This is a genomic window from Paraburkholderia sp. EG287B (genome assembly GCF_040965595.1).
Lineage (GTDB): Bacteria > Pseudomonadota > Gammaproteobacteria > Burkholderiales > Burkholderiaceae > Paraburkholderia.
The window spans coordinates 1-55889 of sequence record NZ_JBFRCG010000009.1; the positions used below are offsets into that span (position 1 = coordinate 1).

General features: G+C 64.8%; 53 protein-coding genes and 1 riboswitch (1 of these 54 running past the window's edge). Of the genes, 23 read left to right on the forward strand and 30 right to left on the reverse strand.

Going from position 1 to position 55889, the window contains the following annotated elements; genetic code table 11:
- On the forward strand, positions 1 to 186 hold a 186-nt coding region (locus AB4Y40_RS17140), incomplete at its 5' end, for a hypothetical protein (protein WP_368688737.1).
- Between the two features lie 182 nt (positions 187 to 368).
- Here AB4Y40_RS17140 and AB4Y40_RS17145 read toward each other — a convergent pair.
- Positions 369 to 599 carry a hypothetical protein gene (locus AB4Y40_RS17145; RefSeq protein WP_368689067.1) on the reverse strand — a complete coding sequence of 77 codons (231 nt, stop codon included), beginning with the start codon at positions 597 to 599 and terminating at the stop codon, positions 369 to 371.
- Between the two features lie 140 nt (positions 600 to 739).
- Here AB4Y40_RS17145 and AB4Y40_RS17150 point away from each other — a divergent pair, with 140 nt between their 5' ends.
- Positions 740 to 1177: a hypothetical protein gene (locus AB4Y40_RS17150; RefSeq protein WP_368688738.1), complete on the forward strand. Its 438-nt coding sequence runs from the start codon at positions 740 to 742 to the stop codon at positions 1175 to 1177.
- Positions 1178 to 1223: 46 nt separating this feature from the next.
- On the opposite strand, the gene AB4Y40_RS17155 is transcribed toward AB4Y40_RS17150, so the two are convergent.
- The 5 genes from AB4Y40_RS17155 to AB4Y40_RS17175 form a co-directional block, all read right to left on the reverse strand.
- Positions 1224 to 2252, reverse strand: a complete 1029-nt coding sequence (locus tag AB4Y40_RS17155; RefSeq protein ID WP_368688739.1) for an ABC transporter permease — start codon at positions 2250 to 2252, stop codon at positions 1224 to 1226.
- Between the two features lie 22 nt (positions 2253 to 2274).
- Positions 2275 to 3303, reverse strand: coding sequence for an ABC transporter permease (locus AB4Y40_RS17160; RefSeq protein WP_368688740.1), 1029 nt, complete (start codon positions 3301 to 3303; stop codon positions 2275 to 2277).
- A 44-nt stretch (positions 3304 to 3347) separates the two neighbouring features.
- Positions 3348 to 4949: a sugar ABC transporter ATP-binding protein gene (locus AB4Y40_RS17165; RefSeq protein ID WP_368688741.1), complete on the reverse strand. Its 1602-nt coding sequence runs from the start codon at positions 4947 to 4949 to the stop codon at positions 3348 to 3350.
- Positions 4950 to 4963: 14 nt separating this feature from the next.
- Positions 4964 to 5998 carry an ABC transporter substrate-binding protein gene (locus AB4Y40_RS17170; protein ID WP_368688742.1) on the reverse strand — a complete coding sequence of 345 codons (1035 nt, stop codon included), beginning with the start codon at positions 5996 to 5998 and terminating at the stop codon, positions 4964 to 4966.
- 189 nt (positions 5999 to 6187) lie between these two features.
- Positions 6188 to 7276, reverse strand: coding sequence for a LacI family DNA-binding transcriptional regulator (locus AB4Y40_RS17175; RefSeq protein WP_266233769.1), 1089 nt, complete (start codon positions 7274 to 7276; stop codon positions 6188 to 6190).
- 197 nt (positions 7277 to 7473) lie between these two features.
- On the opposite strand from AB4Y40_RS17175, the gene AB4Y40_RS17180 reads away from it, so the two are divergent.
- Positions 7474 to 8505 (forward strand): aldose 1-epimerase, encoded by a 1032-nt coding sequence (locus AB4Y40_RS17180; protein ID WP_368688743.1) that lies wholly within the window; start codon positions 7474 to 7476, stop codon positions 8503 to 8505.
- Positions 8506 to 8518: 13 nt separating this feature from the next.
- Here the strand turns inward: AB4Y40_RS17180 and AB4Y40_RS17185 are convergent, their stop codons facing one another.
- Positions 8519 to 8803 (reverse strand): hypothetical protein, encoded by a 285-nt coding sequence (locus AB4Y40_RS17185; RefSeq protein ID WP_368689068.1) that lies wholly within the window; start codon positions 8801 to 8803, stop codon positions 8519 to 8521.
- Between the two features lie 254 nt (positions 8804 to 9057).
- Here AB4Y40_RS17185 and AB4Y40_RS17190 point away from each other — a divergent pair, with 254 nt between their 5' ends.
- Entirely contained in the window at positions 9058 to 10416 is a 1359-nt protein-coding gene (locus AB4Y40_RS17190) for an MFS transporter (RefSeq protein ID WP_368688744.1), read from the forward strand.
- A 66-nt stretch (positions 10417 to 10482) separates the two neighbouring features.
- Here AB4Y40_RS17190 and AB4Y40_RS17195 read toward each other — a convergent pair whose 3' ends face one another.
- From AB4Y40_RS17195 to AB4Y40_RS17235, 9 genes are all read right to left on the reverse strand, one after another.
- Positions 10483 to 10836, reverse strand: coding sequence for a DOPA 4,5-dioxygenase family protein (locus AB4Y40_RS17195; protein WP_368689069.1), 354 nt, complete (start codon positions 10834 to 10836; stop codon positions 10483 to 10485).
- Between the two features lie 86 nt (positions 10837 to 10922).
- Positions 10923 to 11699 carry an ATP-binding cassette domain-containing protein gene (locus AB4Y40_RS17200; RefSeq protein WP_368688745.1) on the reverse strand — a complete coding sequence of 259 codons (777 nt, stop codon included), beginning with the start codon at positions 11697 to 11699 and terminating at the stop codon, positions 10923 to 10925.
- Positions 11696 to 12670 carry a ribose ABC transporter gene (locus tag AB4Y40_RS17205; protein WP_368688746.1) on the reverse strand — a complete coding sequence of 325 codons (975 nt, stop codon included), beginning with the start codon at positions 12668 to 12670 and terminating at the stop codon, positions 11696 to 11698. Before AB4Y40_RS17205 ends, AB4Y40_RS17200 begins: the two co-directional genes overlap by 4 nt.
- Before the next feature lie 19 nt (positions 12671 to 12689).
- Entirely contained in the window at positions 12690 to 13670 is a 981-nt protein-coding gene (locus tag AB4Y40_RS17210; protein ID WP_205965728.1) for an ABC transporter substrate-binding protein, read from the reverse strand.
- Positions 13671 to 13853: 183 nt separating this feature from the next.
- The gene (ilvA, locus tag AB4Y40_RS17215; protein ID WP_368688747.1) at positions 13854 to 15461 is read right to left on the reverse strand and encodes a threonine ammonia-lyase, biosynthetic; all 1608 of its coding nucleotides are present in this window, start codon (positions 15459 to 15461) and stop codon (positions 13854 to 13856) included.
- Between the two features lie 516 nt (positions 15462 to 15977).
- Entirely contained in the window at positions 15978 to 17006 is a 1029-nt protein-coding gene (locus tag AB4Y40_RS17220) for a ParB/RepB/Spo0J family partition protein (RefSeq protein WP_368688748.1), read from the reverse strand.
- Positions 16996 to 17685 (reverse strand): ParA family partition ATPase, encoded by a 690-nt coding sequence (gene parA, locus AB4Y40_RS17225; protein WP_342924965.1) that lies wholly within the window; start codon positions 17683 to 17685, stop codon positions 16996 to 16998. The genes AB4Y40_RS17220 and parA overlap by 11 nt, the downstream gene beginning before the upstream one ends.
- 976 nt (positions 17686 to 18661) lie before the next feature.
- Positions 18662 to 20035: a replication initiation protein gene (locus AB4Y40_RS17230; protein WP_368688749.1), complete on the reverse strand. Its 1374-nt coding sequence runs from the start codon at positions 20033 to 20035 to the stop codon at positions 18662 to 18664.
- 1523 nt (positions 20036 to 21558) lie between these two features.
- A complete protein-coding gene (locus tag AB4Y40_RS17235) occupies positions 21559 to 21873 on the reverse strand; it encodes a DUF4148 domain-containing protein (protein ID WP_368688750.1) in 315 nt (104 codons plus the stop codon).
- Between the two features lie 418 nt (positions 21874 to 22291).
- Here AB4Y40_RS17235 and AB4Y40_RS17240 point away from each other — a divergent pair, with 418 nt between their 5' ends.
- The 5 genes from AB4Y40_RS17240 (at position 22292) to AB4Y40_RS17260 (ending at position 27425) form a co-directional block, all read left to right on the forward strand.
- Positions 22292 to 23368 (forward strand): HAMP domain-containing protein, encoded by a 1077-nt coding sequence (locus tag AB4Y40_RS17240; RefSeq protein ID WP_368688751.1) that lies wholly within the window; start codon positions 22292 to 22294, stop codon positions 23366 to 23368.
- Positions 23369 to 23380: 12 nt separating this feature from the next.
- Positions 23381 to 24397: an ATP-binding protein gene (locus tag AB4Y40_RS17245; protein ID WP_368688752.1), complete on the forward strand. Its 1017-nt coding sequence runs from the start codon at positions 23381 to 23383 to the stop codon at positions 24395 to 24397.
- A 154-nt stretch (positions 24398 to 24551) separates the two neighbouring features.
- Positions 24552 to 25226: a response regulator transcription factor gene (locus tag AB4Y40_RS17250; protein ID WP_368689070.1), complete on the forward strand. Its 675-nt coding sequence runs from the start codon at positions 24552 to 24554 to the stop codon at positions 25224 to 25226.
- Between the two features lie 6 nt (positions 25227 to 25232).
- Positions 25233 to 26663: a sensor histidine kinase gene (locus AB4Y40_RS17255; RefSeq protein ID WP_368688753.1), complete on the forward strand. Its 1431-nt coding sequence runs from the start codon at positions 25233 to 25235 to the stop codon at positions 26661 to 26663.
- A gap of 33 nt (positions 26664 to 26696) precedes the next feature.
- On the forward strand, positions 26697 to 27425 hold the full coding sequence (locus tag AB4Y40_RS17260; protein ID WP_368688754.1) for a response regulator transcription factor: 729 nt from the start codon (positions 26697 to 26699) through the stop codon (positions 27423 to 27425).
- A gap of 138 nt (positions 27426 to 27563) precedes the next feature.
- Here the strand turns inward: AB4Y40_RS17260 and AB4Y40_RS17265 are convergent, their stop codons facing one another.
- The 6 genes from AB4Y40_RS17265 to AB4Y40_RS17290 form a co-directional block, all read right to left on the reverse strand.
- A complete protein-coding gene (locus AB4Y40_RS17265) occupies positions 27564 to 27836 on the reverse strand; it encodes a hypothetical protein (RefSeq protein ID WP_368688755.1) in 273 nt (90 codons plus the stop codon).
- A gap of 63 nt (positions 27837 to 27899) precedes the next feature.
- The gene (locus tag AB4Y40_RS17270) at positions 27900 to 28574 is read right to left on the reverse strand and encodes a response regulator transcription factor (protein WP_324155931.1); all 675 of its coding nucleotides are present in this window, start codon (positions 28572 to 28574) and stop codon (positions 27900 to 27902) included.
- A 37-nt stretch (positions 28575 to 28611) separates the two neighbouring features.
- Entirely contained in the window at positions 28612 to 29547 is a 936-nt protein-coding gene (locus tag AB4Y40_RS17275) for a LysR family transcriptional regulator (RefSeq protein ID WP_368688756.1), read from the reverse strand.
- A 129-nt stretch (positions 29548 to 29676) separates the two neighbouring features.
- The gene (locus AB4Y40_RS17280; RefSeq protein WP_368688757.1) at positions 29677 to 30066 is read right to left on the reverse strand and encodes a hypothetical protein; all 390 of its coding nucleotides are present in this window, start codon (positions 30064 to 30066) and stop codon (positions 29677 to 29679) included.
- A 208-nt stretch (positions 30067 to 30274) separates the two neighbouring features.
- Positions 30275 to 31714 (reverse strand): MFS transporter, encoded by a 1440-nt coding sequence (locus tag AB4Y40_RS17285; protein ID WP_368688758.1) that lies wholly within the window; start codon positions 31712 to 31714, stop codon positions 30275 to 30277.
- A gap of 46 nt (positions 31715 to 31760) precedes the next feature.
- Positions 31761 to 32363 carry a TetR/AcrR family transcriptional regulator gene (locus AB4Y40_RS17290; RefSeq protein WP_368688759.1) on the reverse strand — a complete coding sequence of 201 codons (603 nt, stop codon included), beginning with the start codon at positions 32361 to 32363 and terminating at the stop codon, positions 31761 to 31763.
- A gap of 164 nt (positions 32364 to 32527) precedes the next feature.
- Between AB4Y40_RS17290 and AB4Y40_RS17295 the strand changes: the two genes are divergently transcribed.
- Positions 32528 to 33616 carry an HPP family protein gene (locus AB4Y40_RS17295; RefSeq protein ID WP_368688760.1) on the forward strand — a complete coding sequence of 363 codons (1089 nt, stop codon included), beginning with the start codon at positions 32528 to 32530 and terminating at the stop codon, positions 33614 to 33616.
- Between the two features lie 18 nt (positions 33617 to 33634).
- On the opposite strand, the gene AB4Y40_RS17300 is transcribed toward AB4Y40_RS17295, so the two are convergent.
- On the reverse strand, positions 33635 to 34633 hold the full coding sequence (locus AB4Y40_RS17300; protein WP_368688761.1) for a sodium:calcium antiporter: 999 nt from the start codon (positions 34631 to 34633) through the stop codon (positions 33635 to 33637).
- Positions 34634 to 34810: 177 nt separating this feature from the next.
- Positions 34811 to 34914: riboswitch (yybP-ykoY riboswitch) on the reverse strand.
- Between the two features lie 72 nt (positions 34915 to 34986).
- On the reverse strand, positions 34987 to 36030 hold the full coding sequence (locus tag AB4Y40_RS17305) for a porin (RefSeq protein ID WP_368688762.1): 1044 nt from the start codon (positions 36028 to 36030) through the stop codon (positions 34987 to 34989).
- Between the two features lie 305 nt (positions 36031 to 36335).
- Between AB4Y40_RS17305 and AB4Y40_RS17310 the strand changes: the two genes are divergently transcribed.
- The 3 genes from AB4Y40_RS17310 to ugpB all read left to right on the forward strand — a co-directional run bounded on the left by AB4Y40_RS17310 (position 36336) and on the right by ugpB (position 39026).
- Positions 36336 to 37019 carry a class I SAM-dependent methyltransferase gene (locus AB4Y40_RS17310; RefSeq protein WP_368688763.1) on the forward strand — a complete coding sequence of 228 codons (684 nt, stop codon included), beginning with the start codon at positions 36336 to 36338 and terminating at the stop codon, positions 37017 to 37019.
- Between the two features lie 47 nt (positions 37020 to 37066).
- Positions 37067 to 37465, forward strand: a complete 399-nt coding sequence (locus AB4Y40_RS17315) for a VOC family protein (protein ID WP_368689071.1) — start codon at positions 37067 to 37069, stop codon at positions 37463 to 37465.
- 214 nt (positions 37466 to 37679) lie between these two features.
- Entirely contained in the window at positions 37680 to 39026 is a 1347-nt protein-coding gene (ugpB, locus tag AB4Y40_RS17320) for a sn-glycerol-3-phosphate ABC transporter substrate-binding protein UgpB (protein ID WP_321926677.1), read from the forward strand.
- Positions 39027 to 39143: 117 nt separating this feature from the next.
- On the opposite strand, the gene AB4Y40_RS17325 is transcribed toward ugpB, so the two are convergent.
- Positions 39144 to 41000 carry an acyl-CoA dehydrogenase gene (locus AB4Y40_RS17325; RefSeq protein WP_368688764.1) on the reverse strand — a complete coding sequence of 619 codons (1857 nt, stop codon included), beginning with the start codon at positions 40998 to 41000 and terminating at the stop codon, positions 39144 to 39146.
- 106 nt (positions 41001 to 41106) lie between these two features.
- A complete protein-coding gene (locus AB4Y40_RS17330) occupies positions 41107 to 41406 on the reverse strand; it encodes a helix-turn-helix domain-containing protein (protein ID WP_368688765.1) in 300 nt (99 codons plus the stop codon).
- Between the two features lie 22 nt (positions 41407 to 41428).
- Here AB4Y40_RS17330 and AB4Y40_RS17335 point away from each other — a divergent pair, with 22 nt between their 5' ends.
- From AB4Y40_RS17335 to AB4Y40_RS17365, 7 genes are all read left to right on the forward strand, one after another.
- Positions 41429 to 41665, forward strand: coding sequence for a DUF2345 domain-containing protein (locus AB4Y40_RS17335; protein ID WP_368689072.1), 237 nt, complete (start codon positions 41429 to 41431; stop codon positions 41663 to 41665).
- A 204-nt stretch (positions 41666 to 41869) separates the two neighbouring features.
- Positions 41870 to 43441, forward strand: a complete 1572-nt coding sequence (locus AB4Y40_RS17340) for an esterase/lipase family protein (RefSeq protein ID WP_368688766.1) — start codon at positions 41870 to 41872, stop codon at positions 43439 to 43441.
- A gap of 101 nt (positions 43442 to 43542) precedes the next feature.
- A complete protein-coding gene (locus AB4Y40_RS17345; protein WP_368688767.1) occupies positions 43543 to 44514 on the forward strand; it encodes a T6SS immunity protein Tli4 family protein in 972 nt (323 codons plus the stop codon).
- Between the two features lie 10 nt (positions 44515 to 44524).
- Positions 44525 to 44782, forward strand: coding sequence for a hypothetical protein (locus AB4Y40_RS17350; RefSeq protein WP_368688768.1), 258 nt, complete (start codon positions 44525 to 44527; stop codon positions 44780 to 44782).
- A 755-nt stretch (positions 44783 to 45537) separates the two neighbouring features.
- Positions 45538 to 45783 carry a hypothetical protein gene (locus AB4Y40_RS17355; protein WP_368688769.1) on the forward strand — a complete coding sequence of 82 codons (246 nt, stop codon included), beginning with the start codon at positions 45538 to 45540 and terminating at the stop codon, positions 45781 to 45783.
- Positions 45784 to 45949: 166 nt separating this feature from the next.
- On the forward strand, positions 45950 to 46714 hold the full coding sequence (locus tag AB4Y40_RS17360; RefSeq protein ID WP_368688770.1) for a hypothetical protein: 765 nt from the start codon (positions 45950 to 45952) through the stop codon (positions 46712 to 46714).
- Positions 46715 to 46766: 52 nt separating this feature from the next.
- Complete coding sequence (locus AB4Y40_RS17365) at positions 46767 to 48878, forward strand: putative bifunctional diguanylate cyclase/phosphodiesterase (RefSeq protein WP_368688771.1); 2112 nt, start codon at positions 46767 to 46769, stop codon at positions 48876 to 48878.
- Here AB4Y40_RS17365 and AB4Y40_RS17370 read toward each other — a convergent pair.
- From AB4Y40_RS17370 to AB4Y40_RS17385, 4 genes are read right to left on the reverse strand one after another with little or no spacing between them, the layout of a single operon-like run.
- Positions 48875 to 49897: a CaiB/BaiF CoA transferase family protein gene (locus AB4Y40_RS17370; RefSeq protein ID WP_368688772.1), complete on the reverse strand. Its 1023-nt coding sequence runs from the start codon at positions 49895 to 49897 to the stop codon at positions 48875 to 48877. The two genes, AB4Y40_RS17365 and AB4Y40_RS17370, sit on opposite strands and share 4 nt — an antisense overlap.
- 44 nt (positions 49898 to 49941) lie before the next feature.
- Positions 49942 to 51072 (reverse strand): acyl-CoA dehydrogenase family protein, encoded by a 1131-nt coding sequence (locus tag AB4Y40_RS17375; RefSeq protein WP_368688773.1) that lies wholly within the window; start codon positions 51070 to 51072, stop codon positions 49942 to 49944.
- A 41-nt stretch (positions 51073 to 51113) separates the two neighbouring features.
- Entirely contained in the window at positions 51114 to 52676 is a 1563-nt protein-coding gene (locus tag AB4Y40_RS17380) for an AMP-binding protein (protein ID WP_368688774.1), read from the reverse strand.
- On the reverse strand, positions 52655 to 53503 hold the full coding sequence (locus tag AB4Y40_RS17385; RefSeq protein WP_368688775.1) for an IclR family transcriptional regulator: 849 nt from the start codon (positions 53501 to 53503) through the stop codon (positions 52655 to 52657). The genes AB4Y40_RS17380 and AB4Y40_RS17385 overlap by 22 nt, the downstream gene beginning before the upstream one ends.
- A 342-nt stretch (positions 53504 to 53845) precedes the next feature.
- Between AB4Y40_RS17385 and AB4Y40_RS17390 the strand changes: the two genes are divergently transcribed.
- The 3 genes in view from AB4Y40_RS17390 to AB4Y40_RS17400 are tightly spaced (at most 34 nt apart) and all read left to right on the forward strand, a layout consistent with a single transcriptional unit that may run on beyond the window.
- On the forward strand, positions 53846 to 55039 hold the full coding sequence (locus AB4Y40_RS17390) for an acetyl-CoA C-acyltransferase (RefSeq protein WP_368688776.1): 1194 nt from the start codon (positions 53846 to 53848) through the stop codon (positions 55037 to 55039).
- Between the two features lie 34 nt (positions 55040 to 55073).
- Positions 55074 to 55853 (forward strand): SDR family NAD(P)-dependent oxidoreductase, encoded by a 780-nt coding sequence (locus AB4Y40_RS17395; RefSeq protein ID WP_368688777.1) that lies wholly within the window; start codon positions 55074 to 55076, stop codon positions 55851 to 55853.
- Between the two features lie 12 nt (positions 55854 to 55865).
- A protein-coding gene (locus AB4Y40_RS17400) for a crotonase/enoyl-CoA hydratase family protein (RefSeq protein WP_368688778.1) crosses the window boundary here: on the forward strand, positions 55866 to 55889 show its 5' portion. The gene runs 741 nt beyond the window's last position; the window shows 24 of its 765 coding nt (coding positions 1–24); the start codon lies at positions 55866 to 55868; its stop codon lies off the right edge, out of view.

Consider the following 55889-nt stretch of genomic DNA (forward strand, 5'->3'; position numbering starts at 1 on the left):
ATCAGGTCGCCACCGCATCAAGCGCCCACACTTATCGGCTGTAAATTTTTAAAGATCGATCGCGAAAGCGCCGTTAAAACATCGAACTACCCGGCGTTTTCTGCGTTGCTGCGTCAGCAGCAGAGAAACGAGATTATGAAGAATCCTTTTCGCTTCGTCAACCCCTTTTTTTCGCTCACCGCTTGAAAAAGCTGCCGACTCCTGCGTCCGCCGGTTTCCGCGGCGGCCCTCGCTGCCCTGACGTCTGAGACATCGAACTGCGAAGGGGGCGAATCTTAGCGCCCCGATCGCGAGTCCGCAAGCCCTTTTCCATCGTCTCAATTGAAAAGAGGCGCAACGCGCCTCTTTTCAATGAGCGGCATTCGCGCTCATGACTTCGGATCGTCCGTCGTCGGCGGGTCGAACAGCGCCTTGCACGGCGGCGATAGCTCATCGTAGTGCTGCTTCATGCACGCCTCGATCTTTTTCTTGTTCGGAATCGCTCTCGCGCAGAAGCGGAACGCATCGCCGCGGCAGGCATGTTCCTGCTCGTTGCGCGATTCGCCGCTGGTCGCCATCGCGAAGCTCAGACCAGCCAGCAATGCGCCCGCTTTCATCATGCGATCGAACGGCTCCCTCATGGCGTTCTCCTCGTGATGCGTAGTCCGACGCGACCCTGCAAGGGCTATTCCCGGCACGCCGCTTGCAGCGCTGCCCTCACCTGCCACGATGAGGCGCTGCTCTCACGCAGCGGAACGCCATGAACCCACCGATCACCCGGATCCTCGCGCTTTGCTCGGCGATTGTCATACCAGGCATCCCCCTGGCCGCGCATGCGGACGACAGCGCAAGCCCCTGCGCAGCGTTGAAGCGCATCGTCGCGGCGGCGCCGCAGGGTTTCGCGTCATTGAGTCCTGACGACGGACGCGCCGTCGCGCAACCCTATGGCGATGACGCGCAGTGCGAAACGAGCGGCGGGAGTTTTCAGTGCGTCTGGAGCGCGCGCGACGCAGGATCGGGGACGAACGCGCTCGAAGGGGTAGGCGCCGACATTGCCTCGTGCCTGCCCGACGCAACGCACGACGTGAACTCGCCCGGCCGCCAGCACTTCTATCTGGGGCAGCGCGGCAGCCGCACCGAGATCACCGCGCAGACCGATGGCTCGACGCGCGTGAAGCTGATCGTTTCGCGTCAATAGGCACGCCATCAGCCAAGCGCGTTCGCAACCGCGCAGCTCGAGACCGCTAAGAGCCCGCGGCCGCACGCCGCCGCGTCGCGCCCGCCGAAGCCCGCGTGGCGCCATGCCGGCGGCCGGTGAGGACAGTCTGCACGATTACCGCAGCGAGCAGGAATGCGCCGCTCGCCAGGTTCTGATAGTACGGGCTCAGCGTGCCGACCTGATTGATCACATTGTCGATGACACCGAGCAGCAGCACGCCGGCCAACGGTCCGGCCATCGTTCCCACGCCGCCCGTGAGCAGCACGCCGCCGATCACGGCCGCGGCAATCGACTGCAGTTCGTAGCCGGTCCCCGCCCCCGACAACCCCGAGTCCAGGTGCGACGCCAGCAGCGCCCCCGAGAGCCCGGCGAGGGCACCCGACAATCCATAGGCGAGTATCTTCACGCGCTCCACGCGCACGCCCAGCATGCGCGCCGCCTCTTCGTTGCCGCCGATCGCGAAGATCGCCGCGCCAAAGCGCGTGTGATTGAGCAGCGCGCCGCCGAGCGCATAGACGACCACCAGCACCCAGATGAGATTGTTGACGCCAAACACCGAGCCATTGGCGATACGCGCGAAGAACCCTGGATTGGCGATCAGCAGATCCTGGCTCGCGAGCACGAGCGCGAGCCCCTTGAGCCCGAGCAGCGCCGCGAGCGTGACGATGAACGGCGCCATGCGCGCACGGGCGATCAGCACGCCGTTCACCAGACCGACGACGAAACCCGCCGCCACGGGCGCGAGCATCGCGGCGCCCCATCCGTAGGGCGCGGCATAGGCGGCCAGCACGGTGCCGAGTCCGACCATCGACCCGACCGAGAGATCGAAGCCGCCCAGGATGATGACGATGCTCTGCCCCACGGCGACGAGCCCGAGAAACGCGCCGTTCGAGGCGATGTCCGCGAGGTTCGCGGGGCGCAGGAAGTCGGGAAACACCATCCCGGCCACGAGCGCGACGACCACGAGCATCGCGATCGCCCCGCGCGACTGCACGAGTGCGATCACCTGCGCGCGCCGACTGGCACCGGGCGCGGCGGCGGTTTGAGCGTCCACTGGTTGGGCCTTTTGCATCGCGTCAGCCCCCCGAGCGTTGCAGATACAGCGCGACGACGATGAACACCGCCTTGAGAATCTGCGCGTAGGTAAAGCTGATGTTGTTCATGATGAAGCTCGCGTCGAGCACCTGTAGCAGCAGCACGCCGAACACCGCACCGACAATCGAGATGCGCCCGCCCGAAAGCGGCGTGCCCCCGATGACCGAGGCGGCAATCGCATCGAGTTCGAAGTTCACACCGACATAGTTGGGATCCGCCGCGCCAAGCCGCGACGACGCGAACACGCCGGCGAGTCCGGCAAGCGTGCCGCTCACTGCATAGACCAGAAAGAGCGTGCGCCGCACCGGAATGCCCGCGAGAAACGCGGCGCCGCGGCTCGCGCCCACGAGAATCGCATAGCGCCCGAAGGTCGTGCGCCGCACCACGAACGCCACCAGCACCGCGAGCCCGAGCGCGATCAGCATGACGATGGGCAGCGGGCCGAGCGCGCCGGCGCCGAGCAGATCGAACGCGGGCGTGTCGGGAAGATTCACGCGCGAGCCGCCCAGTAGCGCCTGCGCGAGCCCGCGCGCGGCGACCAGCAAGGCGAGGCTCGAGATCAGCGGATCGATGGCGAGCAGCGCCACGAGGAACCCGTTGCACAAGCCGGCGACGGCGCCCACCGCGACTGCGCCCACGAGCGCCGGGCCCACGCCATACGGCAGGAACACGGCAATCGACGCGCTGGCGAGCGCCATCACCGATCCTACGGAGAGATCGATGCCGCGCGTCGCGATCGCGAGATTCTGGCCCAGCGCGATCAACACGATCGGCGCCGCCTCGAACAGCAGGCTGCGCGCCGCGAAGGGATTCGAGAAGCCGGGCGTGACGGCGAGGTTGAACGCTACGAGCGCGGCGAGCGCGAAGTACACGCTGTGCTCGCGCAGCACGGTACGCCAGGTCTGCGCACGCGCCGCCGCGCCGGACGCGGGCGAGACGGAACGGTTCGAGGAATTCGAAGGATTCGAGGGGCTCAAGCTTGCCTCGTTCGATTCAAGGTTGGTCGCCATCGGAACGGTTGTCGTGGATTGTGGCGGGTTTGGCGCGGGGGTGCTCACGCGGTGCCGCCGCCGTGGTCGGCGCTGTCGCCGGATCCGGCACCGGCCAGCACGGCGAGCACGTCGTCGGGATGCGCGCCGGCGGTCGGGATGCCACCCTCGGTCGCGCCTTCGTTGAGCACGACGAGGCGGTCGGTCAGTGCAAGCAGCTCTTCCATCTCCGAGGATGTGACCACCACCGCGAGCCCTTCCTGCGCAAGCTCCTGCACGACGCGATGCACCTCCTCCTTCGCGCCGACGTCGATGCCGCGCGTGGGATCGTCGAGCAGCAGCACCGTCGGGCGTGTCGAAAGGCAGCGCGCGATCAGCGCCTTTTGCTGATTGCCGCCCGAAAGCGTCGTGATGAGTGCGCCGGGGCCCGCCGTCTTGATGCCAAGCCGCTCGATCGACTCCCGCACCACTTGCGCTTCCTTCGCACGCGAGATTAAGCCGAAGCGCGAAATGCGCGGCAGCAGGCTCGCGACGATGTTCTCGCGCACCGAGAGACGCGGAAAGATGCCTTCCGCTCGGCGGTCTTCGGACAGGAAGGCGAGGCCGCGTCCGATCGAGCGCGCCGGGTTTGCATGCACGAGCGCGCGGCCCGCGATATCGACCGCGCCGCCATCGGCCTTCTGCGCGCCGAAGATCGTCTTGAATGTTTCCGTGCGGCCGGAACCGAGCAGGCCAGCCAGGCCGACGATCTCCTTGCGGGCCACGCGCAGCGACACGTCGCGCACGCGGTTGCCCCACTGCAAATGGTCGACGGCGAGCGCAGGCGTGCCGTCGGCGTCCGCATCGGCGCTGCCCGAGCGTTCGGCCCACGCGTGCTCGCCCGCGCTCTCGCGGCCCAGCATGGCCGCGATCAATGCCGCGCGCGGCAGTTCTGCGGGCGTACCCGTGCGGACCACTGCGCCGTCGCGCATCACCGTGAAGCGATCGCACAGCCGGTAGCATTCGGAAAGCCGGTGGCTCACGAACAGCAGCGCGATGCCCTCGGCACGCAGGCGATCGACGACTTCGAATAGCACGTCCACTTCCGCGCCGCTCAGGGCCGAAGTCGGCTCGTCGAGGATCAGCACGCGCGCGCCCAGCGAAACGCCGCGCGCGATCGCCACCATCTGCTGCGCACCGAGCCCGAGCGAACCCAGACGCGCGGCCGGATCGACCGCGAGCCGGTAGCGCTGCACGATGTCGGCGGCGCGCTCGAGCATGCGCTTCCGGTCGATCAGGATGCCGAAGCGTTTCGGCTCATGGCACAGAAAGATGTTGTCGGCGACGCTGCGCTCCGGGATCAGGTTGATCTCCTGATACACGGCGCACACGCCCGCGCCCTGCGCCGCGCGCGGACTGTCGAACGCGACGTCCGCGCCGTCGAGCGTGAGCGCGCCCGAGTCGGGCTGATGAAAGCCGGTGAGGACCTTGATCAGCGTGGACTTGCCCGCGCCGTTCTCGCCCACGAGGCCGTGCACCTCGCCCGCGCGCAGCGTGAGCGAGACGTCGCGCAGCGCGCGCACCACGCCGAAGGTCTTCGACACGCCGAGCGTTTCGAGCACGGCGCGCGGCGCGGCCGTGGCGGAACCGGGGCGACCGGTGCGATCGGCGGGAGCGCTCGTCGTCATCGTGCGGACGCGGCTCAGTAGACCTTGCCCTGCGCGAGCGACGGCTGCGCGTTGTTCCGGTCGAACAGCGCGTCGTCCATGATCTGCTTTTGCGGCACCGGCTTGCCCGCGAGATAGTCTTCCAGCGACTTGAAGGCGAGCGGACCGAAGCGCGGGTTGGTTTCGACGTCGGCGGCGACGATGCCGTTCGAGATATCCGTGACGATCTCCTTCGTGCCGTCGATCGAAACGATCTTCACGCCGTTGAGCTTGCCGGCCTGGCGCAGCGCCTTGATCGCGCCGACCGTCATCGTGTCGGCGTGGGTGTAGACGGCGTTGACGTCCGGGTGCGCGAGCAGGATCTGCTCCATCACCTTCTGCGCTTCGGTCGTCGACCAGTTCGCGGTTTGCGCCGCGATGATCTTCATGCCGGGATAGGGCTTGAGGCCGTTCGCAAAGCCGTCCGTGCGCTGGCTTTCCACCGTGTTGCCGTAGCCGCCCTGGATCTCGGCGATGATCGCGTGGCCGCCCGTGGCGTCGGCCAGCGCCTTCGCCGCGCGCTCGCCCTGCTGGTAGAAGTCGGAGCCGAGGAACGTGATGAAGTCGTCGCACACCGTACCCGCCGTCTGCCGGTCGATCGTCACGACGGGAATGCCCTTCGCGCGGGCCTGGGCGAGCGCGGGCTGCAGGCCCGTGGAGTCGTTGGGCGCAATGATGAGCGCCTCGGCGCCCTGGTTGATCATGCTTTCGATGTCGGCGACCTGCTTGGCCTGGTTGGCGTTCGCGTTCGTGTAGAGCAGGCGCTTCACGCCCGCTTCCTTCGCCGCTGCGCGAACGGAGGCGGTTTCGGTCGCCCGGAACGGGTTCTGTTCATTCTCCGACTGCGAGAAGCCCACCACCATGTCGCTCAGCTTCTTGCCGCCCGGCTTGGCATTCGTGCAGCTCTCGCTGGAATTCGACTGGACTTTCTGCGCGCCGGCAGTGGACTGCGCGTGAGCGCTCGCGGCGAACGCGCTCGCGAAGCAAAACCCGGCGGCGATGAGGGCGGACTGGATTCGTTGATGACGCATGGCTGTCTCCTGTCGACCGCTCGTTGCGCTTGAGCGCCGGGTGCGGTCCCATGCAAAGCTGTGAATGACACGAACGGCGCAGGCCTGCGGCCCCACCGCGGCTTTTATTTGTCTTTCTTGTTTCATCGGCACCGCGCACGACGCTCGACGCCGAATTATTACGGTCACTGCTTCAGCTAATATTACCAGTCAATTTTCGGAGATATTAATGAGGGTATTCACGGGGGAGGCGGGGTCTGGCGCGCACACCGAGGTCCGTTCGATGAGCGGTCCGTCGAGCTTGACGGTTCGGTGGCGCACGGGCGCGCCGGCGCTGCGGTTCTGCTCTTCCTGCAGCAGCGTCTCGACGGCCCAGCGCCCAAGCTCGTAGTTGGGCAGCACGACGGTGGTGAGCGGCGGATGGGTGTGGCGCGCGATTTCCTGGTCGTCGTAGCCCATCACCGAAACGTCTTCGGGCACGCGCAGCCCGAGTTGTTTGAGCGCTTCGATCGCGCCGATCGCCGTCAGATCGTTGGCGCAGAAGATCGCGGTGGGCGGATTCGGCTCGCGCATGAGCGAGAGCGTGAGTTCGAAACCCTTGCCCGAACTCCAGTCGCCATCACGCACGAGGCGCTCGTCGAACAGCAGGTCCGCGGTCGCGAGTGCCTGGCGATAGCCCTTCAGGCGGTCTTTCGCGGCGTCCTGCCACGTTTCGCCGTTGATGAACCCGATGCGCCGGTGCCCCGCTTCGATCAGATATTCGGTGGCCGTATGGCCGCCCGCCACTTCGGCCGGCACGACCGAAGAGAGCGCGTGATCGGACGCGTAGCAGTTGAGCAGCACAGCCGGCACCTTCAGCAGCGCGGGCGGCACCGTGACCTTGCGCGTATACACGGTCGCGTAGATCACGCCGAGCACGTTCGGCATGGCGAGCGTCTGCAGCACCTGCTGCTCCATCTGCGCGTTGCCGTGCGTCGAGAACACCGCGAGCAGACAGCCGTTGTTCCAGGCGGCGTCGCGCGCGCCGTCGATGCTCACGACCGGGTGCGGACTCGTCGAGACTTCGTCGGCGAGATAGACGATGAGATTGCGCTCGCCCGCCGGCGCGGGCGTCTGCACCGCGCGGATCGGCAACTGGTAGCCAAGCGACTGCGCGACTTCGTGCACCTTCAGGCGCGTCGCTTCGGAAAGCTTGGCGCCGACCGCGCCGTTGAGCACGAGAGAAACCGTCGATTGCGACACGCCTGCGGCCTTCGCGATGTCGGTCATGGTCGGGCGGCGTTGCGTCGATTTTTTCATCGGATCCGAGGGGACTGCGGGAGGGCTGCGCGGCGCGGCGGCGCGCGCTCGGGGCCGCGCTGTTGGCCCGAAGCGTAGCACTAATAATTTGGGCCATCAATTGGCGTATGTCACCATTTTTTGGCGTCATCCTCAGCGATTTCAGCGCCTATATTATCGTTTATTAGTAATAAAGCGACGCATTGGAGAACGCTCATTTGACTGCCCGACCCACACCCTCGCCGCCCCCGGAGATCGCTTTCGACGCCGCCGCGCTCGACGACGGCCAGCTCGTCACGCTGGCCCATGGCGATGCGCGCGCGCTCGTCGCGCCGCACGTCGGCGGCTCGATCGCTGCGTTCTACGACGCAGCCGGCAAGACCCCGGCGTCACACTGGCTGCGCCCCGCCACGCGCGCCGCCATCGACGCGCGCGATCCGCTCGGCATGGCGAGCTTTCCGCTGATGCCGTACTGCAACCGCATCCGCGACGGGCGATTCCGCTTCGAAGGGGAGATGATCGACTTGCCGAGCGGCACCGGCGCGCTGCGCCACGCGCTGCATGGCCACGCATGGCGGCGCCCCTGGACGGTCGAGGCGCAAACGGCCGACACGCTCACGCTGCACTTCCTGCACGAGCCGAACGAGCCACATCAGGCGCACGGATCCCACGGATCGCGCAAGGCCGATTCACACACCGGCACAGGCTGGCCGTTTCGCTACGAGGCGCGCCAGCACCTCACGCTCGACGCCAGCGGCCTCACGGTGCGCCTGTGGGCGCGCAACCTCGCCGCGCGACCCATGCCGTTCGGCCTGGGCCATCACCCGTACTATCCGCGCCCGCCCGGCACTCGCATCGCCGCACGCGTGCGCGCCATGTGGGAGATCGACACGGAAGTCCTGCCCGTCTCGCTCAGCGCCCACCCGGCCGTCGACGCCCTGCAGGCCGGCCTGATCGTCGACGACTTCGATCTCGACAACAACTTCTCCGGCTGGCGCCGCGAAGCGGTCATCGAGTGGCCGCACGAAGGCCGTCGCCTCGCGCTGCGCGCGAGCACGCCGCTCGACTTCTTCGTGGTCTTCTGCCCGCCGGGCCTGCCCTACTTCTGCGCGGAACCCGTCAGCAACACGACGGACTGGCTCAATCTGCGTCACGAAGGCACCGTGCAGCGCATCGACGTGGGCGGCACCGTGCTCGCGCCCGGCGAAACGCTCGAAGCCCAGCTTGCCTGGCAACCCGAGCGGACCTGAAGCGGCCCGTCGCTTACATGCCCGTGCCGCTTTGCCCGCCTGAGCGCACGCCCGCCAACGGCGCGCCGTAGCCACCCGCCTCGGCGTTGTTCGGGTGGCCGTTCGCGAGTTGCCCGCGCGGATCGGTGGGACCGACCGGCATCTCGCCGGCCTGGCGATTGCCATGGGTCGGGTATTCGCTGCCGGGCTGGGCGCCCGGCATGAGCGCGAGGCTATTTTGCGGCGTACGCAGGTCGTCATTCGGCGCGAGCTGGGCAAAAACCTGGCTGGGCGCACCTGCCAGCATCGCGCTTGCCATGAGGCACGGCATGGCCGCGTGGGCGAAGAAAGGCTTCATCTGGCACTCCTTGTCGCGCAACGCGACACGCTGCAGCACGCGCGTGCTCGCCGTGCTGCATTCAGGCTAGCAGACGGCCGCCTGCCACGCCCGATGATGATCTCCAGCAAACGCCGCGCTGCGGTTACTATTCCGGGTTGTAAGGCAAACCAGAAAAAGCAGCTCGCCACGGCGGGCCGACACAACGACAACCTCAGTCGACAGGAGACAAAACCATGGACCAGCCGCGTGCCGTCGACGTCCAGAGCTTCATCAACGAACATCCGTTTTCGCCGTTCCAGTGGTTCATTTTCGCGATGTGCTTCGTGATCGTCCTGCTCGACGGTTTCGACACCGCCGCGATCGGCTTCATCGCGCCTTCGCTGCTCGGCGAATGGGGCATCCCCAAGCCCGCGCTCGCGCCCGTGCTGAGTGCGGCGCTCTTCGGCCTCGCTTGCGGCGCACTCGCGTCCGGACCGCTCTCCGACCGCCTCGGGCGCCGCTCCCTGCTGGTCGGCTCGGTGCTGCTGTTCGGCGTGACCTGCCTCGTTTCGGCGTTCTCCACCAGCATCGGCGAGCTCACGTGGCTGCGCTTCATTACGGGCGTGGGTCTCGGCGCCGCCATGCCGAACGCGGTCACGATGATGGGCGAGTTCTGCCCCGACCGGAACCGCGCCACCGTGATCAATCTGATGTTCTGCGGCTTTCCGCTCGGCGCGGCCTGCGGCGGCTTTCTCGCGGCGTGGATGATTCCGCACTTCGGCTGGCGCAGCGTGCTCATGCTCGGCGGGGTGACGCCGCTCGTGCTCGCCGTGCCGCTCTTCCTGCGCATGCCGGAATCGGTGCGCTACATGGTGGCGAACCAGCGGCCCGTCGAGCGGATTCGCGCCGCGCTTGCCCGCATCTCGCCCGACGCCGCCAAGGCGCAGGCGTTCACGATGACGGAGCACGCCCCGCAGACGCAAGGCAAGGGTCTCGGCGTCGTGCTTTCGCCGATGTACCTCGTCGGCTCGGTGATGCTGTGGGTCGCGTATTTCATGGGGCTCGTGATTTTCTACGCGTCGATCAACTGGATGCCGCTCCTGCTCAAGGACTCCGGCCTCACGGCTTCGAGCGCCACGCTGATTTCGGCGCTCTTCCCGCTCGGCGGCGTGGGCGCGGTACTGAGCGGCATGCTCATGGACCGCTTCAACGCGAACCGCATCATCGCCGCGTGCTACGTGCTCACCGCGCTTTCGGTGTGGCTCATCGGCCAGGCGGCGGGCAACGTGGCCCTGCTCGTGCTCGTGGTGTTCGTGGCCGGCGTGCTGATGAACACAGCGCAATCGTCGATGCCCGCGCTCGCCGCCGCGTTCTATCCTACCCAGGGGCGCGGCACCGGCGTGGCCTGGATGCTCGGCATCGGGCGCTTCGGCGGCATTGCGGGTTCGTTCCTCGTCGCCGAACTCGCGCGCCGGCACTTCACGTTTGCAGGCATCTTCGCGACGGTCGCCGTCGCCGGTCTGATTGCCGGCGCGGCACTGCTCATCAAGCAGGCCGCGCGGCCGCAGGCGAGCGGATCGCCGGCGGCAAAGACGGAGTCGTTCGGGCACTGAGGCCCGCGGGCATGTCGAGGATTGCGCCGTGCCGCAGGCTACGGGCCGACGCAATCCACGGAGCGATCAGCCGCCGAGCGCGCCGAGATTGAGCGTGTGCGAATGGCCGATCCACACGGCGGCGTCGCGATGATCGCGCAGGGCATCGGTGGTGTTCGGATGCACGAACACGTCGAGTGCGCCGTGATTGAGCGTGAGCCATTCGACGACCGTCGTGAAATGCTCGCGCGCAATGGCGAGCTGATACGACCACATCGGATGCGGCCCGACCGGGCGCTCGTGAAAGCGCCCGATCTGCACGATCTCGCCGAAGCGGGCATCGATCGCCTCGCGCAAGGTCCATGCGGCGTCGCGCGTCGCCGCGTCGAAATAGACGTGGGCGTGCCAGCTCGTGATATCGGCGGGATCGAGGTAGTTCATGGTGGAAGCAGGCATGCGGTGAGGGTTCGAGCCGACATTGTCCATCGAATGCCCGCACCGCGCAGGCGAATGCACCACGCCAGGTTTCAGTGCGCGCCGTTCGAATACGTGTCGCCTACCATCAGCCGCACGATTTCGTCGCCGTCGGTGTCGACCACGCGCCGCTCGCCCGCCACTTCGCCGCGCCGCAGCACGACGATGCGCTCCGCCACGGCGAAAATATCGTGCAGGTTGTGCGAGATGAGAATCACGGCCACGCCCTGCGCCTTGAGCCCGCGGATCAACTCCATCACCTTGCGTTGCTCGGGCACACCGAGCGCCGCGGTGGGCTCGTCCATGATGAGCACGCGCGCGTTCCAGTAAATCGCGCGGCCTATCGCAATGGCCTGGCGCTGGCCGCCCGAGAGCATTTTCACGGGGCCCGTGAGTTTTCGCGGTGGAATCACGATATCGAGCCGCTCGAGCACTTCGCGCGCCACCCGCGCCATCTGCGGCCGGTCGATCACCTGGAAGCCTAACAGCCGTCGCACGGGCTCGCGGCCGAGGAAGATGTTGCTGCCCACGTCGAGATTGTCGGCGAGGGCGAGATCCTGATAGATCGTTTCGATGCCCTGCGAGCGCGCATCCTGCGGATCGCGCAGCTGGAGCGGACGGCCTTCGAAATGCAGATCGCCCGCATCGGCGCGATACACGCCCGAGAGGATCTTGATGAGCGTGGACTTGCCCGCGCCGTTGTCGCCCGCGAGCGCCAGCACTTCGCCAGGCATCAGCCGCAACGACACGCGCTTGAGCGCCTCCACGCCGCCAAAGCGGATCGAGACGTCGCGCGCCTCCAGAATCGGCGTGCCGCTCGCGCCGCTCATTGCGCGCCTCCGAGCCGATCCTTGTACTGGTCGATCAGCACCGAAAGAATGATGACGATGCCGACCACGATGAATTGCCAGAACGCGTTGACGTCGATGAACACGAGCCCGAATTCGATCACGGCGATGATGAGCGCGCCGATCAGCGTGCCGATGACATTGCCGGTGCCGCCAAAGAGACTCGCGCCGCCGATCACGACCGCCGCGATCGAATCGAGCAGCATGGGTTCGCCCGCGTTGGCCGCGCCGGCGGCGAAGCGCGCCGTGTAAACGATGCCGCCCACGGCCGCGAACGCCGCCGCAATCAGATAGATCGCGAACAGATGACGGCGCACGTTGATGCCCGCGCGCACCGCCGACTGCGGATTGCCGCCTATCGCATAGGTGTACTGGCCGAAGCGTGTTTGCGAGAGCACGAAGTGCATGACGACGAGCAGCACCGCCGTGAGGATCACGGGCGTCCAGCCGCCACCGAGCCATGCGAGCCCGGGATTGTTGACGGAGACGGTCATGCCGCTGCCTGCAGCGAGAAAGCCCACGCCGCGCGCGACGCCGTACATGCCGAGCGTACCGATGAAAGCGGGCACACCGAGGCGCGCGATCAACACGCCGTTCACGAAGCCTGGAATCAGGCATACGAGCACCGTGAGCGGAATCGACAGCAGCAGGATCCACGGCGATGCGCCGCCGGGAATCGTGAACTGCGCGACGCACACCGCCGCGAGCCCCATCACGAAACCCACCGAAAGATCGATGCCTGCGGTGATGATCACGAAGGTCTGACCGATGGCCAGCAACAGCGGCGCGCTCGCCGCAAGCCCGATCGACTGCAGGTTGTACGCGTTGAACACGAATGACCGATGCGCCGAGATGCGCGCCCACGCCTCGAAGAAAACGAGCAGCGTGCCGAGAAAGAGCCACGGCCAGACCTTGCTGACGAGCGCGAGCCTGTCGAGTCGTTTGTCGTTCATGTGGCTCTGTGCGCGTGGCTTAGTTCGAATAGATGTACTGCTTCATCTCCGGCTTGTCGATGTTCGACTTGTCCAGCACCACGAAGCCCGTGCCCTTGTAGGTGGGAATCTTCTTGCCGTGGATGGCGTCGGCGGCGAACTTCACGGCGTCATAGCCCATCTCGTCGGGAAGCTGCGCAATGGCGATGTCGACGAGACCGCTTCTGATCTGCTCGTCGATGCCCGGCACGGCGTCGAACACGACGACCTTCACCACGCCCTGCTTGCCCGCGTTCTTCACGCCTTGCGCCGCGCCTGCGCCCGAAAACGTGTTGGCGCCGAAGACGCCCGCGAGGTCGGGATTGCGCGCGAGCACCGCCGCCACGTGCGAGGCGGCGCGATTGGCGTCGTCCTCGTTGTACTGGGTCTCCAGCACCTTGATGTTGGGGTGCTTCTTCATCTCTTCCATGAAACCTTGCGCGCGTGCGTCGGTGCTGGAAATGCCCGGCTTGTTGTTCTCGCAATAGACAGTGCCCTTGTCGCCGATCGCCTTCGCGAGCGCGCGCGCCGCCACGTGGCCGCCTTCCAGGTTGTCCGAAGCGACATAGGAGAGCGGGAAGTCGGCGTCGCCCTTGCCGGTTTGATAATGGCCGTCGCCGATATAGGTGTCGACGGTGATGACCTTGATGCCGGCGTCGGCGGCTTCCTTGAGCGGGCCGATGAGCTGCTGCTTGTCGACGGGCGAAACGAGCAGCACGTCGGGATGCTTGGCGATGAACGCCTTGAGGATCGGCACCTGTTCCGTGGTGTTCCAGGCCTTCGGAACCTGGAACAGCAACTGGATGTTTTCTTCCTTCGCCGCGCGCTCGGCGCCGCGATGCATCGTGAAGTAGAAGGGATCGGTGACGCCGGGCAGCAGCGCGACGACGGGATGCGCCGCGTCCGCGTGCGCCACGCCGGGCAGCGCGCCGGCGACGATCGTGGAAAGAGCCATCAGACAGCCAAGAGCGATGCGCAACATGTTTGTCTTCCTCCAGGTGAATCCGACGCACGGCGCCCATTCTTCCCGAGGCGACCACGCCCGGCAGCAGTGGCTCAGTATACTGACGCGCACTGCTGCGGGGCCTGGTGTTTTCCTGCACTCTTACTGCGCTTTATGCGCTTCAGATGCAGGCGTCCCGATTGGTGGGACGACTGACTATTTTCATTGCAGGAACAACCGGTACGCCGGATTGCTCGTCTCTTCCCAGTGCGGATAGCCGAGCGTGGCGAGAAAGCGGCGGAACTCGGCGTCTTCGGCGGCGGGCACCTGGATGCCCACCAGAATCGAGCTGTAGTCGGCGCCCTGATTGCGGTAGTGGAAGAGGCTGATGTTCCAGTTCGGCGCCATCGACGAGAGAAAGCGCATGAGCGCGCCCGGCCGTTCCGGAAACTCGAAGCGGAACAGACGTTCGTCGTGCGCGAGCGGCGAGCGACCGCCCACCATGTAGCGGATGTGCTGCTTCGACAGCTCGTCGCCCGTGAGATCGACGCTCGGAAAGCCGTGATCGACGAAGGTCTTCGCGATCTGCTGCGACTCGCCGCGGTTGCGGATCTGCACGCCCACGAAGATGTGCGCGCGCTCGGCGTCGTCGATGCGGTAGTTGAACTCGGTCACGCTGCGAGTGCCGACCAGTTCGCAGAAGCGCTTGAAGCTGCCGCGCTCCTCGGGGATCGTCACGGCGAACACCGCTTCGCGCGCCTCGCCCACCTCGGCACGTTCGGCCACGAAGCGCATGCGGTCGAAGTTCATGTTCGCGCCCGAGGTGATCGCCACCAGCGTCTGGCCTTCAATGCCCTCGCGCTCCGCGTACTGCTTCGCGCCCGCCACGGCCAGTGCGCCTGCGGGTTCGAGCACGCTGCGCGTGTCCTGGAAGACGTCCTTGATCGCGGCGCAAAGCGCGTCCGTATCGACCGTGAGCACTTCGTCGAGATACTGCTGGCAAAGGCGGAAGGTTTCCTCGCCCACCAGTTTGACGGCCGTGCCGTCCGAGAACAGGCCGACTTCGGTGAGCTCCACGCGCCTGCCGGCCTGGATCGACTGCGCCATTGCGCAGGAATCGTCGGTCTGCACGCCGATCACCTTGATCTCGGGGCGCACGGCCTTCACGTAGGCCGCCACACCCGCAGCCAGCCCGCCGCCGCCGATCGGCACGAAGATCGCGTGAATCGGGGCCTGATGCTGGCTCAGCACCTCCATCGCCACGGTGCCCTGGCCGGCGATCACGTGGGGATCGTCGAACGGATGCACGAAGGTCAGGCCGCGTTCTTCCTGCAGGCGCACGGCGTGGGCGTAGGCGTCGCTGTACGACTCGCCGGCCTGCACGACCTCGACGGTCGCGCCGCCGTGGGCGCGCACCGCATCGACCTTCACCTGCGGCGTGGTCACCGGCACGCAGATCACGGCCTTCACGCCGAGCTTCGCCGCCGACAGCGCCACGCCCTGCGCGTGATTGCCCGCCGAGGCGGTGATCACGCCGCGCTCGAGCTGCGCGGGCGAGAGGTGCGCCATCTTGTTGTAGGCGCCGCGCAGCTTGAAGGAGAACACCGGCTGGTTGTCCTCGCGCTTGAGGAACACGGCGTTGCGCAGGCGCGCCGAGAGGTTCGGGGCGCGTTCGAGTTCGGTCTCGCGGGCGGCGTCGTACACACGCGCTGTGAGAATCTTGCGGAGATAGTCGTTTTCGTCGCGACGAGACTGAGCGGAATCAGTGGCTGCGGCGACTTCGGTGGCTTCGTTTGCTTCGGCGGTGGGGTGGCTTTGACGCACCTGCATGACGGCTCCTGTACTCACTTTCGTTTTGGCCAGGAGGCGGAAACAAAAAACCCGCCTCTTGGGGCGGGTTGTTGTCACTGCTGCCAGACGTACGCTAACCCACCATTCGTTGAATGGTGCTAATAATCAGCGCAATCGTGAAAAGGCGGCAGTTCATCTCATCAAGCATGACCTGGGGGGCGGGCGTTGTCAATCGCTCACAATCTTGTGGATTGTAATGAACTACAAATTACGTCTTGTTTGCTACGTTTTTCGCCTGGCGCGGATATCGCCACGACGGAAAATCCAAAAAGCGCAATTTAAGCCTGTCTCAGCTAACATGTTTCGTGAAACATTCTAGAAAACTCTGTCTAACCCTTTGATTTTAAATCAGTATGCCTGATTCCGCATTTTTTCTCTTCTGTTTCACGGATTCGACCCCGGTGGTGGCTCGCGTACGGCTCACCTCACCGCTACAACGAAAAAGGGCGTCTGACGATGCCCTCCCCTGCTGCCGTTAGCCGATGGTCGCGATGCTCAGGTCGTCGTCCCGGTTGTATCCATTTCCGAAGCCCATTGCTCGATGACCGCCTTCACGCGCTCGGCCAGGCGTTGCTGATCGGAAGGCGCGATGCCCTTCAGGCTCAACTCCGCGCGCCCGTCGCCGAACAGCTTCAGTTCGCCGAGCGCGACGCCGTCCGGTCGGTTGAACTGGACGCGGGACTGGTAGTGCGTACGGCGCGGCCCGACGCTGCGCGCGCCCGCTTCAGCCGAAGCCGCCGCCTCGAGCTTGCGCACGCTCGCCTTCCCTTCGATCACCTGCTGAAGCCAATGCTCGGCGACCGTTGCGCCCGCACGGTCGAAGATCAGCTTGATGTTGTAGGCGTGTCCGAGTCCGACGTCCTTGCGATTCTGCGCCATTCTCTGCAGCAGATAAGGCGGCAGCGACGTGAGCGCAATCACCTTGCTGATGTGCTTCGGATCTTCGCCTACGGCCACTCCCAACTCGATCTGGTCGACGTAGACACGATCGTCGAGCAGTTTCTTCCACGCGAGCGCATCGTCGAATACCGTCTGCTCCTCGCGCTCCTTGTTGGCGTGATAGGCGCGCAGGTACAGGTTCTGGTTGTCGAGACCCTCGCGGACATCGGCGTCGATGAACTTGTCGCCGCGCGAACGCGCAGCGCGAATACGCCGCTCGCCGTCGACGATCACATATTGGCCGGGAAACGCTGCGAGTCTCGTGACCAGGATCGGCGTGATCTGCCCTTGCGTGGCAAAGCTTTCGGCCAGCTCGTCGATCGTCTCCGCGCTATAGAACGCGCGCGGATTGTAGGGATTGGAGACGACATCTTCGACCGAAATCTTTCGGACCGCATGCAGCGAAAGCGGTGCCTCGATGACTTCGGCAGGCTGGTCGGCCGGGGTGTCCGCGACGTTCGGTGCGCCCGCGTCGCGCTGCGCGATATTGACGACATCGGCTTCGGCGAGACGCTCGCCAGCCGAAACGCGCTCGGCAGCCATGCCTGCGCGGACCTTGCTGGTGAAATTCAGCTTAGCGGCCATCGACCATCTCCTCTTCTTCATCCTGAACCAGCGCGATGATCTCGTTGTAGACGGCGCTGATCTCGTCCTTCGCGACTTTCGTCCCGCGCACGCCGCGCACATCGAAGACGGTGCGGCCGAGCGCTGCCGTCTGGCGATAGAGCTCTCGCTGTTTGATGGTTGCCGAAAATACGCGGACGTTGCTCTCGGCAAGGATGGCGCTCATCTGCGTGTGCAGGAGCGTCTTTGAATTAGATTTATTCAGCAAAATTGCGAATTTTCCGGCCGGGTTGGCCACGCGGGTTCGCTCGACCAACTCCATCATCCCTTCGCTACTCCAGATGTCGATCGGCGATGCATCCGTCGGAATGACAGTGGCGTCGGCGACGGCAAGAACGCGCGCGGTAGTCAGATCGTTGATATTGGGCGGGCAGTCGACGATGACGACGTCGTAGTCGTTCGCCAACGCGGCGATCTCCGGCCCAATCATCTTCTCCAGCTTGTGAATGCTGCCGACGCGGAACGGCAGAGGCGTTTCGGGACCTGCCGCCGCACACCAACTCATGCAAGATTGCTGACCATCGGCATCGGCGACATAGACCTTATAGCCTTCAGCCTGAAATGCCCCAGCCAGATTCATGCTGGTGGTGGTTTTGCCAACCCCACCTTTTTGGTTCGCTACGGCTATCACGAGACCCATTCGTTTCTCCATGCAATTGTTCAACAGCGGACGAGCCTCCGAGGCGCACTCTCCACGTGGAGACTCCAGCAAGTCATTCGAGAGTCTAATGGCAACTTAAAGTAAATTCTAGGATTTCCGCCTCAGACGTTGTCAGTTCACAACCAATTGGCCGAACGGATAAGGATTGGACGCACCGGAGAAGGTTGGCGAGCGGGCGGATTGACTGGATTGCGATATTTCAACGACGGTGGAAGCCGATCTCCACGTGGAGATCGCAGACTGCTGCCATCGAGGATACGGAGCCCGCGTGCTCGTAGATCAATTAGACACGGCATCTTTGCATAGCCGTGTAATGCGCTTGTGACGGTGGGGGGAGTGGAAAAGTTTGAGTTGGAACGAAGCACTGGAGCGGCATTTCCCGGCGGAGGGGCATTGAGCAAATCTCCACGTGGAGAGTCATCGGCTTGACCTCGATTTGCCCCTCGCTGTGAGTGCGCTGTGGATGAGCCAGAAACGATCCAGCCTGTACGGATATCCAGCGAATCTCCACGTGGAGATTCATCAATCGCCATTCGAGAAAAATACTAGCGCGTGAGTAACTTGTATCAAGGATGGCCGGCTGGGTTGTGACAGCAAGCGAATACTGTCCACTACGAATGCGTCTGCGAACCTGTACATTCTGGATTGTTTAAAGCAGCGACTCTCCACGTGGAGATCAACGCGAACAGCACCAAGTAACCAAGCGGCATCAGCAGCCTCTGCGAGCCGAGACGAATCACGAATATCACTCCGCGGCACTCAAGCAGTCGAAGCAGGCCCACCACGAAGAAATCCAGCCTGTCTAACAAGCAGAAGAATCGGAATGCATATTTAGCTACGATTTCTACGTCGTTATATTTAGCCAAATTTCATTGCTCGCGGCCCGTGTGTCCTCACAGCGAATCGCACAAAAAAAACGGCGGCCGAAGCCGCCGTCCCGTTTCTTCGATCGCTTTCACTCGTCCCGGGCTTTCAACGCCAGATCGATTTCCGCAGCCTGCAGGCCTTCGCCCCCAGCGGGCGCCTGTTGTCCGCTCAACAGGAATTCGAGCAGATCGGCAGCAGTCGGTTGGCCCCAGGTGTCCAGCACCACCCAACGGAAGAAGTTCGTCGACGCCATCTTGCTCGGCACCTTCGCCGTCGACACCTTGAGCTTGTCCATGCCGACCGTCTCGTTGTAGCGCTTGATCAGCGCAGTCTGATCGTCGTACTCGAGTTCGTTGAAGTAGGCGCGCGCCTCATTGATCTTCGCGGCGATATAGCGGTCCTTCACCTGATCCTGACTTTCTCGCGCGCGGCCAGCGTCGGCGGCGGGCGAGGCGGCATTCGCACCGGGCAACTCGTAGCCCTCGGTCAGCGCCTTGCGGAAATACGCCGCCACGTTGGCGAGCGGCGCCGCGTTTTTCTGCGCCACCCGCGCCGCGGTATAAGCCACCGCTGTGCGAATCTTGTCCTCGCCGTATTGCTTGAGCAGGCGCCGCGCCTCGGAAACCGGGATGCTGAACTTCGACATCTCGCCGATCAGCAGCGTTTCGTTTGCCCGCAGTTCCTGGGACGGATCGGTCTCCGGCTTGCGGGTCACGCGGAACTGCAGGGCGACGACCGAGCGTCCCACCTTGTGCTCGATGAGCTCGAAATTGTGATCCGATATCTCGTTGACTTCCTTGATGCAGGGCACCAGTACACGGCTCTTGAACTGCTTGTAGAGCTTGTACGATTGCGCCGAAGTATCCTGCCCGAGGATCAGGTCGCGCAGCGTCGCGAGCGGAAAGCGCGCCGTCACACCCACGGCCTCGTAGCGAACGACGTTCTCCCACAGCGCGAGCGAATGCGCCTTCCTGAACTGACGCGTGATGCGCATATCGATCATCGCGTAGATTTCAGGATTGAGCAGCTCGCCGCGAATCTGCTCGGAGAAGGTGTAGCGCAATACCGATCGCTCGAGTTCGGCGCCGGCGAGCAAACCGGAGGCCTTCCAGATGCTGCGTTTGTCCTGCGTGAGGTAGTCCCAGTTGACGACCGTGCTGATGAGCGAGTTGATCGTTTCCTTGACGTACTCGGTGTTGTTACTGTTCAGATCGACGTCCTGGGAGAGGGCGGAGATCGTGATCTCGAACGACGAGCGGCCGCGGTCGAGGGAATCCTGGCGAATGGCGTTCTTGATCAGCGAGCTGAACATCTTGCGCTGCTGCAGGCTGATCGATCCGGACTTCGGTGCGATATGAATCGCCGGAACGGCCTTGCGGAACAGATCAGGCGGCTGGCCTTGCTGGAATACGAGTGCACCTTGTTTGTCGGCGTCGCCGGCTTCGGCCTTTTTTCTTGCCATATGAACCACGATAAAAGGGAACCTGGTCGGTTGGTAACTGTATACCAAGCGACCAGGTGACTCAAGGCCGCAAACGCAATCGTGACGCGGCACGACACCCACGGGCGAAGAGCATTGACAGGCGGCGATTCTGTGCCTCGATAGCTACCGGGAACCCGTCCTGGGCACCCAGAACAGCCCCCCGCACATGAACCCATAACTGGTGACCTTTGCATCGCCGCGCCCTGAAAACCATCCCATAGACAGTGACCTTTAGGTCAAATGTGAGTACTCACTCTGTGAATGTAGGCTCCACAGGTACCCGTCCATGGGATTTTCGCGTTGCTATCCAGGTTGTCGCCCGAAGCGGGTCAGCCAAGCCTCAACCCGCTCATGACGCCCATAAATGGCGACCTGAACCGGCTCCCACAAACGGCTACCCATACGGAGGCAAAAGTCGGCGCCGGAGGTCTGGGAATCAGCGCTTGCTCCCATACCAAGTGACCTATACCGGATCCCATAGACTGTTACCTGGCTCCAGCGAGTTTCTCCGCGTGCAAGGATTCATGCGGGAGAGCCAATTCGGCGCTCGATTGCACCGGGATTCCTCTCCCGACAGGCCACCATATCCGGTTACCCAAGGAAATTCCCAAAAACGGTTACCTGAGCTGAGGCAAGGAGACCTCTTGAACGCAGTCGGGAAGGGCACCTCATCCCATAAGCGGCGACCTTCACCGACTCCCATAAACCGTGACCTGAAGGCAAAACCGCTCCTTTTCCCATAGCGGGCGACCTTCCCCCCATATCCACAACCCGTAAACCCCATGCCCGGCTACCGAAGTCCCATATCCACAGCCCGGAACTCCCATACCCGGGACCGCAAATCCCATAATGCGCCACCAAATCGGCCGCAAAGCCTTGCCTGGTAACGGTTTGCGGCGCCTAAAGGTTTACTAAAGTTGTTAAAGCGTAAAAGGTAAACGCTGAAACACGCGTTCGATGAGAAAGACGTCTCCCAAAACCGGGGACCTTAACGCATGTGAGTGGTCACCAACCTCCGTAACCCCATTCCTGGTTACCTAGCCCGTCTACCAACGCTTTGCGGGCACCATAGACCACTACCTAAGCCCCCTCTTCTTGAGAATCGACTTTTAGATATTGGATCAAGCCATTGAATCATCGAGAAAAATCCCTGAATGGTCTCCGCCTATGGTGCCGTTCCTGGATCAAAGGTAACTGCCTATGGGAGCAACCGAATGACTACGAAGCCAGTGGATCTCCACCATAAGGCGCTCTACGGCCTCGGACACCCGCTCGATCCAGGTCGCGGGGGCGAGCGACCTGGAAAAGGGCACTCGTTGACCAATGTGGACGAACCGTTCCTCCCATTTCCGGTTACCCAACTCAGGTCACCAGATATGGGAGCCCCCGAAGGTCCACCTGGGCGCGACCCGCCGCGGGCACGAAAAGGCGCGCGCAAACCGGACAAGGTGCACTGCACAAAATCCATCGGTGACCTACGGCCCGCCGAGCGCTTCCTGATCTCAGTCCGAATTCGCGGGAAAGGTCACCGCGGCCGCGCTGTGCTGCGGCAGGCAATCGCTGCGGTACAGATCGGCGAGACTCTGCTGGGCGGCTTCGATATCGGCGGGATAGGTGTTGTCGTCCGAGTTCGGTTCGTAACCTACCGCCTCGAGTTCACCGAGTTCCCGTATCAGATCCGCATGCGTGACCTCATGGGCCGGTTTGACGAACGGGTAGCTGTGGCATTCCTGTTGCGTGAGATGCGGCGCGGCGACCGCGCTCACGCTCAACGCTCCCACAAACGGCACCCATACGAACTTCAGCCATGACTTCATGATGCATCCTCCTTTTGATGAACCCGCAACGAAATGACAAAGCGCGAACGCGCGAAAAAGCGGATTCGAGGATAAGGAGGTGCCGACGCTGGATCCGGCTCAGCCGGATGACAGAAGGTTCATCTGCCCCACGCGCGCGTGGCGCGAGAACTCGCGTACGCACGAATTGACAAATTGACAGGTCCGCGTCACATGCCAGTAAGAAGATGACGCGCTCTTCATTGCCGTGATGCCGTTGTGTCGGGGGCCCGCCTCTATGATGGCCAGGCACGAGCGCATCCGCGTTCGTGGGTTCGCCAGTGAGTCGTCGAGCCGGCCATTCATTGCCATCGGGGGTAGCCATGTCAGTCTGCGAGAAAGCACCGCGCGCACGCGTGCCGGCCTTGCCCGACTCGGGGCTCCGCATGCGAGGCGCGCGATGAACCTGCCCGCCTGGGTGGCGCTCGGGCGTGGCCTGTTCCTTCCGGCGTCGTCGCGGGCGGCGCCGGACGTGCGGGACATGGGCAGCGACCACTGGCAGACGACCACGTTCCGCTGGTTCACCGCTTACGCAGCGATCTTCTCGCTCGCATTCATGGCGCTGCTCGGCGTGATCGAATACTCGGTGACGCGCGCGATGATGCGCGAGACCGACAGCGGCCTGCGCTGGCAACTGCGCTACTTCGATTCGCGCAGCGACGCGAGCCTCGCCGACGCCATCGACGCGCGCCTCGCACGCCCCGACCGGCGCGACAACTTCTACGGCCTGTTCGCGCCGGACGGGCGCTGGCTCGCCGGCGATATCCGCACGATACCCACGGGTCTTGCGCTCGGACACTACGGCCAGTCGCACGAGCACACGCGCGGCCAGACCTTCGCGCTCGATCCCGGCTCCGCGCGATCGTCCCTGCGCGTCATGGGCGAGATTCGACCCGATGGCGCGCGCCTCGTCGTCGCGCGCACGCTCTCCGACGTGCGCCACGTTCATGACGAACTGATGAAGGCGTCGATCGGCGGCGGTCTCCTGTGTCTCACCGGCAGCCTGTGCGCCGGACTCGTGCTGAGCATGCGGCAGATCCGGCGCGTCGCCCAGATCAAGCGCGCCACGAGACGCATCGCGAACGGCGACCTCGCGATGCGGCTGCCGGTCGTCGGGCGCGACGAACTCGACATGCTCGCGCATCTCGTGAACCGCATGCTCGACGAAGTCGAGCGCCTGATGGGCGAGGTGAAGAGCGCCTGCGACGGCATTGCCCACGATCTGCGCACACCGCTCACGCGCTTGCGCCTGCGCCTCTCACACGCCGCCGAAGCGATGGAGCAGCGCGGCGAGGCGGTGCTCGCTGGCGTGCTGGTTGGTGCGCGAGGGGAGGCCGATGCCGTGCTCGGTCGTTTCTCTGCACTCCTGCGCATTTTGGAGATCGGCGCGATCGATCGCCGCCGCGGTTTTGCGAGCGTGGCCCTGGCCGATCTCGTGCGCGAGCTATGCGAACTCTATGCCCCGCTTGCCGAGTAAATAGGCATCGACATGCACGCCGCCAGCGCGCCGCTCGAACCCATTCACGCCGACCGCGCGCTGCTCTTCGAAGGGCTGAGCAATCTGCTCGACAACGCCATCAAGTTCGCGCCGCGCGGCGGCGCGGTGCAGGTCGAGTTGCGCGCGGGCTCGCGCGGACCGCAGCTCGCCATCGCCGACAACGGACCCGGCATCGCGCCCGGCGAACGCGCCGCGGTGCTGGGGCGCTTCTATCGCAGCGAGCGCACCCGCCACCTTCCGGGCACCGGCCTCGGGCTCGGCATCGTCTCGGCGATTGTGCGGCTGCACGACTTTCGCCTTGCCATCGGCGCGGCGAATCCGGGGACGATCGTCACGCTCGACTGCTGGACGCATCAAGCGCGCCACGGCCACGCGGGCCTGAACAGCGTCGAGGTTGCCGATAACGTCGAGTACGCCGTCTATCTCGCGTCGCAGGAGCCGTTCGATACGGCGTTCCTCTGCGCTGCCGCGTCCGAGGCGCACGATGGCATCGCCAGCGCGCTTGAGGCCTTCACGCGTTTGCCCGACGCGCCGGCGATCGTCGTTGCGCTCACGCGCGCGACGCCCGCGGACTGCGCGCGCCTGCTGCGCGCGGGCGCCGATGCGTGCTTCGTGCAGCCCTGGTCCATTATCGAAATTCAGGAGCGCATGCTCGCGCTACGCCGCGGCGCGCTCGTTCACGCGAGCGCGCCGCTCGTGCGCCTCGACCCGTCCACGCGCGACCTCGTGGAGGGCATCTTGCGCGTGCCGCTCACCACGCGCGAGTATCTGCTCGTCGAATGCCTGTTGCGCCATGCGGGCGCGCCCGTCGCGCGCGAACAGCTGATCCGCTATGCGTGGCCCGACAAAGCCGACGTCGAGCCGTCGAGCGTGAACCTCGTCGTGTCGCGTCTGCGGCGCAAACTCGCGTCGCACCGCGCGCATGCGAACGTGGAGACGGTAAGCCGCTACGGCTATCAGTTCGATCTGCACGTGCGGGATCCAATCGTCGGCGTAATCGATACGTAAGCACCCAGGTACCGCGCGCGCGACCGTATTGCCGTTGCAACCTTAAATTTAATTTCATGAAAGGAATTCCGGCGCGGCGCGGGTGCGACGGTAAACTCGATGCTCCTGAATAGTCGTGCCGCCGGCACGACGGAGTGCGAGAAAGATGAGTCAGGTGCGCGTTTTGACGGTGGAGGACGATGCCGTCACAGCCAACGAGATCGTCAGCGAGCTGACGCAGCGCGGCTTTGCGGTCGAATGGGTCGATAACGGCCGCGACGGCATGGCGCGCGCGATGAGCGACGAATACGACGCCATTACGCTCGACCGTATGCTGCCGGGCGTGGACGGCCTGTCGATCCTCACGGCCATGCGCACGGTCGGCATTCAGACGCCGGTGCTGATGCTGAGCGCGCTCGGCGATGTAGACGAACGCGTGCGCGGCCTACGCGCGGGCGGCGACGACTATCTCACCAAGCCTTTCGACCCCGAGGAACTCACCGCGCGCCTCGAGGTGCTGCTGCGCCGCCGCCAGGCCGCAAGCGTCGCTCGCGAGGCCGCGCTGCGCGTAGGGCCGCTCGAACTCGACCTGATTTCGCGCAAGGTGCGCCGCGACGGCGAAGAAGTCGTGCTGCTGCCGACCGAGTATCGCGTGCTCGAATTCATGATGCGCCATGCAGGCAAGACCATCACCCGCACCATGCTGTTCGAAGCCGTATGGGGCTACCACTTCGATCCGGGCACCAACCTAATCGACGTGCACATGGGCCGTCTGCGCAAGAAAATCGATCCGCCGGGCGTGCCGCCGCTCATTCAGACCGTGCGCGGCTCCGGCTACATTCTCGGATAAACCGCTTTGTCGAGTCGTTCTTCTTCCGCCGCGTCCGCGCCGTTGCGCCGGCGCTGGCCCACCACGACGTTCCGCTGGCTGTGCGCCTACACCGCGCTGTTCGGCGTCTTTCTCACGCTGCTGGTCGGCTTCATTGCGTGGACCGCGAGTACGACGATCGAGCGCGATGCCGATTCGATCATGGGCTGGCAACTCATCTATTTCGATTCGATTCCCGATGCGCAGTTGCCCGAGGCGATTCATCAGCGGCTCGAACACGAGCGCATGCACGTCAATTATTGTGGACTCTTTACGAGTGACGGCCGCTATGTCGCGGGCGACCTGCTCGCACCGCCGCCGCACCTGACCTACACGCGCGAAGGCAGCACGCACGCCCATACGGTGAAGCTGCTCGATCGCGACGTATCGCCTGTGGTCCGCGCCATGGGCGAGGTGCGGCCGAGCGGCTTGCGCCTCGTCGTCGCGCGCGACATGACGAGCGTGCTGCGCATTCGCAAGATCATGGTGCGCACGCTCGCGGCAGGTGCCGTGCTCGCGCTGCTTGCGGCCGCGGCGGGCGGCCTCGTGCTCGGCATGCGCCAGATCCGGCGCGTGCGCGAAATCCGCCGGGTGACCGAATGCATCGCGCGCGGCGACCTCGATCGGCGCCTGCCCGTGGGCGGCGACGACGAACTCGACATGCTTGCCCATCTCGTGAACCACATGCTCGACGAAGTGGAGCGGCTGATGGGCGAAGTGAAGGGCGCTTGCGATGGCATCGCGCACGACCTGCGTACGCCGCTCGTGCATTTGCACACACTGCTCGCGCGCGTGGCCGAGCGCGACAGCGTGCGCGGCGACGCCGCCGGTGCGGTGCTGCTCGATCAGGCACGCACCGAAACCGGCCAGCTGCTCGAACGCTTTCGCGCGATGCTGCGCATCTCCGAGATCGGCACGCTGCAACGACGCGGCGGCTTCGCGACCGTCGACCTGCACGAACTGGTGCAGGAACTCGCCGACCTCTACGAGCCGCTCGCCGAGAGCCGCGAACTCGAATGGCGCATCGCGGCCGAGCCCGTCGCCGAGATTCACGGCGACCGCGCGCTGCTGTTCGAGGCGTTCAACAATCTCATCGACAACGCCATCAAGTTCGCGCCGCAAGGCGGCGTGGTGAGCGTGACGCTGCGCTCGACGCCGCTCGGCCCCTTGCTCGAAGTGGCGGACAACGGTCCGGGCATTGCGCCTGGCGAGCGCGCGGCGGTCCTGCAGCGCTTCTATCGCGGCGAGGCGGTGCGTCATATCGCCGGCTCGGGCCTGGGGCTTTGCGTCGTGGCCGCGGTGATGCGCGTCCATGACTTCACGCTGCGTATCGACGACGCGCGCGAACTGGCGGGCGAAAAGCCTGGCGGCCCGGGTACGCGCATGAGCGTGGAATGCTGGCCGCGCTCGCTCGCCTGACACCTCCCGTCCGGCCGTCGGACTCTCGCCGTCATGCGCATCCTCCTTATCTCCCCGAATCACGCTGAAGGCGCCTGGCTCCAGAAGGCCCTGCACGAAAGCGCGCACAGCTTGCAGCGTGCGGAAGACCTGCGCGACGGGCTTTTCGTCGCCGGAGAGGAGCCATTCGATGCGGTGATCGTCGTGGCGCTCGACAGCGCGCTGCTGCCTGCGCTGCACGGCATCCTGCCCTGGCTCGCCAGGGTCGCGGCTGGCGCGACGATCATCGCCGTGCTCGGCATCGAAGCGAACGCGAGCGAGCGCTCGAAGGTGCTGCGCGCGGGCGCCGACGCGTGCTTTCACCACCCGTTCTCGTTCATCGAAATGCACGAGCGCATGCACGCGCTATTGCGCACCACGGCGGCGTGCGGCGTCGTCGTGCAGGGCGTACAGTCCGCGCCGACCGCAAGCGGCGCACAGCCCGTCCAGAACGCGCCGCAGTTCGATGCCGGTACGCGCGAGATCGTGGAGGGTGCGCGCCGCGCGGAGCTCACGCGCCGCGAGTACCTGCTCGTCGAATGCCTGCTGCGTCAAACCAACGTGCCCGTGCCGCGCGACCAGATGATCCGCTACGCGTGGCCCGAGAAGGACGACATCGACGCTTCGACCGTCAACCTCGTCGTTTCGCGGCTGCGGCGCAAGCTCGCGCGCGAGGGCATCGAAATGCGCATCCACACCATCAGCCGCTACGGCTATCAACTGACCTTGCCGACGTTCGACTGATGCGCGCGTTGAGGTAACCGTTTGTGGGAACCGGTTACCTATCCGCGCCCGGACGCGTGAGTTTGTTAACATCGAAAAGCAAACGGCACGCTGAGCGCGTGCCGTTCACCTGTGCCTGAAAAACCCCGCCTGTCGTGCTCAATGCGCGTAGAGCGTGGAGTTCAGGTACGCAAGCTGACCGTCCTGCTCCGCCTGAACGAGCTCGTGGTACACCTCGGCACGCGTCTTTTCATGGACCGGTTGCCCATAAGGGGGTACCCATCCGCCGGGCGCAACGGTGGGGGCCGTGTCGTTCGCCGCGACCTGGGTGGCTGCCGCGGGCTGGTTGGCCTGTGTGCCGGCTGCGGGTGCCGAAGTCTGTGCAAAAGCGGACGTGGCGGTGACGACACCGGCGAGCGCAGCGATGATCATGAGAGCCTCCATGTAACTAGTCCAATGGAAGCAGAAAGAACGGCGGAAATGTTGAGGATCGCGTCAGCCGAGCAGATAACCCGAGCCGCGTATCGTGCGGATCAGCGAGGGTTGGCCCGGTGTATCCACGCGGTTGCGCAGGCGTCCCACGTGCACGTCGACGAGATTGGTGCCCGGGTCGAAGCGGCCGCCCCACACGCCTTCGAAGATCATGGTGCGCGTGAGCACCTGGCCCGCATGGCGCATCATGAATTCGAGCACGCGCAGCTCGGTGGGGCGCAGGCGCAGCACCTTGTCGCGGCAACTGAGCCGGCGCTTGACGAGATCGAGTTCGAGCGGGCCCACACGCAGTACGGTTTCCGTCGTCGTGGGGCGCGTGCGCCGGCGCACCAGCGCTTCGACACGGGCGGACATCTCGTCGATCGAAAACGGCCGTGTGAGGTAGTCGTCGCAGCCGGCCCGCAGGCCCTGGATGCGCTCCTCCACACCGGTGGTCGAACTCATCACGATCACCGGTGTTTCGATCCCCACGCCGCGCATGGTGGTGACGATCGTGAGACCGTCGAGATCGGGCAGGCGCCGCTCGAGCGCGACGACGTCATAGTCGCCCGCCATCACCATCGCTATGCCCTCGCGGCCCGAGCGGGCAACGTCGACGGTAAAGCCGGTCGAGGCGAGCGTGGGCACGACGGTTCGCTCGGTAACGGCGTCGTCTTCAATGGTTAGTATTCTGGGCATAGCTTTACACGTGTGACGAAGAGAACAGAAAGCCGCATCAGGCAACCGCGCGCAGCGGCGCCGGCGCGGACCGCGTCTGCGCCACGTGCGTGCGGAACTGCTCCACGGCGAAGTCGATGAAACTGCGGATCTTCATCGTGAGGTAATTGCGGCCGGAATAGACGATCGAGATGTGCTGCACGCCGCCGTTCACGTCGAACGCGTTGAGCACGGGCAAGAGCGCACCGCGCGCGAGGTCGTCGGCGACGAGAGGCAGCGGCAGCAGCGCGATGCCCATGTCGGCGAGCGCGGCGGCGCGCACGGTAGCGTAGCCGTTGGCGGTCATCGGGCGGTTCACGTTGATGCGCTGCACGCCCTCGGCGTTCGAGAACTCCCAGTGGCGCGGCGCATCGGAAACCGCGAGCAGGCCGTGGTCGGCCAGGTCGGCGGGATCGCGCGGCATGCCGTGGCGCGCGAGCCAGGCGGGCGTGGCCACCAGCATCTCCTCGATCGAGGTGAGCTTGCGGCTCACGAGCGAGGCATTCACGCTCTGGCGGTCGGTCGCGAAGCAGACGTCGAAGCCGCCTTCGATCAGGTCGATGTGCGTGTCGTACGCCGTCACGTCGAATTCCACGCGCGGGTTGACTGCGCGATACGCACCGAGCACCGCGGGCAGTCCCGAGCTTGCAAACACGGCGGGCGCGGCGATGCGCAGTACGCCGCTAGGGTCGCGCGTGGCGCGCACGAGTTCCGATTCGACTTCATCGAGCTTCTCGATCACGGCGCGACAGCCATCGAGATAGAGGCGTCCGGCTTCGGTGAGCGAAAGGCTGCGCGTGGAGCGGTTCAGGAGGCGCATGTTCAGGTGCGCTTCGAGCATGCCGACGCTGCGCGTGACGGCCGCGGCCGACATGCCGAGCTGCTTGCCGGCAAGGTTGAAGCTGCTCAGATCGACGACGCGCGTAAAGACGCGCATGGCTTGGAGCTGGTTCATGGGCGATAGTCCTGCGCTGACGCGCCGCCAAGAGGGCGAGCGTGGGCATCGACGCGGCGCATGGCGGCGACGTTTCATCCACTCTACGTGCGTGGTCAGACGGGAAGAATGAGTGGGCCGGCAGCGCGCCTAATTGGGCAGCGCTTGCGCATAGGCATGCGCTTCGTGCTGCGCGGCGGCTTCGTGGGCCGAGAGTGCGGCCTTGAGCCGATGCACGCTTTCGGTAGGAATGGCGAAACCCGCCCAGCCAAGGCCGGTATGGCGTAGAAACACCACGGTGCCGTCGAAGAGCGGATTGCGTTCCGTGTACCAGCTCGGATCGATCTCGAGCACATACTGATGCGAGCGCAAAGGTTGCTCGGGTACGGCTGGCTGCATGAGCGCGCGCAGCTTGCTGAGTTCTTCGATCAGGCCATCCACATCGGGCGCATCGAGCAGGGCGGTTTGACCGCTGACCTTCACGCACACCGCGTGTTGGCCGTATTCGTTGACGAGTTCGATCGACATCGGCTTTTGCATGTTGCGTTCCTCGCAGTGCTGAAACTGGAAGGCATTATCGGTGCCCAATCGGAACGCATGCTTTAAGTTGCGGCGCACTCCAGATGAAAACAAATTTAGAAAGCGACGATCCGCTTTCCCGTCACAGCGGCATGGCGCACAGGCCGTGTTAGTCACGCGTCCCGATGCATGGCCATCGCTTCACGCAGGCGCAATCGAAGCACGTATTTCATACGTGTTGTTTGCGCAATTGCGGCACGGGATTATTGCGGCCGCCGGCGAGAAACGCTGCAACGAAAAGCAGCATGCCGATGATCGCAACGGTCGTCGCGAACGCGCGAGCCACCTGCGCGCTGCTCGCATCCGGCCCGGCAAGCGCAAAAAACAGGCCGCCGAGCAGCGCCACGGCGAGCGCGGCACTCACCTGCAAGAACGAGCTGACGAGCCCGGCGGCAAGACCGGACCAGCGTCGATCGACACATTCGACATTGCGCCTGACGAGCGCGGGCAGCGCCACGCCCTGGCCGAAACCGATCAGAAAGAGCGATGCGTTCAGCGCGTGCAGATGTTCGTCGTGAACAAGCATGGCAGTCCAAAATAATCCGCAGCCCTCGATCGCCATGCCGGCAGCCGCCGAACGATGCCCGAAAAGTCGCGCGATCAGCGGATTGAGCAGCGGCCCGACCAGAAAGCCGACGCCCAGTGGCAGAATACGCAAGCCGACTTCGAGCGGTGCGAGCCCGAGCGCACGCTGTACGTAAATCGCGAACATCATGAAGAACGGTGCGAGCGAATAGAAGAAGAGCGTGGCAACGAGCCCGCGCACGAGACCAGGCGCGGCGAAGATGACGGGCGGCACGAGCGCATCGCGCCCGGCGGACGCGACGCGCGCCTCGTAGCGCCAGAAGATCGCGAACAGGGGCGCGGCGCCAATCAGCAACGCCCACGTCCAGACCGGCCAGCCGCGCTCGCGGCCTTCGATCAGCGGCACGACGAGCGCAGCCAGCGCCATGGCGAGCAGGACCATGCCGCCGGGATCGAGCTTCGCGGGGTGGTCCGAGCGGCTTTCACGCACGAGCCAGTACGCCGCGGGCGCGGCCGCCATCACGACAGGCAGGTTGATGAGAAAGATGCTGCGCCAGCCGAGCCCGAACACGTTGGCCGAAACGAGCACGCCGCCGAGCGCCTGGCCGGCGACCGCTGCGATCCCATAGGCGGCACCAAAGAGACTGAGCGCAAGCCCCTTCTGGTGCGCCGGAAAGAGCGCATGGATCGACGCCAGCGCCTGAGGCGCCATGACGGCCGCGGCGGCGCCCTGAAGGATGCGTCCTGTCACCAGCGCAGCGGGCGAGCTGGCGAACCCGCACACGGCCGAAGCCGCTGCGAACGCGAGGATCCCTACGAGGAAGATGCGTCGCCGTCCGTACAGGTCGCCGAGCCGGCCGCCCGTAATGAGAAAGATTGCGTAGGTCGCCGCATAGGCCGAAATCACCAGCTGCGCGATGTCGGCGCTGGCATGCAGGTCGGCCTGCATCGACGGCAGCGCGACGTTGACGATGAAGAAGTCGAGCGGCGGCAACAGCGTGCCCATCAGCAGCACCGTCAACGCCCACCAGGTGCGCGCGCCCGCTCGCGTGGGCGGCATTTCCACAGTCGAAAGGTTCGTCATGCGGCCTCCATATGGAATCATTCAGTTCCTAATTAAGCAAAAAAAACTAGCGGATGGCGCCGAGCGCGATTTCAGCGATTGCATCCATCGCATTCTCGCCGGCGTCGGTCTTGCCCAGCACGCGCATGCCTTCGATCGTGCAGAGCAGAAAGCGCGCGAGATCGTCGGCATTCTGGTCGGCGGCCAGTTCGCCCGCGGCCTGGCCACGCCGGATCGCGCCGGCGAGCAGCGCCTGCATGCGCGTGAACATGTCCGTGACGCGGGCTTTCACCTCGGCGTCGAAGGGCAGACACTCGGTGGCGGCGGCTGTCACCGGGCAGCCAGCAAGCCCTTCGAGGCCGGCGGAAAGACGCACGTAATGACGCAGCGCCTCGCGCAGCGCGGTGCGCGCCGAGGCGTGCCGCAGGTTGCGCGTGAGCCGAGCGATACCGCGCTCGGTGTAGAAGTCGAGCGCCGCGAGAAAGAGCTGGTGCTTGTCGCCGAACGCCTTGTAGAGGCTGCCGCGCGAGAGTTGCGTCCCTTCGATCAGGTCGGGCAGCGACGTTGCCGCATAGCCGCGCGCGCGAAATACCTCTAGCGCGTTCTGCACGGCTTCCTGCTCGTCGAATTCGCGTGGACGGCCGGGGCCAGAACGGGTATCGGGTTTCATGTCGTTATTCTAGACCAAACGATTCCGAATTGCCGAGAAAAAACACGCGCCGCGAATCCAAACATGCATACAGGATGAATTATATGTACGCACAGAAATATCAATTGTTGATATTCGGCGCGCGTCGGTAATCTGGCCGACATACCGACCAGCCCGCCCCAGCTATGTCCCGCATCGCGCTCATCGAATGGTTGACGAGTTTCGTGCCCAACCCGGCCGCGCCGCAATGGCGCGAGCGGGGGCGGCGCTGTGCCGGAGCGTTGATCGGCATCGCGTTCACGGGACTCGCAACCCATGTGATGTTCGGCGCGGCGGGCGACATCCCGCTGCTCGTGGCGCCCATGGGCGCGTCCGCGGTGCTGCTGTTCGGCGCGTCGGACAGCCCGCTTGCGCAACCGTGGTCGATTCTCGGCGGCAACTTCGTCTCCGCGCTGGTGGGCGTGGCGTGCGCGCAATGGATCGCGTCGCCGGTCGCCGCGGCTTCCGTGGCGGTGGCGCTTGCCATCTGCGCGATGTTCCTGTGCCGCTGCGTGCATCCGCCTTCAGGCGCGGTCGCGCTGACCGCCGTGCTCGGCGGCCCCGCTGTTCATGCGCTCGGCTTTCACTTCGTGCTCGCGCCGATCGTGTTCCAGTCCTTTGCGTTGCTCAGTGCGGCGCTCGCCTTCCACGCGCTGACCGGGCACCGCTATCCGCGCGCAGCGTTTCGTCCCACGCCGGAAGCCGCTGCCGCGCCGCTCGCCGCGCTCTCGCAACATCTGCTCGAGCCGCTGGATTTTCCGCAAAAGTCGTTCGAACAACTAACTTGTGAGGAAATCATGTCGATTGGCTGTCCCGCCGTGCCAGCGACCATGGGCGCGCGGGCGGCGCACGAGATGTTCCGCCGCCACGGTGCTTCGACGCTGCCCGTGGTCGATGCGATGGATCGCGTGGTCGGCGTCGTCACGCATCACGCGCTCGGCGACCTCGCACCGGCGGCTGGCCTCAAGCGTATCTGGAACTCGCTGCGCCGCGCGGTGCTGCGCGAGTCGGCGCGCGTGGAAGAAACGGTGGAAGCCGTGATGGCGGCCGGCGTGCACGCGGTCCATCGGGCCACGCCGCTCGCGCATCTGGTACCGATCTTCATCGAGCACGCCTACCACGACATTCCGGTGATGGACGATGCGCGGCGGCTGGTCGGCGTGGTCAGGCATTCGGACATGATCCGCTGGCTCCATCACCACGCGGGCACCGCCCAGGCCGCCGCGGCAGCCTGAGCCTGGCGCCCGGCCGCGTCACACCACGAACAGCAACGCCGCGAACACCGCATAGAGCCAGCCGACATGCGTGAGCTGACGGCTGCGTACCTTCGGCGCACGAAACGCCCACTGCAGGAACAGGATGGCGACCATCGTCGTCACGGCCGCGAGAATCGAAGGCGTGCCGAGATGCCATGGCGTGAAGAAGAGGCCGAACGCCGTGGGAATAGTGGCCTGAATCATCATCGCGCCGCTGATGTTCGCCAGTGCCAGCCGCTCCTTGCCCTGGCGCACCCAGATGATCGCGTTCATGATCTCGGGCAGCTCGGTGGCGATCGGGCTGAACAACACGGCGGTCAACTGCGGGCTCAGGCCAAGCCACGGTCCCACGGCGCCGATCTGCTGCACGAACAGATGCGAGGCCGCGAAGATCACCGCGAGCGCGCCCAGCGTCTGCAGCAGAATCCACACCATGGCCGGATTGTCGTCGTGCGGGCGCAGCTTCAGCGGCTCGAGATCGGCTTCCACCTCGCCGCTATCTTCAGCGGAAAGCTCCTTCCAGCAGTAGAACGCGTAGGCCGAGAGAAACGCGATCCCCAGTATCGGCTTGAAGCTGAACACCACGAGCCCGAGCGCGATCTTCGCGACGAAGATCGCGAGGAACCAGAGCTGGTCGCGGCGCAGACGGCGCGTATTGACGTCGACGGTAGCCGCGCGCTCGCGGCCCACGCGCTTCGCCGTCGCAAGCAACGCGAAGCCCACCACGGCATAGGCGATCGTGCTGAGCGCGAGCGGCCCGCCAATCGCGGCGCCTACGCCAATTTCCTTGTGCGCGGGATCGCCGCCGAAAGCGACGGCAACGAGCGTGACCACGCTCTCGGGCAGCGCGGTGCCGAATGCGGCGAGGATCGTGCCGGTGGCGGTTTGCGTGACCTTGAGCTTGTGGCCGAGCCACTCGACGCTATTGACGAAGGTCTCGCAGGACAGGTAGATGATGCCGGCCGCGGCAACGAGCAAGGCGAACGTCAAGATCATGACGAACGCCCCGTGGCGTAAATGAGGGGGTGATGGGGGGCGAGACGAGTCATTGTTATTGCCGTGATGTGCGAGCCGGGCACCGAAACCATGACGTATCCCTTCGCCCGGCCCGGGTGAAAGGGAAAACGTCATAGGTCTCGTCAGGCCGCGCTATTGCAGCGATTCGCTGCAATGATCCGCAATACGGCTGCCGGCGCCATGGTGCAGGGGCACCAATTATGTTGACGGCGGCGCAACGCCAAAGCCGGCGTTGCAGACTACTCCCCTAAGACAGGGGGCGATTATAGCCGAAGTTCATGGCGGCGAGCGATTTCCAGCGTGCCCGCCGCGCGCGCCTCGCACAACGCGAATCAGAACTTGTGACGCAGCCCGACCATGACCATCGCCTGCTCGTCGTTGCTTGCATCGTTGCCGAAGTCGCCGAACGAGGCGACCGCGTTGACGAACTCGCCCGTATCGGCGTCGATCGTCTTGCCCGAAGCCTTCTGGTAGCCCGCGAGCGCGTAGATATCGGTGCGCTCCGAGAGGAAGTAGTCGCCGCCCAGGCTGAACTGGTTGTAGCTCGCGTCCACGCCGTTGCCGTGCCCCTTGGTGTAGTTGTAGCCGAAGCCCACGAGCGCGACCGGCGTGACCTGATAGTTGATGAACGCCTGGCCCGTGTTGAACTTCGTGTTGCTGTTCGCGCCGTACGCGCTCTGGTAGTTCGCGTACTCGACATTGCTGTACGCGAGGCCCGCCGTCACCGGCCCATACGTATAGTCGCCGGCCGCGCGAATGATCTGCAGCGAATTCGCGGAGACGAAGCCGCCCGTAATGGCGGCGGAATCCACGTTGACGTCGTTGTTCGGATTCAGGCCGTCGAACGTCGCGGCCGTGCCGCCGTTGCTGTTGGCCTTGAAATAGCCCGCGCCGAAGCCGAACGGACCATGGTTGTATGCGGCCGCCACGGCCCACGTCTGCCCCGCGCCGGTGCTGCCCGGCTGGCCGCCGAACGCGTACATCGCGCTCATCTGCAGGCCACCGAAGTTGGGGCTCGCATACTTGATCGAGTTGCTGGTGCGGTAGCTGTTGTCGTAGTTGTCCATGTCGCCGGGCGTGGCGAACGCGGAGCCGAATGCGCCGTCGTTGGTGAGCGGCTGCAGCAGGTCGATGAGCGGGTCGTACTGGCGGCCGAGCGTGACGCTGCCCGCAGTGCTCGAATTGAGGCCGACCATGGCCGTGCGGCCGAACAGGCGGCCGCCCTGGCCCTGCTTGCCGTTGTCGACGTTGAAACCGCTTTCGAGCTTGAAGATCGCCGAGAGGCCGTTGCCGAGGTCCTCGGTGCCGCGCAGGCCCCAGAGGTTCGGCGACATGTTGCCGGACATCATCTGGAACGTCCCGCCCGAGCCGCGCATCGCGGCAAGTCAACGTCGGCTCACACCATCTCATTCATGAAATCACGCATGCTTTCTTATGTGTTGCGCGCTGCTCTGTGCGCTACGGTCGCCGCTGCCTTCTCAGGATGCGCGAACCTGCATCCGCAGCCCAACGGTCCCGGGGATTGCGTCGGGCCGGCCGGCTTCTGCGTGCCGTTCTTCAGTTCGTAATTCGCGACACCGGTCCTCCTGCCGTCGAGTTGGCGCGCCGTTCCGGGTCTCCGGCGGCGCGCATAATACGCGTTTCGGTGGCACAACCACGATCTGCGTTGACAAGGAGACCCATGAGTCGCGATATCCGCACCGACGCCGAAGTCCTCGCATCATGGCAGCGCAACGCGACGCCTTGGATCGCGGCCGTGCGCGGTGGCGAGATCGCGAGCCGCCGGCTCGTGACGGACGCAGCGGTGCTCGACGCCGTGCTCGCGTGCGCGCCGCGCAGCGTGATCGATCTCGGCTGCGGCGAAGGCTGGCTCGCGCTGGCGCTCGCGCGCCGCGGCGTCGCCGTCACGGGCGTCGACGCGGTGCCCGAACTCGTGGAGTCTGCGCGCGCGGCGGGGCTCACGGACTGCCGCCTGCTAACCTACGAGCAGGTCGCGCAGGGCGCACTACCCTGCCGCGCCGATGCGGTGGTGTGCAACTTCTCGCTCATCGGCTCGACCAGTGTCGATGCTCTGCTGCGCGCGGTGCCCACGTTGCTGGCGCCGCAAGGCACGCTCATCGTGCAGACGCTGCATCCACTCGTGGCATGCGGCGACGAACCCTATGTCGACGGCTGGCGCGCCGGATCGTGGGCCGGATTCAGCAGTGCGTTTCGCGATGCGCCGCCGTGGTACTTTCGTACGCTCGAAAGCTGGATCGCCTTGCTCGACATGAGCGGCCTCGACTTGCGCGCGCTGCGCGAGCCGCTCGACCCGCGCAGCGGCAAGCCCGCTTCCGTGCTGTTCATGGCGCAACGGCGCGGCTGACACCGCCCCCGCGCGCCGCTGCAAACGAGGAGACAAAGACGATGGCGATGATTTCTCACGTGTACATCGGCGTGAACGATTTCGGGCAGGCATTCACGTTCTATTCCCCGCTCATGCAGGCGCTCGGCTTCGTGCTGAAATTCCGCGAGCCCGACTACCCGTGGGCGGGCTGGATGGAGCCGGGCGTGCCGCGGCCGCTCTTCCTCGTCGGCCGGCCGTGGGACGGCAACGCCGCGCAACCCGGAAACGGCCAGATGGTCGCGCTGCTCGCGCCTTCGCGCGCGGCAGTCGACGCCGCCTACGCCGCCGCGCTCGCGCACGGCGGCACCGACGAAGGCGCGCCCGGCCTGCGCCCGCACTATCACCCGAACTACTACGGCGCGTACTTTCGCGACCCCGAAGGCAACAAGCTCTGCGTCTGTTGCCACGATGCCGTGGACCATTGATACGCCGCGGCACGAGCCATCACACGGGCGTCCCAATCGCTGTGCTACCCTTGCGCTGCCTTGGGCCGAGGGTGCCGTGCGCGCGTGCGAGCGACCGCCGGCGGACGGCCCGATGTATCGAAGTCGAAAATCGAAGTCCTGAACCAAAGTCCCGCGCCGCGCCTCAACGCGCGCATGTGCAGGGACAACGATCAATAACAGGAAGAAGACCCAGATGAAAAAGCACGAGATACAACGCGCGGGTTCGCGCGGCCGCTTGCGCGCGCTGATCGCCGCCGTGGTGCTGGCAGGCGGCGCGCAAGCCGCGCATGCTGCCACGGAAATCCAGTTCTGGCATGCCATGGAGTCCCAGCTTGGCGAGCGCGTGAACGCGATCGCGGAGCAATTCAACGCGTCGCAGAGCGAATACAAGATCGTGCCCGTCTTCAAGGGCACCTACGACCAGACGCTCGCCGCCGGCATCGCGGCCTATCGCAGCGGCGATGCGCCCGCCATCCTGCAGGTGTACGAAGTCGGCACCGCCACGATGATGAACGCGAAGAAGGCCGTGCTGCCCGTGTACGACGTGATGAAGACCGCCGGCGTACCGCTCGACGAAAAGGCCTTCGTGCCGACCATCGCGAGCTACTACAGCGACGCGAAGACGGGCCATCTGGTGTCGATGCCGTTCAACAGCTCGACCCCCGTGCTTTACTACAATCGCGACGCCTTCAAGAAGGCCGGCCTGCCCGACGCGCCGCCGAAAACCTGGCCCGAAGTCGCCGAAGCGGCCGCGAAGCTCAAGGCCTCGGGCATGAGCTGCGGCTTCACCACCGGCTGGCAGGGCTGGATCCAGATCGAGAACTACAGCGCGTGGCAAGGCGCACCGATCGCGACGCGCAACAATGGCTTCGACGGCCTCGATGCGCAACTCGAAATCAACAAGCCGCTGCAGGTCGCGCACATCGCCTTCCTGCAGAACATGGCGAAGCAGGGCACCTTCACCTATGTGGGCCGCAAGGATGAAGCCACCGCGAAGTTCTATAGCGGCGACTGCGGCATCATGATGGGCTCGTCGGGCGCGCTGGCGAACGTACAGCAGTATGCGAAGTTCAAGTTCGGCACCGGCATGATGCCGTACGACCCGAGCGTGAAGGGCGCGCCGCAGAACGCCATCATCGGCGGGGCGAGCCTGTGGGTGCTGGGCGGCAAGAACCCCGAGGTCTACAAGGGCGTGGCGAAGTTCCTCGCGTACCTGAGCTCGCCGGCCGTGGCCGCGAAGTGGCATCAGGACACGGGCTATCTGCCGGTGACGAAGGCCGCGTACGAACTCACGCAGCAACAGGGCTTCTACGCGTCGCATCCGGGCGCCGACACGGCCACGAAACAGATGCTCAACAAGCCGCCGCTGCCGTGGACCAAGGGCCTGCGCCTTGGCAACATGCCGCAGATCCGCACGATCGTGGACGAGGAACTCGAACAGGTCTGGACGGGCGCGAAGACGCCGCAGCAGGCGCTCGATTCGGCCAACTCGCGCGGCAACGATCTGCTCAGGCGCTTCGAGCAGCAGGCGGCGAACTGACGGTCCAACGCATGTGATGTGATCCGATGCCTCGGGCGAGGTATCGGGCAGCGCCCCAAAAGGCCGACGCGAGTCCGGTCTTTTGGGGCGTTTTACTTTCGCTCTGTGATTGCGGCTTTAGAACCACGCGTCCTGCATGTCGAGCGTGGTGCGATCGAGCGAGGCGAGCAGATCGAACTGCGCGCCGGTTTTCGGCAACTCCCAGGCGAAGAAGTAGGCGGCGGCCGCGAGCTTGCCGCGATAGAAGTCCGCTTCCTCGCCGTGCGTTCCATTGGACGCGGCGAGTGCCGCGCGTGCCACGAGCGCCTGTTCGAGCCACACCCAGGCCAGCACCACGTGGCCGAACGCTTCCAGGTACACCGAAGCATTGGCGAGTGTCACCGCCGGGTCGCCTGCTGCCCACAACTGCCCCGTGACTTGCGTGAGCCGCTCGAGTGCGGCTGCGAGCGCGTTCGCGTGGGTGGCCTCGTCTGCCGCGCCCGAAGCGTGTGCGCGTTCGAGCGTGGCCTGCACGCACGCCACGAAGATCTTGAGCGCCGCGCCGTCCTTGATGACCACCTTGCGGCCGAGCAGGTCGAGCCCCTGAATGCCGTGCGTGCCTTCGTGGATCGGATTGAGACGGTTGTCGCGATAGAACTGTTCGACGTTGTACTCGCGCGTGTAGCCATAGCCGCCGTGCACCTGGATGGCGAGATCGTTGGCTGCGAGACACCATTGCGAAGGCCAGCTCTTCGCGATGGGCGTGAGCAGGTCCAGCAGCAGCGAGAGCGGCTCGCGTTCCGCGCCGCTGGCGGCACCCGCTTCGTCCACGAGTTTGGCGCACCAGAGGTTGAGCGCGAGCGCGCCTTCGACATAGCTCTTTTGCGCGAGCAGCATGCGGCGCACGTCGGCGTGCTCCACGAGCCTCACCTGCGGCGAAGCCGGATCTTTGCCCGCCGCGCCCACGGGACGCCCTTGCGGACGGTTGCGCGCGTAATCGAGCGCATGCAGATAGCCGGTGTAGCCGAGCATCGTCGCGCCGAGCCCGACGCCAATGCGCGCCTCGTTCATCATGTGGAACATGTATGCGAGCCCCTGATGCGGCTCGCCCACGAGATAGCCGATCGCGCCCGCCCGGCCGCCCGGCGTGTGCCGCGTGCCCTCGCCGAAATTCAGCAGGCAGTTTGTCGTGCCGCGATAGCCCATCTTGTGATTGAGGCCCGCTAGCACGACGTCGTTGCGTTCGTCGCGCGAGCCGTCCTCGTTCACGAGGTACTTCGGCACGACGAACAGCGAGATGCCTTTGACCCCCGCAATGAGCTTGCCGTCGGGACCGGGGATCTTGGCGAGCACGAGGTGCACGATGTTCTCGGCCAGCTCGTGCTCGCCGCCCGAGATCCACATCTTGTTGCCACGCAGACGATATTGCGCGCCGAGCGCGGAGTCGCATTCGAAGTCGGCGCGCGTGGCGACATCCGAAAGCGACGAACCCGCTTGCGGCTCGGAAAGGCACATCGTGCCGAAGTAGCGGCCTTCCAGTTCGGGGCGCACGAAGGTGTCGATCTGCTTTGCGCTGCCATGCGCGAGCAGCAGGTTCGCGTTGCCGATGGTGAGGAACGGATAGGCGCTCGTGCCGACGTTCGCCCCCTTGAACCACGCGAAGCCCGCCTTCTCGACGACGAGCGGCAACTGCATGCCGCCGTATTCGTAGTCCTGGCCCGCGGCCATCAGGCCTGCGTCGCTGAACGCCTGCAACGCCGTCTTCACCTCGGGGATGATCGTGACCGTTTCGCCGTCGAAGTGCGGCTCGTGCTGATCGTTCTTCTTGTTGTGCGGCGCGAAGAGGTCGGTGGCGATCTTCTCGCAGGTGTCGAGCGCGGCGTCGAAGGTCTCGCGCGTGTGGTCGGCGTAGCGCGGAATGCGCGTGAGGCTTTCGACATCGAGCCATTCGTAGAGCAGGAAGTTCAGATCGCGGCGGGAAAGGATCAGCGACATGGCGGAACGGTCTCGCATCTTGAGAGGAGAAGGCGCCTAGCGTACCTAAAATAGTACGATCGTGCTATTGGTAGTTTCTCCAGCGACGCAGCGACCCAGCGCGGCCTTACGGTTCGCCGCTGAGGTATCGCTGCGGTGACACGCCCATGACGCGCTTGAACATCGTCGAAAACGCCGTGGGGCTGCCGTAGTCCAGTTCATACGCGACGCGCGTGACCGACTCGCCCCGGTTCAGCCGGGCAACGGCCTCGATCAGGCACGCCTGCTCGCGCCAGGCAACGAAGCTGGTTCCCAACTGTTCGCGAAAGTCGTCCGATGAAGGAAGACTTGTATCAGCGCTGCAGCACACGTCGGTGAGGAGACGCGCACTGCCGATTCCGTGATTCCAGTCACAGAGCGACGACATGGCCTTGATTTCCGACAAGAACATGCAAATCAGGAGTACCAATGGACGTGTCACTATCGAGGCAAAGGAAGAGCTCCTTCTAAAATGCGGTGGATCGTGCGTCCAAATTTCATCGACTGGTATCGAGGATGGAACGAAAGGTAACCAGACTACCAAATCGACGGCCTTCAGCCGCCAGGGGCACAGTTCACTCGCGGAAACCGGGGAAGCATGCGCCTTTCGACGACGAGTACACCTTGAAGTGGCCCTTCAGCGATGAACGGTCTACAACCAGAAGTTCTCGATTATTCGCGACGACGGCAGCGTTATCCAGGGCAGGACAGATGCATCGGGCAAGACTGGGCTGCAGCGCGGATTGGCTGCTGAAAGCGTACGCCATCGGATTGAAGATTAATCAGCATGATCCCGACCGAATACATAACTCGGCAAGCGCATATTTGCTTCAAAAAGGGAAATCCTGGACATGGCCACAACTGAACGTATCGTCCCGGCGACCATAGCGGACGACGGATCTGCCCACTACACCTCCGTCATGTCAAAGCCTGACGACAGCACTGCTGTGTGCTACATGGTCCCCAATCGGGTTATTCCCGTGATCTTCGTTCCGGGGGTCATGGGAAGTAACCTCATAGCGATTAAAGGAATAAACAAGGGAAGTCCCGTCTGGCTGGTCAACGGTGGCGCGGGTGCCGCGAAGGCATGGTTATGGCGCGGCCCGGAGACCCGGAAGCAAAAGGTCGATCCGAAGACTACAGATGTCTACGAAGGTGGTGATATTGCGTCCGGGACCGCGCAGAGTGTGGCGGAATTGCGCCGGCGAGGCTGGGGGACGGTGGCGAAGATGAGTTATGGAACGTTCCTTCCCTTCCTGGAAAATGCACTGAATGATGCGAATGAGTGCAAGGCAGGTTTCCGGGCGGGCCTCATGAAAGAACTCGTGGCCGAGGCACCGGGCGTGAGTGTGCTGTCACACGATGAAGTTGCGCTGTCATACAAGTATTCCATGCCGGTTCACGCAGTCGGATACAACTGGCTGCAATCCAACTCGGACTCGGCAAAACATCTTGCGGCCAAGATCAAGGAATTTACCGACTACTACAAAAAGCAGAACAAGCTCTGCGAGAAAGTCATTATTGTCACCCATTCCATGGGTGGGCTAGTGGCGCGGTATTACTCGGAAGTCGATGGGCATCGTGACAAGGTACTCGGGATCGTCCACGGTGTGATGCCAACAACGGGGTCAGCAACAGCCTACAAGCGTGTCACGACCGGCAGCGAGGGGTCTGCTGGCCCAGTCCTCGGGCCGGACAATTCCACGATGACACCGGTTTTTGCGCAGTCTCCGGGACCGCTGCAACTGCTTCCGGCCGTGGAGTATGGGATGGGGTGGCTCAAACTGCGGAACGGCAAGGAACAGACCTCACTGCCAGTGACCGATCCCTACGCGGAGGTATACCTGCAACGTGGGCAGTGGTGGAGTCTCATCAATGACAAGCTGATCAATCCGATGGATCCGGCGAAGAAAAACATCGATGCGGATTGGGCCGCATACGTTTCCTTAATAAACAAAAAGGTACGGCCATTCCATGAAGCGATGCGCGGGAAGTTTCATCGCGCCACCTATGCGTTCTATGGCAACGATGAGAAGCATAAGACATGGGGTGATGTGGTCTGGGAGAGCAAGCTGAATCCGGTACTGAAGTGGACCGATTCATATGCAAAAGTCGACCACCTCGAAAATGGACAGGGACTACAGGACAGCGGGACTGGCAGCCAGTCGCTTCTCCAGCGCAGTGGAGGCAATCCCGTCAATATGCAATATAACCTGATGCCCCCCGCTGAAAACGGCGATGGAACGGTACCGATCCGGTCCGGTCGCGCGCCTGCGGGGCAATCCGGTGTGCAGGCCTGTGTGGCCTACCCGGGGGTTGACCACGAGGGTGCGTACAAGAACCGTCCACAGCAGTACTTCGCACTATGGGCCGTCACCAGGATTGTCTCCAACGTCAAGGGTACCGTACTGGAATACAAGTGATGACCCTCCGAACAAACAAATGGCTTTTATTGCTTCCATTGCTGGTCGTTTCCGCGTGCGGACGCCAGCTGGCCCCCTTGACCGAGCAGGAGAAACATCACATGAGTGAACTGACCCAGAACCTGAAACCGTATTGCGTGGGGCGGTATCTGATTGACATGCCGGCCGATGTGCTGGTGTCGGGCGATGCGACGGTGCAAGGCGTGATGATCGATTCGGAAGCAATGACGCATGAAGCGTATCTGCAGGGGATCGCGAGCCGGAAGACGGAACTCCGGGGAACGAAGAGCATTGACCCGTATCCGTTTCTCTATGCCGATGACGCGATCGATGGTCCGGATACACACTATTTTGTCTATCGAGGGAACTTGAGTGATGGACCGGCGAATCGCGTTTTCGAAGCATACAAGTGGGATCATGGGTATCGATTCAAACTTGGAATCGAGGGCAGTGACTACCTCCACCCCGATCAGACAAATAAGCCTTATATCCAGGCGTTGGACGTAAAAAACGATGTTCCGGTGAAAACCGCTCTCATATTCGACCTTGTCAAAAGACTCCGCTGGCGCAGCGAGGATGAAATACCCACGGAACCTGGACTTTGTTTTCTTGGTGCCTTTCTTCCTGGAAAAGCAACAGACAAGGAAGATGTCGGGGCACAGTTTGTGTTTCCCAACAACCGGGACGTGAGTCTTGGACTCGAGAGCAATTCGAGCATTCGTGAACCCAACACGCTCCTGCAGCGCGGTGATCAGATCAATGCCGGCCTGAGGTCCATGAAGGAGGGGCGAGCCATACGGAAAGGTGCCGTCAAGTTGCAAGGAATTGATGCTGAAGAATGGCTCATCGTTGGGGAGACAGATCTGGAGGTGCCAGGGAGCATGTTTACCCTTGAGGCGAACTCGATGACGAGCAGTGCGCAGTCGCCGTTGCTGACGATGGATTTTAATACGGGTTCGCCCAATGCCTTTATGCAGGATCGCATCAAGGCTGCGTCCATGAGCGAGAGCGAAGCCGTCGCCGTGTGGGATATTGTGTCCCGCACGCTTCGTCCGCGCCCGAACGGTTTCTGAGGAAGTGCCAATGCCAGTTGACTTCGCAAGCCTGCCACCTGAGGAGCCAGTGCCCGACACCCCACCATCGCGCCTGCGCTGGACAATTGTCTCTTTCCTGATCGTCGGCGCTTTCGTCGTGCTGTTTGTCTGGCCAAAGGGCGAACCGACCCAGACGTTCTGGTTCTGGACCTGCGTGACGGTTTATCCGTTCGGCGTCGTCGCCGCATTCGTGCTCTTGCGGCGCTACAGCTTTTACGAGGGCCGCCGGCTGGACGCCATCGTGTGAAACAACGCCCGTGAAAAATAAGTAACCGATGTGTTTGCGCAGGCCAGTCGTCCGCTCGGCGTTCTTGCTGCGACCACGCGAGGTTTGCCAGTGAGGCGAGCGAAGACGCGATTGGAATATTGCTGGACGGGTAAGTCAAGCTTGAAGCGCGGACGGCTCTGAAGCCCGACACGGCCCCGGTCAACGCGCGTTGGTTCGAGTCGCCTGACAGAAACAAGGATAGGATCCGGTTCAGGAAGGACGACGAGCACCGACGGTATCTCCTCGCACGGGCGTTCAGCGAGGTGACCGACGCGGTCGCGGAAGCGGTACGTTCGTTGCCACCAGACTTGGGGTTGAAGGTCCAGTTGATGCAACCGGGCATGGTCGACACGGACGAGTCGCTGGCGACCGGGAGCAGGCAATGGGTATGGTCGTACCAGGCTGCAGAGAAACGCGCGCTCCTCGAGATCTAGCGCGCGCAGGCCGAGATCCCGTCCCCGCAGACACAACCGGGGGACTTTCGCTGCCATCAGACGGTTATGCTGGACGGGCGATTTGATGCAATGCGGGCGAGCCACGCTGCACAGGCGCAGGAACTCGAATTCCTGCGGCGGAACGAGTCCGGTCCGGGCAGTGCAGCACGGCAGTTTCCGCGACGCGCGGCCCGGCAATCCGCCGGCCCCTGTGAATGCTGTCCGCAAGTCCGGCGTGAAGTTACGAGTCGTACAGGATGCAGTCGGCGGAAGGCGGCCTGCCCGAAGATCGGTGTGTTGATGCGTTACGAAGAGCGTGTGGTGCGGGTAGTGGCTGAAGCGCGCGGTCAGCGGGCGATCATCAAATCACTTGGCGAAGACGGACGCGCCTTCCGGATCTTGCACGTCGTCAATACACGTTTCACACGCTCAAATAACTGGGGCTCGAGCCAAATACAAAGAGGAAGTGCGATCAAATCGCTGCAAACGTTTGCAAATACTTGTCCCGTAAAGGGTTTCCTGAAGTTTATTGATTTGCTGCCGTAAACTCGTGCGCGGGTCCCGATTTTCCTGTCGAGCCCGCCAACGAGTCGCGCCGACGCCATTAGGCGGCTCTTTTTGCAGCCGAAACCCTTCAGGCGCATCAAGGTCCACCAGCCGCCGCCGCATTAACGCCTACCTGCAACTTTTTTTCCTGATCCAAGTGTCGTTCATGCTGGCAGATTCGCCGGGTCGCGCGCAGTCGTTTCGACCGTCCGGCTCGCAACCGCGTGTGGCCATTCGTGCGCTCGACGACGTCGCGCGCGCCGCTGACGCGGTCATGTATTCCACGCTCGTCCTCTCCGCTATCGCGGCGGTACTGATCGGCTTCATCTATTACGAGCCGCAACTCGCGCTCGTAGGCGCTGCGCTGATCCTCGGCGCTGGCAGCTTCGTGTTTTTCTGCGCGCGCGGCACCGCGCTTTCGCGCGTCGTGCTCACGCTAGCCAATGCCGCGCTCGTCGCGCTGCATATCCAGGCGGCGCATGGCGTCACCGAATTCCATTTCGGCGTGTTCGTGCTGCTGGGCCTGTTGCTCGTCTATCGCGACTGGCGCCCGATCGTGCTCGCCGCGGGATTCTTCGCGGTGCATCACCTCGCGTTCGACCGGCTGCAGGCGCTCAACTTCGCCGTGTACTGCACGCGCGAGGCGAACCTGCCGCGCGTGCTGCTGCCTGCCGCTTACGTGGTCGCGCAAACGGCCGTCGAGGTCGTGCTCGCGCATCGTCTGCGCGCGGCCGCCATCATGGGCGCGATCACGGCGTCGAGCCACGAGCAGGCGCAGGGCATCGAGCAGGTCAACGCCATGGTCGCGCAGATGGACGACACCCCGCGCCGCAACGCCGCTTTGGTGAACGAAGCGGCCGCCGCGTCGTCGTCGCTGCACGCGACGAGCGCGAAGCTGCGAGAGGTGCTCGGCCTCGTCGCATTGTCGTGATAATGTCGTGCGACGTCCGGGGTGAACGAGTGGTGAACAAGGAGATCTTCCCATGATGAGCGTGGCGGGCTGCATCGTCTACAAGCACAACCTGTGGCTCGTCCTCGTCGCGCTGCTGATCTGCGCCGCGGGCTCGTGGGTCACCGCGCGGCTCGTCCTGCGCGCGTTCGCCGCGCGTTCGCTGCAGCGCATGGGCTGGTCGTTCATCGCGGCCGTCGTGGCCGCCGCCGATATCTGGTGCACGCACTTCGTCGCCATGCTCGGCTTCGAGCCGGGCGTACCGATCGCCTTCGACCCCGTGCTGACCATCACGTCGCTGCTCATCGCGCTCGTGGGCAGTTTCGCTGGATTCCTGCTCGCCACGAGCCAGGCCGCGAACCGTCTCACGCGCGCGGCGCCCGCGCTGGGCGGCGCGATCGTCGGGCTGGCGGTCGCGCTCATGCATTACGCGGGCATGCTCGCGTATCGCGTGGAAGGCATCGTGATCTGGAATCGCATCGGGATCGCCTTGTCGTTCGTGTTTGCCGTCGCGATCAGCGCGCTCGCACTGCATCTCGCCGGCGTGGCCACGCAGCGCCAGCAGGAGGACGCGGCCAGCGCGCAGGCTAGCGCCGCCGCGTCCGCGCGCCTCGTGGCGGGCGTGCTCGCCCTCGCCATCGCCGCGCTGCACTTCACCGGCATGTCCGCGTTCCAGGTCGTGCCGATGCCGATCGACGGACACTTTTCGAATCCCGCCGCGCTACATGCGCTCGCGCTCGCCGTGGCGTGCATGGCGCTCGTGATCGCGGGCGCGGGCTGCGTGAGCTTTCTGCTCGACGACAGCGTGCGCGCCGAATCGGTCGAGCATTTGCGCACGATGGCGATGAGCGACATGCTCACCGGCCTGCCCAACCGCGCGAGCTTCAACGCACGCATCGACGCCGAACTGGCGCGTACGCAGGACACGCGCAAGCTCGCGCTCATCGGCATCGACCTGAACCGCTTCAAGGAAATCAACGACCTGCACGGCCATCATGCCGGCGACGAAGTGCTGCGCATTCTCGCGCGGCGCCTTTCGAGCCTGATACGCGAAGGCGAGTTCGTGGCGCGCGTGGGCGGCGACGAGTTCGTGGCGCTCACGCGCTTCGCCTCGCGCGAGGAACTCGGCGATCTGCTCTCGCGCCTCGAAACCGCGCTGTACCGGCCGGTGCGCTACGACGACGCCGAAGTGCTCTCGGGCGCGAGCCTTGGCGTCGCCATCTACCCCGACGATGCCACCACCAAGACCGTGCTCATCAACAACGCCGACCTCGCCATGTATCGCGCGAAGGCGGACCTGGCGCAGTCGGTGTGCTTCTACGAGCCGGCGATGGACGAGATCGCGCGGGCGCGCCGCTCGCTCACGCACGACTTGCGCGAGGCGCTTTCGCGCGGGCAACTGAGCGTGCACTACCAGGTGCAGACCTCGATCGCGAGCGGCGAAATTTGCGGCTATGAAGCGCTGCTGCGCTGGGAGCATCCGCGGCTTGGCTTCATCTCGCCCGCCGAATTCATCCCGCTCGCCGAAGAGAATGGCCTCATTCTCGGCATTGGCGCCTGGGTGCTGCGCGAGGCGTGCACACGTGCCGTTTCGTGGGTGCCGCCTTACAAGGTGGCCGTGAATCTTTCCCCGGTGCAGTTCTCGCATGCGGACCTGCCGAAGCTCGTCGAGACAGTGCTGGTCGAGACCGGCCTCGCGCCCGAGCGGCTGGAACTGGAACTCACCGAGACGACCATTTTCGCGGATCGCGAGCGCTCGCTCGACGTGCTGCAGCGAATCAAGGCCATCGGCGTGAATATCGCGCTGGACGACTTCGGCACCGGCTACTCGTCGCTCGACACGCTGCGCTCGTTCCCGTTCGACAAGATCAAGCTCGACCAGTCGTTCATCAGCGAGGCCGAGTCGAGCCGCCAGGCCACCGCGATCATTCGCGCGGTGCTCGCGCTCGGCAAGAGCCTCGGCATTCCGGTGCTGGCCGAAGGCATCGAAACCGAGGCGCAGCTCACGCTGCTCGCCGACGAAGGCTGCGACGAAGTGCAGGGCTATCTGCTCGGCCGCCCGGCGCCGCTGAGCCAAATCGTGGCGAGCGGGCAGCTGTCGCTGCTCGCCGACGACGAAGCAGCCGTGGGCGCGGTGCGCAGTTAAACGCCCTCGTTGCCGTAGTCCACGAAGCGCGGCGCGCATTGCGGCTGCCACGCGCCGCCGCTCTGTGCGAACGCGCCGCGCGCCGTGTTGTGCGCATCGAGTGGCGCTTCCGCAAGACTCAGCACCGGCGTGACGCACGCGTCGCTGCCTTCGAACACGGCGGTCCATTCGTCGCGCGTGCGCGTGCCGATCGCCTGGGCGATGCGTTCCTGCACGCGCGGCCAGTGCGCCCGGTCGCGCTGCGGCAGTTCGAGCAGGTCTTCGGCGCCGATCCCTTTCATGAACGCCGCGTAGAACTGCGGCTCGATGCAGCCCACGGCGATGTAACGGTTATCCGCGCAACGATAGGTGCGATAGAAGGGCGCGCCGCCATCGAGCAGATTCGTGCCGCGCGCGTCCTGCCAGTGCCCCGCCGCGTAGAAGCCGTACATCATGCTCATGAGCATGGCCGCGCCGTCGGTCATGGCGGCGTCGACCACGCAGCCTTCGCCCGTCGAACGCGCGCGCAGGATGGCCGCCACCACGCCGAACGCGAGCAGCATGCCGCCACCGCCAAAGTCGCCGACCAGATTGAGCGGCACCACGGGCTCGCCGCCCGCGAGACCCACCGCATGTAGCGCCCCGGAAATCGCGATGTAGTTGATGTCGTGGCCCGCCGTGTGCGCGAGCGGCCCCGTCTGCCCCCAACCCGTCATGCGTCCATAGACGAGCGAGGCGCGCCGCGCGCGGCACACTTGCGGGCCGAGCCCGAGCCGCTCCATCACGCCGGGGCGAAAGCCTTCGATCAACGCATCGGCGCTCGCGATCAGATCGAGTGCGCGTGCCATGTCGTCGCGGCTCTTGAGGTCGAGCGCGACGTATTCGCGCCCGCGCGCGAGCGGTCCGGATGGCGCGGGGGCGCCTTCGCGGCCGATGCAGATCACGCGTGCGCCCATTTGTGCGAGCAGCATGCCGCAGAACGGTGCGGGGCCCAGCCCCGCGAATTCCACGACGGTAACGCCTTCCAGAGGTTTGATCATGTGTGCCTTCCTGCCTGCTTGCTGGTGTGCCGATTCACGCGCCTTCACAGCGTGCGCGCGATGATTTCCTTCATGATCTCGTCGGTGCCGCCGTAGATGCGCATCACGCGCGCATCGACCCACGCGGTGCCCACCACGTACTCGGACATGTAGCCGTAACCGCCGTGCAGTTGCAGGAATTCGTCGAGCAGCTGGTTCTGCAGTTCGGTCGCGTTGAGCTTCGCCATGGCGGCGTCCACGGGCGAAAGCTCGCGGCGCAGGTGCCGCGCGATGCAGTCATCGACATAGGTGCGCACCATCTCCGCTTTCGCGCGCGCATGCGCGAGCTTGAAGCGCGCGTTCTGGAAGTCGAAGATGGCCTGGCCGAACACCTTGCGATCGCGCGTATAGCGGATCGTGCGCTCGAGCATGCCCTCGATCGACGCGGCAGCGCGCACCGCGATCACGAGCCGCTCCTGCGCCAGCTCGCGCATGAGGTACGAGAAGCCCTGGTTCTCCTCGCCAAGCCGCTGCGCGACGGGCACGCGCACGTCCTCGAAGAACAGCTCGGACGTGTCTTGCGCGCGCAGGCCGATCTTGTCGAGCTTGCGGCCCTTGCTGAAGCCAGACGTGCCCTCTTCGACCACGATCAGCGAAACGCCCTTGCCGCCCAGTTCGGGCGCGGTCTTGCAGACCACCACGACGAGGCTCGCATTCTGTCCGTTCGTGATGAAGGTCTTCTGGCCGTTGATGACGTAGTGATCTCCGTCGTTGCGCGCGGTGGTGCGCACCGACTTGAGATCGCTGCCGGTGCCCGGCTCGGTCATGGCGATCGCGCCGATATGCTCGCCGCGCGCGAGCTTCGGCAGCCACTCGCGCTTTTGCGCCTCGGTGCCGTACGCGAAGATATAAGGCGCGACGATATCCGAATGCAGCGGAAAGCCGATGCCGCTCGCATTCACGCGCGCCAGTTCCTCGATCATGATGGCCGCGTGGCCGAAGTCGCCGCCGCCACCGCCGTACTCTTCGGGAATCGTGCAGCACAGCAGCCCTTCCTCGCCCGCTCGCCGCCAGACCGACTTCGGCACGATGCCTTCTTGTTCCCATTGATGATGGAACGGCACGATTTCGCGCTCGATGAAGCGCCGGGCCTGTTCGCGGAAAATCTCGTGATCGTCACGGAATACAGTGCGCATAGGGAATGTCTCCAGTGTCTCGTGCTCTTTCGTTATCCGTATCAAGCCGCGGGCTGGCGGTAGCGTTCCTTGAGAAGGCGCCGCAGCAGCTTGCCGTTATCGTGGCGCGGCAGCGCCTCCTCGAATTCGACCGAGCGCGGCACCTTGATATGCGAAAGGCGCTCGCGGCAGAACGCGATCAGCTCCTCGGCGAGCAGCGGGCTCGCGGCGTCGCGCTCGCGCGGCTGCACGACCGCTTTCACGGCTTCGCCGAACTCGGGGTGCGGCACGCCGATCACGGCGGCATCGGCCACGGCGGGATGCTCGGCGAGCACGTTCTCGATCTCCTGCGGATACACGTTCACGCCGCCGCTGATGATGAGGTCCACGCGCCGGTCGCTCAGGTACAGATAGCCTTCCGCATCGACGTGGCCGATATCGCCGTAGGTCGCCCAGCCGTAGCGGTTGTAGACGCTGCGCGTCTTCACCGGATCGTTGTGGTACTCGAAAGCGGGACCGCCTTCGAAAAACACGCGGCCAATCTCGCCCGCGGGCAGTTCGTGATCCTCATCGTCGACGATGTGGATCTGTCCGTATTTCGAACGCCCGACCGAGCCGCGATGCGCGAGCCATTCGCCGGAGTCGATCGCCGTGAGGCCCACGCTTTCCGAGCCCGCGTAGTACTCGTAGATCACCGGGCCGAACCACGCGATCATCTGCTCCTTGATGTGCGGCGGGCACGGCGCCGCTGCGTGGATCGCCACGCGCAGGCTGCTCACGTCGTACAGCGCGCGCGTGGTCCCGGGCAGATTCAGGAGGCGGATGAACATCGTCGGCACCCACTGGCTGTGCGTGACGCGGTAGCGCGCGATGGCGTCGAGCGCGGCCTCGGCGTCGAACTTCTGCAGCACGATGGCGCGGCCGCCCGTGTGCAGCATGCGCATGAGGTAGCGCAGCGGCGCGGCGTGGTAGAGCGGCGCGGTGCTCAGGTAGACGGAGTCGGCGTCGAAGCCGAACGTCTTGCGCCATGCCGCAGTTTCGGTGTCGTCGTCGTCGCGCTGCTCGAACGGCACGAGCGGCTTGCGGATGCCTTTGGGCAGGCCGGTCGTGCCCGACGAATAGAGGAAGTCGCGTCCGCGCGGCAGCGGCGGTAACGGTGGCAGCGGCGCGCTCGCATCGATCCCGGCGAGCGCCGCTTCGAGCGAGGCGAAGCCGGGCAGGGTTTCACCCGCACCCGCGCCCGCAACGAAGCAAGCGACGTCCTGCGCGGCGCCTTCGGCCACGAGCGAGGCGGCGAGTTCGTGCATGGCCCGCGAAACGATCAGCACGCGCGCGCCGCAGTCCGCGAGGACGTGCGCGGCCTCGCGTGTTTTCAACTGGATGCTGATGGGGGTGTAGTAGAGGCCGGCGCGCTCGGCGCCTATGGCGATGACGGCGAGCGCGGGGTGATTCTCGAACAGCAGCGCGATGCCGTCGCCGGGTTGCAGGCCGAGGCCGAGGAGCCAGTGCGCGATGCGCTCCGCGCGTTCGTCCAGCTCTTTGTAAGTGATGATCTGCTTGAGTGCGGGGAAGCACAGGGCCTCCCGCGTGGGTGCTGCTACAGCTAGTTCGCGGACACGCTCCACGGTCTCGTCTCCATGTCATGCGCGGCCCCAGTCATGCTGCCGAGCGCTGCCTCCACGCGCCTGACGAGCGACATCAGCCGGGGGGCGATGTCGTCGGTCAGCTGGTTGCCGCTGATGTTGAAAACTGCAATCGAACAGCTAAAAACCCAATACTCGTCGTCGATCGGGGCGGACAACGGAATCGCCACCGAATGGATCTCGCGCTGCATGTCGCCATGCGAGAGCGTGCAGCCGTGCGCGCGCAACTCCTGCTGCGCAAGCGCGAGGCGCTGCGCGAGCAACTCGCCTTTGGCGGGGTCGCGCGCGAGCGTGTCCTGCAGGTACTGCTCGCGCTCGGCGCCCGGCACGGTCCACAGATACGCGCGGCCCGACGCCGTGCGCGAAAGCGAGAGCCGCGTGCCCGTTTCCGAGCGATACACCGCGCTGCCCTCGCCCTGAATCACTTCGGCGTACGCCATGTTCAGGCGGTAGCCCACCGCGAGCGTCACCTGGCCGTGGCAGTAGTCGGCCAGCTCCTGCATCATCGGCCGCGCGATCTGCCGGATCGTCATTCGGCCGAGCGCCGGGGCGGCGAGGCTCAGCATCTCCGTGCCGAGCACATACTTCGAAATGCGCTCCGAATAGCGCAGCAAGCCGAACTCCGCGAGCGTGTTGATGAGCCGCAGCGCCGTGGGCTTGGGCAGCCCCGTGCGCTCGACCAGATCGCGCGCCGACAGCTCCGCGTCTCCCATCGAAAAGCACTGCAGGATCCGGATGCCGCGCGCGAGCGCGCTCACGAGCTGCGAGTCGGCGGCGTCGTCGGTGCGGGAGTTGGCCTGATCGTTCATGTCGGGTCCTTCGTCGGGGTAAGGGCGCGCCGCGCCGGTGCGGCGCGCGGCAAACCCCGGATTCTAGCTTTCTGCCGCACGCCGGAACAATTTTTTAAGACGCCTGGCTCATTTTTTCGCATTCGTGATGCCGCGCGGCTCGCAGCCACATGTTGATGTCTCCTTTTTCGACCTCTGGGGATCAAGTTGCCCGAGCAGTGTTGCGGATCGTGATCCAGAAATCAATAAAAATGATCCTATAGTGCCGAAATATGTTTACCACTATTGAAATAGTGAGTCGGTGAGGTGTATTTTGAGTCAGGAGATTCATTTTTCCTGACACTTCCAACCGTTGAGAGAACCATGACCAACAGCGCGGTAATCGTCGACGCAGTGCGCAGCCCGATGGGCCGGACCAAGGCGGGCGGCGCGTTCGTCGACCTGCATCCCGTGGATCTGCTCTCGCAGGTCTTGCAGCATCTGATCGTGCGCAACGACCTCGACCCCGGCAGCGTGGACGACGTGATGATCGGCTGCGTGAGCCAGGTGGGCGAGCAGGCCTCCACGCCGGGCCGCCTCGCGTGGCTCGCGACGGGCTTTCCGCAGCACGTGCCGTCCACCACCATCGAGCGCAAGTGCGGGTCGAGCCAGCAAGCCATCCATTTCGCGGCGCAGGCGATCATGGCGGGCGTCAACGAGATCGTCGTGGCCGGCGGCGTCGAGTCGATGAGCCGCGTGCCCATGGGCTCTTCGCGCATCGGCCGCGATCCGTACGGCGCGCTGTACCACGCGCGCTACCCCGAAGGCATGGTCGGGCAGGGCGTGAGCGCCGATCTCGTGGCGCAGAAGTGGGCGCTCACGCGCGAGGCGCTCGACGCCTATTCGGCCGAGTCGCACCGTCGCGCCGACGCCGCGCGCGCCGCGGGCCAGTTCGCGCGCGAGATCGTGCCGATCGATGTGGCGGGTCCTGAAGGCGTGCGTCGCGTGGACCTCGACGAGACCATCCGCGCCGGTACGACCGTCGAGCGGCTCGCGGGCCTCGCGCCTTCGTTCGAGAGCGCCGAACTCGCGGCGCGCTTTCCGGGCATCCGCTGGAACGTGACGGCGGGCAACGCCTCGCAAATCTCGGATGGCGCCTCGGCGCTGCTCATCATGAGCGAGCAGAAGGCGGCGCAACTGGGATTGAAACCGCGTGCGCGCATCGTGGCGTTCGACGTCTGCGGCGACGATCCGCTGATGATGCTGACCGCCCCCATTCCTGCCACGCAACGTCTGCTGAAGAAGCGCGGCCTCGCCATCGACGATATTGCGCACTTCGAAGTCAACGAGGCGTTTGCCGCCGTGCCGCTCGCCTGGCAGAAGGCGCTGGGCGCGGACGCGGCGCGGCTGAACCCGGCGGGTGGCGCGATCGCGCTTGGGCATCCGCTCGGCGCTTCGGGCGCGCGCCTCATGACCACGATGCTCAATTCTCTCGAAGTGAGCGGCGGCCGCTACGGCCTGCAGACGATGTGCGAGGCGGGCGGCATGGCCAACGCGACGCTCATCGAACGCCTCTAAAGCGCGACCACGAACAACAAAGGAGAGACGACACATGGACGAACAGAACAAATTCGCCGGCACGGTGGCGGTGGTGACGGGCGGCGCTTCGGGGCTGGGCCTCGCGAGCGCAAAGCGGCTGCTGTCAAAAGGCGCACAGGTCGTGATCGCCGACCTCGCCGGCTCGCGCGGCGCGGCCGTGGCCGATGAACTCGGCGCGCACGCGAGCTTCGTGCCCGCCGACGTGACGAGCGCCGACGACATGAACGCCGTATTCGAGGCGGCCACGAAGCGCGGCACGCTGCGCTCGCTCGTGCATTGCGCGGGCCGTGGCGGCGCGGTGCGCCTGATCGAGAAGGACGGCTCGCCGGGCTCGCTCGAAGCCTATGAGAACGTGGTGCGCGTGAATCTCTTCGGCACCTTCAACGCGCTGCGCCTCGCGGCGGCGGCGATGGCGCGCAACGAGCCCGATGCGGGCGGCGAGCGCGGCGCTTGCGTGCTCACGGCTTCGGTGGCGGCGTACGAAGGGCAGATCGGGCAGGTGCCATATGCGTCGTCGAAGGCGGGCGTGGTGGGCATGACGCTCGTGGCCGCGCGTGACCTGGCGAGCAAGGGGATCCGCGTGTGCACGATCGCGCCGGGTCTCTTCGACACGCCGCTGCTCGCGCGCCTGCCCGAGGAGATTCGCGAATCGCTCGGTCGCATGGTGCCGTTTCCGCCGCGCCTCGGTGAAGCCGACGAATTCGCCGCGCTCGCGCTGCACATCCTCGAGAATCCGATGCTCAACGGCGAGACCATCCGCCTTGACGGCGCGATTCGCATGCAGCCGCGTTGAGCGAGGCCGACCATGAGCGACGAACTGCTGATCGAG

Excerpts from the sequence above, each read along its gene's own strand:
- AB4Y40_RS17145 (WP_368689067.1), bottom strand. The coding sequence starts at position 599 with ATGATGAAAGCGGGCGCATTGCTGGCTGGTCTGAGCTTCGCGATGGCG.
- AB4Y40_RS17150 (WP_368688738.1), top strand. The coding sequence starts at position 740 with ATGAACCCACCGATCACCCGGATCCTCGCGCTTTGCTCGGCGATTGTC.
- AB4Y40_RS17160 (WP_368688740.1), bottom strand. The coding sequence starts at position 3,303 with ATGGCGACCAACCTTGAATCGAACGAGGCAAGCTTGAGCCCCTCGAAT.
- AB4Y40_RS17165 (WP_368688741.1), bottom strand. The coding sequence starts at position 4,949 with ATGACGACGAGCGCTCCCGCCGATCGCACCGGTCGCCCCGGTTCCGCC.
- AB4Y40_RS17170 (WP_368688742.1), bottom strand. The coding sequence starts at position 5,998 with ATGCGTCATCAACGAATCCAGTCCGCCCTCATCGCCGCCGGGTTTTGC.
- AB4Y40_RS17175 (WP_266233769.1), bottom strand. The coding sequence starts at position 7,276 with ATGAAAAAATCGACGCAACGCCGCCCGACCATGACCGACATCGCGAAG.
- AB4Y40_RS17185 (WP_368689068.1), bottom strand. The coding sequence starts at position 8,803 with ATGGCAAGCGCGATGCTGGCAGGTGCGCCCAGCCAGGTTTTTGCCCAG.
- AB4Y40_RS17190 (WP_368688744.1), top strand. The coding sequence starts at position 9,058 with ATGGACCAGCCGCGTGCCGTCGACGTCCAGAGCTTCATCAACGAACAT.
- AB4Y40_RS17195 (WP_368689069.1), bottom strand. The coding sequence starts at position 10,836 with ATGAACTACCTCGATCCCGCCGATATCACGAGCTGGCACGCCCACGTC.
- AB4Y40_RS17200 (WP_368688745.1), bottom strand. The coding sequence starts at position 11,699 with ATGAGCGGCGCGAGCGGCACGCCGATTCTGGAGGCGCGCGACGTCTCG.
- AB4Y40_RS17205 (WP_368688746.1), bottom strand. The coding sequence starts at position 12,670 with ATGAACGACAAACGACTCGACAGGCTCGCGCTCGTCAGCAAGGTCTGG.
- AB4Y40_RS17210 (WP_205965728.1), bottom strand. The coding sequence starts at position 13,670 with ATGTTGCGCATCGCTCTTGGCTGTCTGATGGCTCTTTCCACGATCGTC.
- ilvA (WP_368688747.1), bottom strand. The coding sequence starts at position 15,461 with ATGCAGGTGCGTCAAAGCCACCCCACCGCCGAAGCAAACGAAGCCACC.
- AB4Y40_RS17220 (WP_368688748.1), bottom strand. The coding sequence starts at position 17,006 with ATGGCCGCTAAGCTGAATTTCACCAGCAAGGTCCGCGCAGGCATGGCT.
- parA (WP_342924965.1), bottom strand. The coding sequence starts at position 17,685 with ATGGGTCTCGTGATAGCCGTAGCGAACCAAAAAGGTGGGGTTGGCAAA.
- AB4Y40_RS17230 (WP_368688749.1), bottom strand. The coding sequence starts at position 20,035 with ATGGCAAGAAAAAAGGCCGAAGCCGGCGACGCCGACAAACAAGGTGCA.
- AB4Y40_RS17235 (WP_368688750.1), bottom strand. The coding sequence starts at position 21,873 with ATGAAGTCATGGCTGAAGTTCGTATGGGTGCCGTTTGTGGGAGCGTTG.
- AB4Y40_RS17240 (WP_368688751.1), top strand. The coding sequence starts at position 22,292 with ATGAACCTGCCCGCCTGGGTGGCGCTCGGGCGTGGCCTGTTCCTTCCG.
- AB4Y40_RS17245 (WP_368688752.1), top strand. The coding sequence starts at position 23,381 with ATGCACGCCGCCAGCGCGCCGCTCGAACCCATTCACGCCGACCGCGCG.
- AB4Y40_RS17260 (WP_368688754.1), top strand. The coding sequence starts at position 26,697 with ATGCGCATCCTCCTTATCTCCCCGAATCACGCTGAAGGCGCCTGGCTC.
- AB4Y40_RS17265 (WP_368688755.1), bottom strand. The coding sequence starts at position 27,836 with ATGATCATCGCTGCGCTCGCCGGTGTCGTCACCGCCACGTCCGCTTTT.
- AB4Y40_RS17270 (WP_324155931.1), bottom strand. The coding sequence starts at position 28,574 with ATGCCCAGAATACTAACCATTGAAGACGACGCCGTTACCGAGCGAACC.
- AB4Y40_RS17275 (WP_368688756.1), bottom strand. The coding sequence starts at position 29,547 with ATGAACCAGCTCCAAGCCATGCGCGTCTTTACGCGCGTCGTCGATCTG.
- AB4Y40_RS17280 (WP_368688757.1), bottom strand. The coding sequence starts at position 30,066 with ATGCAAAAGCCGATGTCGATCGAACTCGTCAACGAATACGGCCAACAC.
- AB4Y40_RS17285 (WP_368688758.1), bottom strand. The coding sequence starts at position 31,714 with ATGACGAACCTTTCGACTGTGGAAATGCCGCCCACGCGAGCGGGCGCG.
- AB4Y40_RS17290 (WP_368688759.1), bottom strand. The coding sequence starts at position 32,363 with ATGAAACCCGATACCCGTTCTGGCCCCGGCCGTCCACGCGAATTCGAC.
- AB4Y40_RS17295 (WP_368688760.1), top strand. The coding sequence starts at position 32,528 with ATGTCCCGCATCGCGCTCATCGAATGGTTGACGAGTTTCGTGCCCAAC.
- AB4Y40_RS17300 (WP_368688761.1), bottom strand. The coding sequence starts at position 34,633 with ATGATCTTGACGTTCGCCTTGCTCGTTGCCGCGGCCGGCATCATCTAC.
- AB4Y40_RS17305 (WP_368688762.1), bottom strand. The coding sequence starts at position 36,030 with ATGCGCGGCTCGGGCGGGACGTTCCAGATGATGTCCGGCAACATGTCG.
- AB4Y40_RS17310 (WP_368688763.1), top strand. The coding sequence starts at position 36,336 with ATGAGTCGCGATATCCGCACCGACGCCGAAGTCCTCGCATCATGGCAG.
- AB4Y40_RS17315 (WP_368689071.1), top strand. The coding sequence starts at position 37,067 with ATGATTTCTCACGTGTACATCGGCGTGAACGATTTCGGGCAGGCATTC.
- ugpB (WP_321926677.1), top strand. The coding sequence starts at position 37,680 with ATGAAAAAGCACGAGATACAACGCGCGGGTTCGCGCGGCCGCTTGCGC.
- AB4Y40_RS17325 (WP_368688764.1), bottom strand. The coding sequence starts at position 41,000 with ATGTCGCTGATCCTTTCCCGCCGCGATCTGAACTTCCTGCTCTACGAA.
- AB4Y40_RS17330 (WP_368688765.1), bottom strand. The coding sequence starts at position 41,406 with ATGTCGTCGCTCTGTGACTGGAATCACGGAATCGGCAGTGCGCGTCTC.
- AB4Y40_RS17335 (WP_368689072.1), top strand. The coding sequence starts at position 41,429 with ATGCAAATCAGGAGTACCAATGGACGTGTCACTATCGAGGCAAAGGAA.
- AB4Y40_RS17340 (WP_368688766.1), top strand. The coding sequence starts at position 41,870 with ATGGCCACAACTGAACGTATCGTCCCGGCGACCATAGCGGACGACGGA.
- AB4Y40_RS17345 (WP_368688767.1), top strand. The coding sequence starts at position 43,543 with ATGAGTGAACTGACCCAGAACCTGAAACCGTATTGCGTGGGGCGGTAT.
- AB4Y40_RS17350 (WP_368688768.1), top strand. The coding sequence starts at position 44,525 with ATGCCAGTTGACTTCGCAAGCCTGCCACCTGAGGAGCCAGTGCCCGAC.
- AB4Y40_RS17355 (WP_368688769.1), top strand. The coding sequence starts at position 45,538 with ATGCGTTACGAAGAGCGTGTGGTGCGGGTAGTGGCTGAAGCGCGCGGT.
- AB4Y40_RS17360 (WP_368688770.1), top strand. The coding sequence starts at position 45,950 with ATGCTGGCAGATTCGCCGGGTCGCGCGCAGTCGTTTCGACCGTCCGGC.
- AB4Y40_RS17365 (WP_368688771.1), top strand. The coding sequence starts at position 46,767 with ATGATGAGCGTGGCGGGCTGCATCGTCTACAAGCACAACCTGTGGCTC.
- AB4Y40_RS17370 (WP_368688772.1), bottom strand. The coding sequence starts at position 49,897 with ATGATCAAACCTCTGGAAGGCGTTACCGTCGTGGAATTCGCGGGGCTG.
- AB4Y40_RS17375 (WP_368688773.1), bottom strand. The coding sequence starts at position 51,072 with ATGCGCACTGTATTCCGTGACGATCACGAGATTTTCCGCGAACAGGCC.
- AB4Y40_RS17385 (WP_368688775.1), bottom strand. The coding sequence starts at position 53,503 with ATGAACGATCAGGCCAACTCCCGCACCGACGACGCCGCCGACTCGCAG.
- AB4Y40_RS17390 (WP_368688776.1), top strand. The coding sequence starts at position 53,846 with ATGACCAACAGCGCGGTAATCGTCGACGCAGTGCGCAGCCCGATGGGC.
- AB4Y40_RS17395 (WP_368688777.1), top strand. The coding sequence starts at position 55,074 with ATGGACGAACAGAACAAATTCGCCGGCACGGTGGCGGTGGTGACGGGC.